Raw genomic sequence first — 57,671 nt, forward strand, 5'->3', positions numbered from 1 at the left:
CCGTTAGTAACTATAGATGTACCCAATACCGTATCGGGACCGCCCACCATACTACCCGATGGCAAGGTAATACCTGCTGTGTCGTTCGTCAGGTGATTAGAACACCCATCTGTTTCATCAACAATAATTACCTGTAAATCAAAAACAGCGGTACAACCATTTGCCGTAGTCATAACAAATTGACCTTGATTAGAGATATCAATTAAGCCATCATTCCTTTTAGGATTATTTCCTTTAAAAACTCCGGTATCTATTTTATAAACATAATTTTCGTTTCCTCCTGAATCAAATGTAGGTCCATTTTCTTGGGGTGTAGTAATATAATATTGACTACTTGATGTTACAGCTCTTAGGTATATATCTCCACCTTCCTCAATACTTAATGAATTTCCAGTTTGCCAATGACCACTAATCCCAATACGGTACTGAGCTATAATGTCTTCTGTGGCACAGATTACTACGTCTGGGTTACCAGTATTAATTCCTTGTTGGTAGTATTCTTTAATTTCAGATTCACCTAAAACTTTATTAAAAACCTTAAGCTCATCAATTTTTCCATTGAGTTCATCTGTAATACCACTACCGTTGGCATAGCTAGGTAAATTGGCAGCAGTTCTATTATCATAAAATCCAGAGGCAGTAAAATGTGATTGTAGGCCATTATCATCTTTAAAAGGAATCGTACCGCTCAATGCTTTCCACGATATCAACTTACCATTGGCATATAATTTAGCAGTTTTACCATCATAGGTAGCTGCCATATGCACCCATGTATCCATTGGTGTACGACCAGCATAAAGGTCTACTGGACCATTGCTGGTTACAAACGCCCATTTGTACATGGTATTGTGAAAACCAAAAAATAGTGTACTCACATAATCATGGCTGAAAATACCAACATTTGGTAATTTCCCCGTAATTGGTGATGAAGTACTTCCTGTTGAATTTCGATAGGCCCAAGCCATAACTGTAATTTGGTCATCTAATGTTTGCAAAGATGGAGAGCTCTGAATATCAAGGAGTGCATTGCTACTATGTTCAAATCCATTAAACTCTATAGCACCTCCTATTATTCCCGAGTTCCAGCTATAATTGCTTCCACTTGAAATACTATTTCCATTATCATCATGCTCTACAATTGTAGCATTATTATTATATATACTACTATCCACTGCATTGCTTCCACTACCGTCTTCAAACTTCATGTCTACAATTAAATTTTCATTAGTTATTTGTAAAGGAAGCGCTGAACCAATTTTAATTGTAGCTGCCTTACTAGGCACCCCATCATTGTCAATTCCAAAAAGCATATAATTTCCAGGGGGTAATAGTTCACGATTTGGAATAGAAACATCATAAGTACCGTTACCAGTGAAATTCACCGGAATTCTTCTTTGCTCGTTATTTGTACTATGTGTAGCAGCTGAAAAACGTATAAGATTAAACTCTGTAATTACTGTGCTAGCAGTAACTGTGATATTTGAATTGTAATCTGCTACCTCCGGAGCATCCGATATTACGGGTCTTGTTGCTAAATTACCAGAAGAATTAAATAAATATGGTGGACTATAAATTTCAGCACTAAAGTGGTTATTACATCCATTTAAAAGATTGTCGCAAAGCCCACCCCCACCAACAAAAACACGCCCATCGGTCATTAAAATAGCAACACTATGGTATGTTCTGGCCTCTTGCATTTGCGCAACAGTTTCCCATGTTCCAGCGCCTCCATCAGTAGCAGGAGTATATAGTTCTGCTACATGACGTGCGCCAACATCTGTAAATACCGCACCGCGGTCGAGTCCGCCAGTAACAAGCACTTGTCCATTAGGTAATACCGTACTATTATGCATTGTTCTACTCTCTGATAAATGGCCTGCACTAACAACTGTTGGCGAATTAGGGTAATCAACGTTAATGTCAATAACAAAAGTATTATTCTTAGCTGGGGTTGTACTATTAAAACTTTCTCCATAAGAAGTAGCGCCACCCACTTTTAAAATTTTACCAATATCGAACATTACAGTGGTACCTTTCATAGAATACGTATCATTAGCTCTAAAACCTGCCGAAGTTATAGAGCCGCCAGGTTCATCTAAATCAATCCAATGCATTTCTTCACTAGGTCCTGCATGAAAAAGTTTACCATTAGGTGCCGGCCATAACCAAACATGATTATCAACTCTATATAAAGGATTTAATTGACTTTCAAGATTAAGATCATTCGCTGTATAAATGTCCTCACCTGTTATACCTGGTAAATTCACCCATCCAGATTCAGGTGACCATAATTCTGCTGCTTTTCCGCCATTATTACCTGCACCACCACTCCAAGACCCACCAACTGTAAAAACGGCACCACTAGAAAGGGTGACATTACCTTGATAGCCACGAGGAATGTTCATATCCGAAGCGCGAGTCCAAACATTAGTTACTGGGTCATAAATACTGGTACGTTCGCTCGTAGTACCACCAGCTGAAAGTATACGACCATCTGCAAGGTTGTTAATACCAGGGCAAAACATATCATGATCAGTATCTGTTAAGGTCATACCTAAAGCAGACCCCAATCCTCCATTACCTGATGGATCAAAAAGTTCTGTATATGTGTACCCATCACCTATTTCGTTAAATGTATTTGGAAACTGAGACGACCAGGTCAACAATCGACCATCGGGTAGGTTAGCAACGGCTACTGGCACGATACCAAAAGGTATTGGAAGCCCCCATTCACCATCTTGATGTAAAGCTTGTGAAAAACTTGAAGAAGAAATAAATAAAAAGATGGAGGTAATGAAAAATAGTCCCCAATTTGAATTGAATTTATACATATTGATCTTTTATAATCGGGGAATTACAAAAGAAAGCATAGTATTTAATTAATGTATTTTTTTAGTATAAAATATCGATGAACTACACTATTACCCGTTAAACAAAAAAATCCCCGTAGTACAACTACGAGGATTTTAAAAATTATAAAATAAAGCTTGGTTATAGATTAGCTTATCATGTTAAACCTAAAACTTCCACCACTTTTTAACTGATTTACCATAGCCATAGCCATATTTACCACCATAACCAAGATTAGATTCTTTAACATCATTAACAACAAATGCCAACCCTTTCAACTTTCCTTGATCCCAAAGGTTAATTGGATATTCTAAAACTTTAGTTTCGGTAACTCCGGCTCTTGTAACGTATATAATATGATCCGCAAGCTCTGTAATCAACATGGTATCTGTAACTACCATAATAGGGGCGGTATCTACAATAACATAATCATACATTTCAGATACTTCAGACAACAAAGTCTCCATTCTATCACTCATCAATAGCTCGGCAGGATTTGGCGGTATCTTACCAGAGTAAATAACATCAAATGTAGTAGAATGCACTAACATTGAGTTAATAATGTCTTTAGTTTGAATCTTAGAATCATGAAGATATTCAGAAAGTCCTATGTCTACATTACCTCTTGAACGTCCACCTATTTTATCAACATCTTTCTGTGCAAAGTACGTATACAATTTAGGGTTTCTGACATCACCACCAATTAATAAAACCTTTTTATTAGTATTAGCAAAAATCATTGATAAGTTAGAAGAGATAAAAGTTTTACCCTCCCCTGGCACACTCGAGGTAACAAATATGACATTATTCTTTTTGTCACTTTTAGATTTGATTAAATAATCTAGGTTTGTCCTTAGTATTCTTAGTGACTCACTAAGTACTGAACGATCGTCAGTTTTAATTAACATTTCTTCTTTGCGACCCATTTTAGGAAGTTCAGCTAAAATTGGAACTTCATTAATAAGTTTTTCCAATGATACTTTGTTATGGATTTTATTGTCCATAAGTTGACCTGCATAAATTACTGAAAAAGGTAATAATAAACCTATAAATAAAAATGCTAAATATACTTTTGGTCGTTGCGGTGACACTGGAGCATCTCCTACCTGATAAGCGTAATCAATAACCTTTGACTTCGGCGAACTTGATGCAAAGGTAACTTGAGACTCTTCTCTTTTTTGTAATAAATATAAATAAAGAGACTCGGTAGTTTGTTGTTGCCTGGTTATGTCACGAAACTCTCTTTCATTTTTAGGAGCTGAATAAATTTTAGAATTTATTCTTGACATTTGACTAGATAAACTATTAACCTGTAGCCCTAAATTCCGCTCCATCCCGTTCAAACTAGATTTCATGCTCTGTTTTAAACCATCAAGTTGCTGATCTAAATTAACAATCATTGGGTTTTGTTCATCAGCACTTTTTAGTAATCTATTTCTTTCTGAAACCAACTCATTATACTTCGCTGTTGTATTTGCAATAGTAGGATCAGACAGACCAACGTTTGAAGGTAATACCTCATATCCTGTTTCTGAATTCACATAATCCTTCATTCCACTAGCTATATTCAATTGCGTCTTTGCATTCTCCAACTCTTGTCTATTAGCTGCACCAACATTTAAAGCTATGTTTGCCTCTCCTTGTATATCAGTTACACCTTTAGAAGTCTTGAAATCTTGTGCTGTTTGATCTACAGAAGCTAAATTCGAAGAAATTTCTTTAATTCTATCATTAATAAAAGTAGAAGTCTTATCCGCTATAGCTTTTTTATCAATTATGGCATTGTTGTTATACGTAGAAATTAAGTTATTTATTATATCTTTTGCTTTTTCTTGATTAGCATCCTCAAGAGATATATTAAGAATATTTGAAAATTCAGTTGCCGGGTTCATCACAATCTTATCTTGGTATGCCTCTGCAACCATAAATAAAGGGCTCACAGAAACTCTTATCTGACTGTCTTTATAATTATTAAAATATGGCAAATTCGGTGTTATTACTATATCACCTAACTCAGTAGGAATGTTTTTACCGTAAGAATAAATTTTCGATGGCGTATCTCTATCTAAACTAAAACCAAATGTTGTTGAATTCGATATTTCGACAAAAAATTCTAATTTAGAGTTATTTACAATAGAGTCATTTTCAAGAAAATTCACCTTAAAAGGTTTGTTTGTATATATTTCTCTACTTTTTACATTACCTAATTCTGTCAAAACAACATTCAAATCTAAGTTGTCAACAACTTCGACCAAATTCGACCGAGATCCTAAAATTTCTAATTCATCTTCAACATTATTTTGACCTTTACCCAAGAAATCCAAATCAGAAAATACCGATAATTCAGAAGAAGAAGATTTATCTTCTAAAATTTGAATTTTCGCAGCTGCCTTATACTTTGGTGTTGCATATCGTAAATACAACACACCAAGCATTAGAAAGAAAATAGCAGATAAAACAAACCATTTCCAATGTTTAGAATATCCTTTAACCAATTCTGACAAATCAGAACTATCCCCTAGAGAAATCCTTTTATTTTTTTCCATAAAATTTAATAGTAATAATTATTACCTAGTCATTATTAGAACCGTAGAGGTTATTAACACAGAGGCAATTGACACCAAGATTGTTGCACGATTATCTAGAGAAGATGAAGTAATTGCAGATTTATTTGGCTCTACATACACTACATCATTTTGTGTTAAATAGTATACAGGAGAATTTAAAGACTCTTTTTGGGTTAAATCAATTCTTGTATATACCTTGGTACCGTTAAAATCTCTAATTACCATAACGTTTTGGCGTATACCCTTAATAGTTAAATCTCCTGCCAAACCAATGGCTTCCAAAACTGTAATTTGTTCTCCATTTACAGGGTATGTACCCGGTCTTGCAACTTCACCTAACACAGATACCGTAAAGTTTTTTAATCTAATATTAATAATTGGATCCTTTAAAAAATTACTAAGTTTTTCTTTTAATAATTCTTTCGTTTCTTCTGGAGAAAGACCTACAACTTTTATCGTACCTAGAACAGGAAAATCAATATCTCCATTCTTATCAATAATATAATCTAATTGTTCTGGACGAAAACCACCTTCTTCTGCTCCTTTAAAAAGATTAAAAGGCATACTAGCTTGAGGGTCTAAAGTAGAAACATTAATGCTAACAACATCATCAATCTTAAACTTGTTGGTATGAGAATTATCTGAAACTATAGTTTCATAATCGCCTGCATTTTGAAAATATACTACATCTGTTTTTGATGCGCAAGAAACTAAAAGTAACGAACTAATAATAAATAAACTACAAAGCTTAACTACTGATTTTCTGATCATATCTAAAATTTAAAATAATAAGGTTGATTAACTATTTAGGATTTAACGATTTTTAAGGCCGGAGCAACTTCTTCATTTGTTTTTTTTGCGTCATCATGTTTACATAATTCTGAATTATTGGACACAAATTCCGGTACTATTTTTTTCATAAGAATTACTGGATCACCTGCAAAGAACATATTGGTAATACATAATTCATCTATTCTTGTTCTAATTAGTGGATAATCCAAAGGTCTTACCTTACTAATTTTTATCTTTTTATGATACGTCGGCATAGTACTTTCTCCGTTCGCCAAAAGCTCTTCATATAATTTTTCACCTGGTCTTAATCCTGTAATCTTAATATCTATATCTTCAGGATAATTTAGTCCTGAAAGTTTAATCATATTCTTAGCTAAATCGTAAATTTTGACCGATTCACCCATATCAAAAATAAATATTTCACCTCCCTGTCCCATAGAACCGGCTTCTAATACTAATTGGGAAGCTTCAGGAATCGTCATAAAGTATCTAGTAACATCCTTGTGAGTCAATGTTATTGGACCACCTTTTTCAATTTGTTTTCTAAAAAGAGGAATAACAGATCCATTAGAACCTAAAACATTACCAAATCTAGTTGTTATAAATTTAGTTTTGCCTTCTTGCTGCATACAACTAATGTACATTTCGGCTATCCTTTTACTAGCTCCCATTACATTCGTTGGGTTTACAGCCTTATCAGTAGAAACAAAAACAAATTTCTCTACCCCATGCATTATAGATAAGTCAGAAATATTTTTAGTACCTGCAATGTTTATTTTAATTGCCTCATACGAATTATATTCCATTAATGGAACATGCTTATAAGCTGCTGCATGAAACACCATATCAGGCTTATGCTCTTCGAAAATTGAATTTAATCTATTTTTATCCCTTACATCACCAACAATAGGTACAAAATTATGAAAACCATTCTGCTTAAGTTCTTGTTGCAAATCATACAAGGCAGATTCTGCTTGATCAATTACTATTAATGATTTATAATTATAGGTACAAATCTGTCTTACCAACTCGCTACCAATAGATCCAGCACCACCTGTCACAAGAACAGTTTTACCATTAAGTTCGTTAGCAATTTTACTATTATCAATATTAATCTGCGCTCTGTCTAATAAATCTTCAATTTGAACTTGCTTAATTTGTGACACTTTAAGTTCACCATTTATCCAATCTTCAACAGGAGGCACTATTTTAACTTCAACAGGATAATCTACCAATCTTTCTACCAAAATTCTTAATTTCTTTGGAGAGATTCCTTTATTGATTGAGAAAATGATTTCAGTAATGTTATTTTTTAGAATGAATTCCTCGGTAAGAATCCTTCTACTAAAAACATCTATACCATTAATTTGCTTACCAACTTTTTTATTATCATTATCTATATAACCTAAAACTCTAACCTTATTAACAGTGTTCTGGGTTAACGCGTTATGTGTTAAAATACCAGACTCACCTGCACCATATATAATAACATTCTTATGTAATTTTATATCCTTGGTCAACATGGCGCTATACATAGATTTAAAAGCAAAACGTGAAGCTGTTAAACCAATAAAAGAAAGCAAACTATAAATAATTATAATTGAAAGTGGTATCGTAAAATTTTCGAAAATGTTTAATTCTTTGTTAATTAAAACCAAGGTAATCATCAAAATACTTGACAAACAAATGGCATTAAATATATTATAAACATCACGAACACCTGTATGTCTAATTACACCTTTATAAGAGCCGATTATCAAAAATGAAATTGCAGTAATCAAACAAACTACAGGTAATTGAACCAATAATTGATTTACATCAAAATTAAAAGTTAAATTAAATCTTATACAATAAGATAATATGAAGCAAACACCGACCATCAAAATGTCAATAGCCAAAACTATCCATTTAGATGCAAAACGGTTTATATTATTAGGTAAGTTAAAGTAGGTCATTCTATTGTTTTTTATTGGACTTGTGGAATACGAATATAAAATGGGATTATTTCTAAATAAAAAATTCCAATCTAAATTCGTTTAATTCGCGTTTATCATCGTCTAACTGGTCTTTACGTTAGAAAAAAATAAGGCATTTCCATTAATAACTTTGCTTTAATTACTGACAATCAGGCAAATTTACTAAATCCATTCTATAAACGAATATTCTACAACTATATTTCACTAAAAGCCAAAGTAAGTTTTTCTACACAACTAGACTAAAAAAAGCCTGACGTACTTAATCGACAATTTAATGGATTTCAGCGTTTTGTTAATTAATTTCGTCTATACAAAAGTATCTTTGTTATAAGAAAAATGTCCCCGGAATGTAACTATTTAGATTCTACCAAAAATGAAGCGCATACAATTTTACAATTTATATATATTAATATTTGTTTTGTGTTGTAGCTCAACAATACAATCACAAACACGATCAGAAGATGGTGAATGGGGCGACCCCATTCCATTTGGTATTGTTCCAGTTGCAGTAGCAAACTTACCCGACGGAAGATTAATTACATGGTCATCACAATTTCGAAATACTTTTGTTGAAATTGGCGATGGAATGACCTACACTGAAATTTTCGACCCTACTCTAAATGGAGGACTTGGTCAAGCGTTGGGAGAGACCGTTACCCAAACAGATCATGACATGTTTTGCCCAGGTATTAATAACTTGGCAGATGGTCGTATACTTTCTGCGGGTGGTTCTACTAGTGAGCGTACCAGTATTTATGATCCAATTACAGGTGTTTGGTCTCGTGCTTCAGACATGAACATACCAAGAGGTTACCAAGGAAACACTACTCTTTCAAATGGAGCCGTCTTCACCGTCGGTGGCTCTTGGAGTGGTGGTGCAGGAAATAATGGGGGAAAAGCTGCCGAATTGTGGACCCCAGAATCAGGATGGATCAACCTTCCTAACATCACAGGCGAGGCTATCTACACCTCAAATGACCTTTTTAAAGAAGACCAAGGCGATTACAGGGTAGATAACCATGTTTGGCTATGGCCTGCACCTAACGGAAAACTTTTTCATGCAGGTCCAAGTGAAATGATGCACTGGATCGACCCAGATGTTTCTGGAGGAGCGATAGAGGATGCTGGAATTAGAGGAGATGACACCTACTCTATGAAAGGTACCACTGTCATGTTTGATATTGGTAAAATATTAAAAGTAGGTGGAGCAGAATCATATGGGGCTAGTTCAATGACCACTACCCCAGCAAAAGACAATTCATATGTAATCGATATAAATGTGCCTTATGGTCAAACACCCAATGTAATCAGTGCTGGAAATTTAGCATTTAGCCGAACAATGCATAACAGTACAGTGCTACCAACAGGTCAAGTATTGGTTACTGGCGGTCTAGATCATGGAGCTGTATTTAGTGATGTAGGTGCTCGTTATGAAGCAGAATTGTACACTCCTTCTCCAGGTAGTGGTCCTGGAACCTGGGAAACCGTTGCAACAATGGAAAAGGCTAGAACTTATCATAGTGTAGCAATATTATTAACTGACGGTCGTGTTTTTGTCGGTGGCGGTGGACTTTGTGATGGCACTTTAGATTGCGTAAACCATTTCAGTGCTGAAATTTATAGCCCTCCATACCTTTTTAATCCATTAGGAGATTTGGCAACAAGACCTTCCATAACTTCTGTAACTGGTAATACATTAGGTGACGGACCTTATAATAACAATCCATTAGTTAACTACGGAGATGTACTAACCGTTGACACAGATGTTGCTGTAGCATCATTTAGTCTAGTGAGATTTTCAGCAGCAACCCACTCCACCAATAACGAACAGAGACGTATACCTTTAGCTACAACTTTAGGAACTACACATAATTTAACAATACCGGACAGAAATCTTTTACCTCCAGGTTATTACATGTTATTCGCCTTAGATGCCAATGGCACTCCTAGTGTTTCAAAAACGCTAAGAATAGGTACTGCTGAACCACTACAAATTCCAAATACCAATTTAGTGGTAGATATGAAATTCAATGAGAACAGTGGAGCAACTGCAGCTGACAACAGTGTTTATAACAATAATGCCAATATTGTGGAACATGATGATAACGGAAACATAATAACTAATGGCGGAAACTATAATTGGACTACAGGAATAATAGACGGCGCTATCGAATTTAATGGTCTTGAACACCATAGTAATGCATTGATAGACATTCCAAGCTCACCATCATTACAGACTCTGGATGACCAAATTACGGTTATGAGCTGGGCATATAGAAACTCGGCAGGTAGCACCATTCCTGATACAGGAAAAGTAGCCAACGTTGGCTTATTCAGTCATGATTACGTAAGTACACTTTTTTTTGGGTTTCATAACACCATGTACAAATGGGCTTTTATAACTGATAACGGACCAGTAGACCTTTATGCAGGTCGTGCTCCTATGGACACTTGGGTGCATATGGCTGCTACCTATGATGGTAATACCGCTAAACTTTATGCGAATGGAAAATTGATTGCATGGAAAGAACTAGCAGGCACCATACCATTTAAGGATGATGGAAGCTTACAATCACACTTTACATCTTCTGGATTCTATGACGAAAGAACAGCAGCAAACCTCCCTGAATACGCTGTAGTTACTGGCATAACAGATGAAATAAATGGTAAAATAGATGAGCTTAAGGTTTTCAATAAAGTTTTGGGTGAATCTGAAATAAAGGAATATTATCAACAAGGTATCAATACAGGCAACCCAAATGTGGTCAACTGTGACGAAGGAGATATTATAGCTCAATACCGAATTGGCGCCAGTGGTACATGGCTTACCGGAAACTCCCTGACTATTCAGGAAGGTGGTGACATATATTTAAGAGCGGTAACACCCAGTAATCAATATTATGTAACAACACCACAAGAAAACGGTCCTACCTTTAACTCTAGCGGGAGCTCCACTTACGAATATCAAATTGACACAGAGGTTTTTCCTTATGGCAATCCAGAAAGGAATAACGGATTGGTAGACATTACCAATCAAGGGCAATTTGTAATGACTACTGCTGATGGTTGTACAGCTGTATTTGATTTAAAAGTTACTGTTATTGATGAAACCGATGGCTGCCCAAATCAATTGGTCAATGAGGATAATGGTATAACATTACCAAAAGGGACATCTAGTCAAGTTGAAATAGCGGTTGGCTCACCAGATAATACAAATGGTTCAGACTGCGCGCTTAGATTGGTCAACACTGATGATAATGAACTTTATGCCAGACATGAAATTGAGCTAGATTTGACCACTTTAGGAATAAATGTAGGAGATGAAATTTTAGTTTCTTTAGATGCAGATGGCACAGACGGTGTACCTAGAATTGAGGTAAATCAAGACAACCTAGCGAATAGCGCACTTATCGATCATACCTATGGTACTGGCTGGACAAATTTCGAGGACACATTTATTGTCCCTAGCGGTATTTCTTCACTGAATATTTGGCTTTATACCAATTATGCATCCAATATTGCTGGTACTGTATTTTATGACAACCTGACTATTGTAAATTTATCTCAAAATGGAGGCAACACTCCTCCGGTTGCAGCTATTATTGCTGTACCAACCAACGGAAGCGCTCCATTAGAAGTTAATTTTGATGGTTCTGATTCAACTGATGATTCAGACATTGCCTCATACAGTTGGGACTTTGGAGATGGAACAACTGCCACAGGTATAAATGTTGACAAAACATTCATCTATTCTGGAACTTATAATGTTGTTTTAACCGTTACAGCTAATGACGGTGGAACTGATACCGAAGCAATTGAAATCACTTCTAGTGGCGCTCCTATTGCTAATATTGTTGCTACACCCCAAATAGGAGATACACCATTAGATGTATCATTCGACGCATCTGGTTCCTCTGGAGACAATGCTATCGTCTCTTATGCCTGGGATTATGGAGATGGAATTATGGGCAGTGGAATAACCTCTTCTCACATTTACACAGCTATAGGTAATTTCACAGCAAAACTGACTATAACAGATTCGGCTGGTTTAACGGATACAGGAAATATTTTAATTACAGTGAGTGCTCCAGACAATACTGCACCAACTGCAGTTGCCGCTGCAACCCCATTAAGTGGTGAAACTCCGTTGTTAGTAGATTTTGATGCTTCTGCATCAACAGATGATAACGGAATCTTTTCTTATTCATGGGATTTTGGTGATGGTACTGCAAATGAAACAGGTTCACTTATATCACATACCTATACCGATGAAGGTACTTATAATGCAATATTAACGGTTACAGACGCTGAGGGATTAATGGATACTGAAACAATAGAAATTGTAGTTTCACCAACTACTGTTACTAATTTAGCTCCAACCGCCTTGGCAATCGCAAGCCCGTTAACCGGTAGCGCTCCATTATTAGTAGATTTTGATGCATCTGGATCTTCTGATGATAACGGTATTTCATCTTATTCATGGGATTTTGGTGACGGTTCTGCAATTGCAACCGGAATATTAATATCACATACCTATACCTCTGAAGGAACTTTTGATGCAGTTCTAACGGTTACTGATGACGAAGGATTAACCGACACCTCTATTATTGAAATTATAGTAACTCCATCTGAATCAGGTAATATAGCTCCTGTAGCTTTGGCTACTGCTACTCCTTTAAGCGGTGAAGCTCCTCTAGTGGTAGATTTTGATGCTATAGGTTCATCGGATGATAATGAAATTATATCGTATTCGTGGAATTTTGGTGATGGTTCAGCAAACACTACAGGTATCAATACAACGCACACATATGGAGCTGTTGGCGATTACAATGCACAACTGACAGTAATCGATGCAGAAGGGTTGACTGATACTTTTACTGTAGAAATTACAGTATCCCCATCTACGACTGGTAATCTAGCACCAATTGCAGTTGCAAGTGCAACACCTTTAATCGGAGAAGCTCCATTGTTAGTGAATTTCGATGCATCGGATTCTTCGGATGATAATGAAATTGTGACCTATTCATGGAATTTCGATAATGGTTCAACAACTGGCTCGGGCATAGTAGCTTCCCATACGTATACTGAAGAAGGAATATATGAGGTTATACTTACAGTAACCGATGAAGAAGGTTTATCAGACATTATAACATTAGAAATCAATGTTATTGCCGCAACAACTGAAAATCAAGCTCCAGTAGCCATAGCTACAGCGGATCCACTTAATAGCCAATCTCCCCTAACCGTTAATTTTGATGCCACTGCTTCCTCAGATGATAATGAAATCATCTCTTATTCATGGAATTTTGGCGATGGTTCTTCAGTAGGTACTGGAATCGAAACATCACATACATTTGAAACAGAGGGTATTTATAATGTAATTTTAACCGTAACTGATACAGAAGGTCTTACCGATACTGTTGGCATAGAAATTACAGTAACTACAAATGAAACTACCAATTTAGCTCCGGTTGCATTGGCAACTGCTGACACATTAAATGGCGAAACACCTTTACTTGTAACTTTTGATGCATCAGGCTCTTCAGATGATAAAGGTATTAGCTCGTATGCATGGGATTATGGTGATGGCATAACAGGAAATGGTATAACAACCACTCATACATTCAATGCAATAGGCACGTATGAAGTAACATTAACATTAACAGATGAAGAAGGGGTAACAGCTACTGCCAATCTAACAATTACTGTTACAGCCACCAAGACAACCCTTAATAATGTTGATTTAAAGGATATTTTAGTATACCCTAATCCTGTAGGCAATGAAAATCTAAATATCAACTTATCTGATTTTATGGATGAATCAATAGCATTAGGTTTTTATGATTCTTATGGGAAATTGGTATTTCAAAATATTGTTAATGAAGATCATCCTGAAGAAATTGCAATTGATGTTTCATTTTTGTCCAATGGTTTATATTTAATAGAAATTACCAGAGTAGAGACAAACGAATTCACGTATAAAAAAATCATAAAAGCTAATTAGCACAATTAACTTCTATTAATCTTGCCGTAACAAAGTATTTTGTTACGGCAATAGTTACATTTGTATCTCACAAAATTTAAAGGTTTTGAAAATACTTGTAACTGGTGCTGCTGGCTTTATAGGCTATCAATCACTTACCACATTTTTATTTATTTAAATCTTTGCAACATGTAATTTGTCTCGATAATTTAAACATCTATTATGATGTTAATTTAAAACTCGCGAGTTTAGCAGAACGTGGTATTCAAAGAAATCAAATTAAAGACGACACCAATTTCATTGAAAGTATCACTTACAACAATTCTAAATTTTTCAAATGTAATTTAGAAGATACATTGACTTCAATAATGCATCCAAAAAAAAATTGATATCGTTTGCAATCTTGCAGCACAAGCAGGAATACAATTAAGTCTAGAACATCTTGATAAATATATAAATAGCAACATTGAAGGTTTCTTCAATATGTAATTGGGCTGCAAGACAACTAAAGCTCCTAATTTAATTTACACAAGTAATTCTAGTGTATATTGCAATAGCACCGCTACCCCAGTTAAAACATCCGATTTTACTGATAGGGCTATTAGTATGCATGGTACAACAAAAAAGTATAATGCACTAATGTCACACCCTACTAATCATTAATAAAATTTCAGACAACCAAATTGAGGTTTTTCAACGTATATGCACTGTAAGGTAGACCAGACATGGGCTATTTTCAAAAATTAAAGCATGCTCTTTTTAACAATGGGAAGCTTGAAAGAGATTTCACCTACCTAAATGATGTAGTTGTTGTAATAAATAAAATAGTAAAATAGGTTTTATAATCAATTCAGAAAAAGAAGTTGGTAAATAAGCGACCTTTAATATTTTACCAATGCAAGATGTAATGTTTACAGAACGTGGACAGGTATTGAGGAGTTAAGAAAAAACTATGATTACTAATCGACAACGTATATTGAATTAGAGATTCATCAATTAGCATATTGATATACCAATTTTTGTAATTAAATAAAATTGATAAAGCTAATTACAGTTAAGATTTCGCAGTTGAAATTTTTATTTTAATTAAAATAAATAATAGAACATTTATATAAAACAAGGAATGAAAATAGGAATAATTGGTTTAGGATATGTAGGACTTCCATTAGCGGCACTTTTCGCTAAAAAGTATAAAGTTGTAGGATACGATATAAGTCAAAAAAGGGCAGATGAAATAAAGTCGGGAAAAGATACCACTCTTGAACTTTCAGATTTAGACCTTGAAGAAGTTTTGACAACAAGCTTTGATCAAAAAGAAAAAGGATTAATCTGTACCACATCAATTAATGACTTAGCTGACTGCACCTATTATATTATTACGGTTCCTACACCTGTAGATGACACAAAAAGACCTGTTTTTACACCATTGATCAAGGCTAGTGAAGCTGTAGGCAAAATTCTTAAAAAAGGAGATATAGTCATCTATGAATCAACAGTATACCCTGGTGCAACTGAAGAAGTTTGTATTCCTGTAATAGAAAAGACCAGCAATATGGTTTTTAATAAAGATTTTTACGCAGGCTATTCTCCAGAACGTATTAATCCAGGAGACAAAAAACATACGGTAGAAAAAATATTAAAAGTCACTTCTGGATCTACACCAGAAATTGGTATAAAGGTCGATGAATTATATAAATCTGTAATTACAGCAGGCACACACCTCGCCCCTACTATTAAAGTTGCAGAAGCATCAAAGGTGATTGAAAACACACAGCGAGATATCAATATCGCTTTCATGAACGAATTGGCTAAAATTTTTGGGTTATTAGATATTGATACTAATGATGTTTTAGCAGCAGCAGGTACGAAATGGAATTTTTTACCGTTTAAACCAGGGCTTGTTGGTGGTCATTGTATTGGAGTTGACCCATATTATTTAGCGCAGAAAGCTCAAGAAAATGGTTATAATCCAGATTTAATTTTGGCTGGTAGAAGAATCAATGACGGTATGGGCGAATATGTTAGCCTTCAAATCATTAAGTTGATGTTGAAACATGACCTACAAGTTAAAGATGCTAAAGTATTAATTCTTGGAGTTACGTTTAAAGAAGATTGTCCTGATGTTAGAAATACAAAAGTTGTTGATTTGGTTAAAAACTTAAATGATTATAGAGTTAACACCACAATATATGATCCTTGGGCAGACCCAGAAGAAGTAAAGTATGAATATGGATTAGAAACAACACAGCAAAAGCCTACTGACACATATGATGTCATTGTATTGGCTGTTGCACATGACAAATTTTTGAAAGAAGACTTATCTTGCTATAAAAACGAAAACACATTGGTTTACGATATAAAAGGAAAACTAACAAGTGGTTATACAGCACGTTTATAAGCCAATAAAACGATATATTTTTCAATTATAAATAGAGTTATTAACTTTAGTGCCAGAAAATAAAATTACCGAATGAATTTAACAGTTATAGGAACAGGATATGTTGGTCTAGTAAGCGGAACTTGTTTTGCTGAAATGGGAAACACAGTAACCTGTGTTGACATTGACCAGAATAAAATAACTAATCTAGAGAAAGGAATAATTCCAATATATGAGCCAGGTTTAACACAGATGGTTTTAAGGAATTATGAAAATAAAACATTGCGTTTTAGTACTGATTTGGCTAAAACACTTAAAAAGTCAGATATTGCATTCATAGCAGTTGGTACCCCAATGGGTGAAGATGGAGCTGCCGACTTACAATATGTTTTACAGGTTGCCTCAGATATTGGTGATCACATGCAGCAAAAACTTATTATTGTAGATAAATCTACTGTACCTGTAGGTACTGCAGATAAGGTAAAGGCCAAAATTCAAGAACGTTTAGATTTACGTGGTATTGACATCCCTTTTGAAGTAGTATCTAATCCTGAATTTTTAAAAGAAGGAGATGCCATCAGCGATTTCATGAAACCTGACAGAGTTGTTATTGGTGTAGAAACACCTGAGGCTGAAGAGCAAATGAGAACATTGTATGCTCCATTCTTCAGAACACAGAACAGAATGATTTCTATGGATGTGCGTTCTGCAGAAATGACAAAATATGTAGCGAATGCTATGTTAGCAACTAAGATTTCATTTATGAACGAAGTTGCCAATATATGCGAATTAGTAGGTGCAGACGTAAATAAAGTAAGAGTTGGTATAGGTTCTGACAGTAGGATTGGATATAGTTTCATTTATCCTGGTAGCGGTTATGGCGGGTCATGTTTTCCAAAAGATGTGAAAGCATTAAAACGCTCTGCTCAACAACACGGCTATACTCCTAGATTAATTGACGCTGTAGAAAAAGTAAACAACGATCAAAAATTCGTAATTGCAAATAAGGTTGTAAAACACTTTGGAGAAGATTTATCTGGCAAAACATTCGCTATATGGGGTCTTGCTTTTAAACCAGAGACAGATGATATGAGAGAAGCTCCAGCAATCTATATCATTAAGGATCTTGTTAAAAGAGGTGCTAAAATAAACACCTATGACCCTAAAGCAATGCACGAAGCAAAAAGTCACTATTTAAAGGATGTAGAAAATGTATCTTATTTTGATTCTAAATATGACACTTTAAAAGATGCGGATGCCATGATACTTTTAACAGAGTGGAAAGAATTTAGATCTCCAGATTTTGAAGAATTAAAAGTGAGACTAAAAGAACCTATAATCTTTGATGGCAGAAACCAATATACATCATTGAATATGCCAGAAAAAGGCTTTACGTATTACCAAATAGGTAAGAAATAACAACCTCTTTGTTAAGAAGTATTTGAAGGTCAAGAACGCTGTTCTTGACCTTTTTAGTTGATAATCATTTAAAAATTAATAGTATATATAGGCTCTTATCTAGTAATTTTGCGATTCAGCGATTAATGAAATCATTGGGTAAATTGCTGCCTATTTTTACTACGTATCTTTTTTGACCCCTTAGATTGATACGGTTTTTATAAATAACTACTATGCTGCACAGAACAATATTTTTAGCACTTCTATTTTTATCTTTTTCGTTTATTACGAATGCGCAAGACGCTGACTTTGATGGGGTTTTAGATGCTGTTGATTTATGTCCAAATACGGCAGACCCAACAAACGCCGATTCTGATGGTGATGGCGTTGGTGATGTATGTGATTTGGATGATGATAATGATGGCATATTAGACAGTAATGAATGTGAAATATCAATACCTTTTAGCGGATTTGAAGCAAACTTTACTTCTGCATGGGATATTATTAACTTCAATAGTTACGCTTTTGAAACACCAAGTGCTCAGCAACCTACGGTAACTGAAGGTAGTCAGTATTTAGCTATCAACTCATATTTAGAGACAACACAACTAACTTTAGATGTACCTGTAGGAGTATACTCAGAAGGCTCATATATCTTATCTGTAGACATTGGAGACAAAATTGGAACAGGGCCATTTGAAAATGACGGAATAACTACCATACAATTGGGTTATGGAAATGATGCTGCTAGTTTTACAGCAATACCTGGTGCTGAACAGATTATTAACGGACCTACTGATACAACAATTCCAGGTTGGACTACATTCTCTTTTTCTTATTTAGTAAGTGCTGCCCCAGTACTGGGTGAAGGTATACTCATTCGAATATTACACGAAGGTATTGCTGCCACGGATGTTCAATTGAACATTGACAACATAAGATTGGTTAGAGATACTGACAATGACGGTTTAAGCGATTGCGTTGACTTAGATTCTGACGACCCAACTAACAGTAGTGGCTGCTATGATACTGCAGAGGCTGGGCATATAGCAAATGGGTCAGGTAATTTAACAGGAACTGGAGTTGACCCTACAAACGGTTTGGTAACAGGATTTACTGCGGGTTATACTGGTAATACACAAGAAGTTTTATTTGCGGGAATTTATGAAGCATGTACTTTGGACTATAAAGATAACGATGGCGATAATGTCTTAGACAAGGACGACTTAGATGATGATAATGATGGTATTTATGATTCAAATGAGTGTTCCATTCCAATTTCAAATTATAGTTTTGAGAATAACGGCGTAGGCGATCCAATTACTGACTGGAGTCTTACAGATGCTACAGATAATATTGCTTGGGGTATAGAAGTACCTGCAATTTCCAATTACAACAATATACCTGATGGGAATTCCATAGCATTTATAAATGGAAGCGGAACAATCACATTAAACATTCCAGGAGCTGCTTTTGAAATTGGTGATTATATCACTAGTCTAGAAATAGGAGACGGCATAGAGACCACCAATGTCTTTAGCAATGATGGGCAATCTATTATTGAAATAGGATTTAATAACGGAACTGGATTTCAAACTATAGGAACAAGAACCGTTCAAGCACATGAAACCCTTAATGGAATTTGGACAGAAATAGTATTTTCTACTAATATACCAGTCGGGAGTCCCGCTATTGGCGAAGCTATACTTATACAAATCACACATACAGAAAACCAAGACTTTAACCAACGCGGTGGCGATTATGATCTTTTACAGGTCCGTCAAGATAGAAACTCAAATGGCATTCCAGACTGTTTTGAAGATGATATTGATAATGATGGCTGTGCTGATGTTATTGAGGCAGGTCATACCGACGGAGGTGGTGGAATTTTAGCAAATTCCGGTCCAAATGGAGATGGTACAGTCACTCCAATAGGAACAGGTTATACTGGAATAAACCAAGCCGTATTAAGTAATAGCATAAATATTTGTACCGAAGATTTAGATTTTGACAATGATGGCGAAGATGACATTGTAGATTTGGACGATGATAATGACGGTATTTTAGATAGGTATGAATGCGAAATCCCTGTACCAAATTTTAGCTTTGAAACTGATAATTTACCTGCAGACCCTATTCAAAGTTGGCAAGTGGTTACAGGAACAAACTATGGAATAGAAACAATAGACGGAACTAATTTTACAGCTGCCCAGGAAGGTAATTCATTTGGCTTTATAAATGGTGATGGTTCCATACAGTTAAACGAGGTTTGGGCTACTTATGATAGAGAAGCAACTTATATTTTAGAATTTTCAATTGGAGACCCGATTCCTTTCGCGCCTCAATTTTCCAATGATAGTCGTACTATTGTTGAACTTGGATATTCTAACGGTACAACCTTCACAGCTTTTGTCGCTGGCGATTATACTGTTGAAAGTTACGAAACACCCAATGGTACTTGGTCTAAGTTTAGTATTTCTGTACCAGTTACGACGGCATCAGCCGGTTTTGGACAAGGAGTTTCTATCCGAATAACACATGATGACACTTCATTGAATAACACCTCACAGACTACTTTTGATAATTTCATTTTAAAAATTGACACCGACGGCGATGGTGAGCCAGATTGCACAGATTTAGATAGTGATGATGATGGTTGTTTTGATGTTGTAGAAGCTGGGCATACTGATGCTGGTGGAGGCGTCTTAGGTACAGCAGTTGATGGTAACGGATTAGTCACTGGGGCAGCTACGGGGTATACAGGTCCCAGAAACCAAATGTGGGATAACACAAATAACATTACATGTAATCCCTTAGATACTGATGGAGATTTAATCGAAGACGGAAATTACTTTCGTTATGATGCCGGCAATACTTTACAGACTAATATCGATGAAGATGATGATAATGACGGTATATTAGATGTTGATGAAGATTGCGAACTTATAAACACAGCTTTTCTACGTCAACCATGGGATTTTGAAATACCGACAAACAATTTTCTATTAGGTGGAACCGACACTCCTTTTACTTCCGTTGTAGATTACTGGTATACGGAAACAGGAGCAGGTGATGCTTTTGTTCATTTAGCAAATGCTGATAATTTCTTCGGACCTAATCCTGACCCCTATAGTGTTAATTATGCAACCGATGGTACATTATTGGAAGATTTCCCTGAACCAGATGGCGCTTACGATGCATTTTTAGCTCTTCATGGTGATGTAACTATTACTCAAACGGAATCTAGAATTACCTTAGAGGAAGGAACTTATATACTTACTTTAGCTGTTGGTGATGGATTAGATTATGAAGATCAATTTAGAAATGACGGAACAAGTTTTATTGAAATTGGTTACGCTGATGGAGCAAACAACTTTAACCCTTTAGGTTATGACCTTACTATATCCCCTGATGAAACCCCAAATGGTACATGGATAGATTTTTCTATTGGTTACGAAATACCAGCAGGGTCCCCAGCTGTAGGAAATGATATTAGAATTAGGATAACACATACCATAGATGTAGGTTTAAATCAACAAGCAGGAAATTATGATCATTTTAGAATCAGTCGCGATACCGATGGTGATCTAATACCTGACTGCCTAGATTCAGATTCTGATGATGATGGTTGCCCAGACAGTATAGAGGCAGGTTACTCTGATGATGACCGGGACGGCGTATTAGGTGTTGGCGTTCCTACAGTAGATATCAATAATGGTCGCGTAACAAGCGAAGCAGGCTATACAAATCTTCCATTGAACCCAGGGGTAAGAATAGTTTCTTTACCAGCAGTAATTGACACACAACTAACAGACCCAACTGCAGTTTGTGAAGGAGAAGACGCGGTATTTACAGTGCTGGCATCAAGACCAGCCCCCAACCCAACCATAGTATATGAATGGTACGAAAGTACCGATGGCGGCACCACCTTTGTATTACTTACAGAAGTGGCTCCATACTCGGGCACAGCTACAACAGAACTTACCATTGCTGGGGTAGCAATAGCGCAAGATACTTATCAATATAGAGTTCGGGTAATGGGCGATGATAATCTTTGTTTCGAAGAATCTATCGCAACGCTTAACGTAACCACAGGACCAACAGCAATTACACCTGTTGCCGTAGCAGCCAATATTTGCGAAGGAGAAGATGCTGAGTTTATAATAACAAGTACTCCGGGAGATATTATTACGTACTCCCTTGATGGCGGCACAACCAATATACCTGTAACTTTAGATGCAACGGGAATTGAAACTATAACATCTGCTGCAGCTACTGTAGATGTGACTATGGAAATCAGTAGTATTGAAAGTGCCACCTGTACACTTAACTTAGTGCCTACAACTTCTGCTACAGTTACTGTAAATACAATACCTGTATTAGATATAACAACACAAGGCGTATGTTCTGCGGACCTTTTAACTTATGATGTTGATATACTTTTAAATGTTGGGAATATTACAGCAGTAAGTGAAGGCACACTTACTGGTAATACAGTAACAGGAATTATTGCAGGAAATGATTTAGTAATCACTGTAGACAATAATGGATGTATCAGAGATCTTACGTTAACGGCTCCAGATTGCTCTTGTCCTATTATTGACAACCCTATAAATCCAAATAATCCTTCTATCTGCTTTGGAGCCGTCACGCCAGATGTGTCCGTAGATTTAGGAACCAATGGTGATGCCATAAATTGGTATGATGCAAGTACGGTAGGTACACTTTTAGGTAATGGAACGACTTACACAACCGGAGAAACTGCAGTTGGCACATATACCTATTATGCAGAAACTGTTGAAACCGCTTCTGGATGTACAAGTAATAGAATACCAGTTACGTTGGTTATCAACCCAATGCCTATAGCTGATACCAGTTTAGACATTAATGAATGCGCCTTGTATACGCTGCCTGCATTATCTGCAGAAAATTTCTATTACACAGGAGCTAATGCCACTGGAACTAATCTAGCCGAAGGCTCAGATATTACAACTACCCAAACGGTTTATATTTATTCAGAATCGGGCACAACACCTAACTGTTTTGATGAAAACAGTTTCTTAGTGACTATTAGCGAGACCCCCGTAATAAATTTACTTTCAGCCAATTGTAGTGCAGATTTAAACACCTATTCTGTTCAATTTTCAAATAGTAATACGACAGCAGTAATAACAACATCTGCCGGCACAGTCAGTGGTAACAGTGTTATTGACATTCCATCAACCACAGGCTCTATTACTATAACAGCAGACAACAATGGTTGTATTGCAACGTTGACTGTTATAGCTCCAGATTGTTCTTGTCCCATTATAGATGACGCCACAAGTCCAATAAATGCATATACATGTGAAGGTTCTCCTAATGCGAGCTTACAAGTTTCGCTAGGTACGAATGGAGATACCGTAAATTGGTATACCACAGTTACAGGGGGCACTAGTATCGCAAACGGCCTTACCTTCTCCCCTACCGATTCAGCTATTGGAACGTATACTTATTATGCCGAAGCAAGTGATAATATTACTGGGTGCATCAGTTCAAATAGAATACCGGCAACTTTAACAATTGAACCAATACCTGTTGCCGATATTTTAAACGATGTTGAGGGTTGTGAATTTTTTGTATTACCAAATTTAAGCAACAATAATAATTACTATACAGGGGCAAATGGTACTGGTCAACTTCTTGCAGAAGGTAGTCAAGTAAACCAGAATCAAGCGATTTATATTTTTGCACAATCACCTAACAATCAAAATTGCTCTTCTGAATCTGAATTTGAGGTAACGATATTGGAAGAGCCCATTATTGATTTACCATACGAAGTATCAATTTGTAGTAATGCAAACGGGGTAACCACTTCAGTTCCTATCGGTGTTGATTTAGGTACAAATTATATTTATGATTGGACCCCTAATAATGATACGAATGGTGATGGTATTGAAGAAGCTATTTTTAATGTTACTCAAGCAGGAGAATATAGTTTAAGGATTTACACTGTAGGAAATACAATTAATTGCGGAGGTAGTTTAGAGTATGTCGTTAATGTAACCGAGGCTCCATTGCCACAAGATATTGAAATAGAAATTACTAGTGAAGGCTATGAATTAAATTCTGGCAATAGAGTAAGAGCCATTATCAATAATGATATTTTTGCTTATACGAACTTTGAGTATAGTTTAGATAATCCTGATGGTCCTTACCAAACGGATAACTTCTTTCAAAATGTAGTTGGTGGCTTGCACACCATATTTGTGAGATCAATAGGAAGTTGTGGAACTACATTGGAAAGCGACCCTTTCCTAATTGTCAACTACCCTACCTATTTTTCACCTAATGGAGATGGATCAAATGATACTTGGTTTCCTTTAGGTTTGGCAGACCCTAACTTGACTACCAATGTTGTTGCTGAAATTTATGACAGACATGGTAAGTTGGTTCATTATTTAGACATCTTTGGCTCTGGATGGGATGGAACCTATAATGGAGAATCTTTACCTGAATCTGATTACTGGTTCGTTATTGAATATACCGATGCCATAGATGATAATAGAAATATTCAATTTAAAGGTCACTTCAGTTTGATTCGCTAAATACCAAACAGTACATATTAAAAAAAGCGTCAGATTTTATAAAAATTCTGACGCTTTTTATTTTGAGCTTATCGAAGCTTATCTATTATAGAAAACAGCTAGCATATTCTTGACCGTATCTTTAATCGACTTTGGAAAAAACCATGCAAGTGAATTAATAAATGTATTTCTCTCTTTATAAAAGGACTTATCGAATTCAATTTGTGGCAAAACATATTTAGGATGGCGTAACGGAAAAGAAAGCTCTTCTCGCTTATCATAATTCATGAACGGACTTTTAGAACTATGGGTTGCATCTTCACCATATCCTATATTACTAATCAAATTAACTTTAGGAAAAACACCTAATTGATTTTGCGCAGCCAAACTATAACACCACTGATAATCCCAAGCGCTAACCAAGCCAGTTTCAATAGCTTTTACCCTTCGCTTCCAATACGTATAATCTTTACCTAAATAGCCACAGTTAGACAAGATAGAATCTTCATATTTGCCAGATTTCCAAACCATATCATAATCCATATTTTTCCATGCTCTGCGCCATGTAGCCCAGCCCCAACATACAGAATATTGAGAAAAACAATAAGAATCATCAACTGGTATATTTCCTACTTGATTATAGCCAGAAATTAAACCTATACGTTCATCATCCTTATATTGTTCTAATAATGTTTCGCAGAATGGAAAAAAACTATCACTACCAACACAATCATCTTCTAAAATAATACCTTGTTCTTCGTGTTCAAAAAACCAATTAATAGCAGTATAGACTCCTGGTCCACAACCAAGATTCTCATCTTGAAACAAGGTCTTGACCTCGCAATCCCAATCAATCGCTTCAATAACCGCTTCACGGGTATTTTTCACCTTACTAGCATCTGCCTCAACAGTCGGCCTTGGACCGTCACCAGAAATATACATTCTTTTTGGTTTACTTTTTTTAATAGCGGCCAAAGATTTTAAAGCAACTTCAGTTCTATTAAAAATTATAAAAAGTATTGGTGTATCTAACATTATTGAAATATTAAGCCAACGAATTGGGTAAGAAATTAGTGTTATAATCCAGTTCTTGAACACCTTTAATTAAAAAGTGTTTTATATGTGAAAGTTTCCAATCTGCAATAATTTGATCTCTTCTCAAGAATACTTTATTCTTGTCAAGAATACCTCGACCATTTATATGGCAACCTCTAGAAGCTGAGATACAAGAGTCGTATCCATTGTCCATAACAAACTCAAACGCAGGTTTGGTAAAATTTTCAAATCTACCATAGGTATAAGCGAAGTGTTTGATTGGACCACACTTTTGAGTTAAAATAGTATCTGCCTTCAAAAAGTCCTCTTCAAACTGTTCTTGAGTCAATTGAGATACCATGTCATGCTTTAAGGTATGGTTACCAATTTCATGTCCTTGACTTTGCAATAACTCAACTTCCTCCCAACTCAAAAAAGCTACCGGTGGCATTTCTAATTTTTCTTTGCAGAAATATTTTATTTTCTCTACCTCGACCAAACCTATACTTGCAGGATTTACATAAAAGCAACAACTAGCTCCAAACTTATTTAATGCTTTTGCTGCCAACATGTTATTTTGAATGCCATCATCTGAACTCCAAGCTATATAAGGCTTATCTACCCTATCCGTAAGCAATCTTTCCACGGCTTCTGAATGACTAATAAACACATGATCTTTAGAAAGATATTCTAATAAGATTTCAAAGTTTTGTAACTCATCTTTAAAAATATGATGAAAGTATAAAAATTGAATTCTTGGTTTTTTCAATTTATCTTCATCACCAAAAATGATATGCTTTAAACTTAACAAATCTAAAGTCGAAGACCTTACACCTGCCCTAAATTTTCCATTTTGACCTTGTTTAATTTGAGCATAAGTATCAATAAGTACAGTATCTTTCATTTAAGATAATTTCATTCTCCAAAGATAGTTTTAATATTATTTTCTCTAGATCATAATTATAAACTAGTTATCGTTTTTAAAATTGTATAAATCCGATGAAATAACACCTAAATGTTAAAAAGTAAGCAGTTTAACGAAAAAGCGTAATTGTAAACATCCAAACGGTCTTTTAGAACGTTTAATCCTAAAAGATATATTTTTTGTGCATTTCATCGAATAAAAGAGTTTTTAATCGACAAATTCAATAAAAAGTTGAATTTTTGAAATGAGAATGAAAAAACATTAACCCAATTTACCTACTTTACCTATGAATGTAAACCTTAGATTCCCCAAATTGTCTACGGCCCTTTTAATTTCTATTATTTTAACATCATGTTCAAAAGATGCTGATTTATTATCAGAGTACGTAATTAACGACGCTGATCAATCTATAGAAGTTGGTCTACTAATACAAAATGATTTTGTTACCACGCAACCCAATACCAGTATTGTCATTGATGTACTGTCAAATGACAATTATACTAATTGGGAAGATGTAAAAATCATTAGTGTTTCATCACCAACAAACGGTGAAGTGATATTAAATGACAACAAAACGTTAACGTATATCCCTGATGGATTTTTAGACACCACAGATCCTACAGAAGAAACACCTGCATCTGAGCCAGAAACAACTCCAGTGCCAGAAGCAACTCCAGAGCCAGAAGCAACTCCAGAGCCAGAAACAACTCCAGAACCAGAACCGGAAACCACGCCTGAACCAGAAACAAGTACAGATACTGTTGAAGATACATTCACCTATACTACAGAGGTTACAAACCCTGAAGACAATACAGTAACAACAGAAGAAGCTACTGTAACTGTAGTTGTAACTAATTCTACTTTTGCCACTTCTGGTGAAAATATATATTACGTAACCCCTTATGGTAATGCAAATAATGATGGCAGAACAGAACAAAATGCATGGAACCTACAATATGCTTTAAGCCAAGCAAGTGCAGGTGACATTGTTCATATTAAAGCTGGTAATTATGGTAGTACCGAACTAATTCAAACTAAAAACGGAAGTGAAAATACACCTATCATCTTTAATGGGTACCAGAACACACCTGGTGACGTTCAGTCAACAACCAACTCCAGTTTTTCCGATGGTAGTATTATTAATGGTTCGTTTTTGCCTGTTTTACAAGGTAATGTCTCTAATGGCTTAACAATTGGTCAAGCCATACAAATAGATGGTAACTATGTAGAATTAAATAATATTCAAATTACAAATTTTGAATTTGGAATTTTATCAAGAGGTGAAGGAGTAAAATTGAATAATATATTCATTTATGAAATGGGTGATTTCAGATCAAACATATCTGGTTTTGGGGATTATAGCGGAATAGGAATTAGATTAGAAGGTAACAATTCAGTAGTAACCAAAAGTTACATTCTAGATTGTGGTGCTGAAGCTTTAGTACTAAGTAATTGTAATAGTTGTTATGTGAATGATTCTGAAATTTCTTCGAAAAACAATACAAATCCAACAGATTACTACTTACTTTTAACGGGGGGAACAACCAATAGTATAGTTGACAACGTGGTTATTAGAAGACAAAGCGGTATATCTCATTACGGGCATGGTTTGGTAGCTAAGTCAAATGCATTTAGAAATCAAATCATTAACTCTACAGTAATAAACACTACTATAGAAATGTCCTTCTCAAATGTTTATGAAAATACTGTAAGAAATTGCACTATTACTGGAACTTTCTATGAAAATGGCGATACTTCTGGCTCTCTTGAGGTTGCCAATGGAGCTCATCACAACAATTTTGAGAACATTTCAATACAAGGAGTATGGGGCGCTGTAAAGTTTAGAGACTGGGTTGATCAATCGGGACAAGCAAATGATGCTCAAGATGCAGGTAATAACAACACTTATAATAACGTTCAAGTGTCTAACTCCCAAATTGGCATTCATTTTGACGAATTTGACAAACTTGAAGGAGTAGCATGGAATAATGTTTTTAACAACTGCTCATTTAAGGATTTAGAAAGATTATTTCAACTAAATCGTCCTAATTCTAATAACAGTATTAAAAATTCCACTGTTCAAAATGTGGGACAATTTTCAGCAACTTCAAATGGATATAATTATACTTTAAATGCAAATACAGTTTTTGAAAATATATCTTGGATAAATATTGGGTTTACTCCTCCAAATTAATATTTAAAATTAATCATTAATTAGTCCGCAATTATTAAGATAATTGCGGATTTTATTTTTAATATAAATAGCTGTATTTCAAAAGTTGCAAAGGCTGAAATAGCAACACCAATAGCCGTATTTCAAAAAAATACAAGGCTTTTTCAAGTTTTTAATTATTTTGAATAAGTTTTTTCAACTTAATACGTTATTCTTATCAAGTTAAGATGATTAAATAAAATATCAAGTTCAAATAAATTAACATAATGAGTAAAGTTGCATTAATTACAGGGGTTACCGGACAAGATGGTGCCTATTTAAGTGAATTCCTTTTAAAAAAAGGGTATATTGTTCATGGTTTAAAAAGAAGGTCTTCTCTTTTTAATACGGATCGTATAGATCATTTATACCAAGATCCTCATGTAGAACATAGAAACTTCATTTTACATTATGGTGATATGACCGATAGTACCAACTTGATTCGTATTATTCAAGAAGTTCAACCAGATGAAATTTACAACCTGGCAGCCATGAGTCATGTTCATGTATCTTTTGAAGTACCTGAATACACCGCTAATGCTGATGGTATTGGCACACTTCGTATTTTAGATGCAGTTAGAATGTTAGGGCTTTCTGAGAAAACCAGAATTTATCAAGCCTCAACATCTGAACTCTATGGTAAGGTACAAGAAGTTCCTCAATCAGAAACCACACCATTTTACCCAAGAAGCCCATATGCAGTTGCAAAAATGTACGCTTACTGGATCACGGTTAACTATAGAGAGGCTTACGGAATGTATGCTTGTAATGGTATCTTATTTAATCATGAATCACCTATCAGGGGGGAAACTTTTGTTACAAGAAAAATTACTCGTGCCACAGCAAGAATTGCACTAGGTTTGCAAGATAAAATTTACCTTGGTAATCTAGATGCTCAAAGAGATTGGGGCCATGCAAAAGATTATGTACGTATGATGTGGATGATTCTTCAGGCAGATGAAGCAGAAGATTGGGTAATTGCCACAGGTAAAACCACTCCTGTTAGAGAATTTGTTCGAATGAGTTTTCAAGAAGTGGGTATTGAATTGGAGTTTAAAGGTGAAGGGGTTGAAGAAAAAGCATTTGTTAAGGCCTGTAACAATCCAGAATTTCAGTTAGAAATCGGAAAAGAAGTTTTAAGTGTTGACCCTAAATACTTTAGACCAACCGAAGTTGAGCTTCTTATTGGAGACCCAACAAAAGCTAAGACTAAATTAGGTTGGAAAATTGAATATGAACTAAAGGATTTAATTAAAGATATGATGCAAAGCGATGTTAAACTTATGCAGAAAGATCAATACCTTAAAGATGGGGGATACCGAATTTTAAATTATTTCGAATAATCTAATCAATTAAGTCATATTAAAATAACATCCCCTAAGTTGATAGTTAATTTTTAACAATTAACCCATCACTTAGGGGATTTTTAAATATTATAATAAATAAATATTTTATAACACTGTAATTTTAAAAGTGCTATTATTAAAAAAAATAACCCAAAGAGGCTATTCAAATTTAGGTTGAAAAAACGTTATAAATACATAAATAATATTGAAAATATTTTTACTGCTACAAACTAGGATTATATCCATTACCAAAAAAAATAAAATATGAGTATTGGAAATAAGATGTTCAAAGGGGCTATTTGGAGCACAGTTGAACGCCTTTCAGTTCAATTAGTTTCTTTTGCATTGACCATAGTTCTAGCAAGGTTATTAACCCCTAATGAATATGGTACAGTTGGACTATTAATTGTTTTTATCTCATTTTCTCAAGTTTTTATTGATTCAGGCTTTAGCAAGGCATTAATTCAAAAGCAGAATAGAACAAATGAAGATATTTCAACTGTCTTTTATTTTAACTTATTAGTCGCGTTGATATGTTATTTACTATTGTGGGTATGCTCCCCCTATATTTCAAATTTTTATAATATTCCTAAATTAGACAACCTTTTAAAAGTCTTGTCTATTTCATTATTTTTCAATGCCTTGTTTGCAATTCCAAACACCTTATTAAGCATTGAAATGAACTTTAAATCAATTACCAAGGTTAATTTCACTTCTACTGTAATTAGTGGAGTAATAGCAATTTATTTAGCATATAAAGATTTTGGAGAATGGGCATTAGTCTACCAAACTTTAATAAAATCAATGCTAATGGCTTTGTTCTTTTGGTTTGTAACTAAATGGAAACCTATTTTAATTTTCTCTAAAGAATCATTTAAAAGCTTATTCGGGTTTGGATCAAAACTATTAGTGAATAGTATAATGAATAATCTTGTTAATAATTTTGCTTCCTTATTTATAGCAAAAATTATTAATGCTCAACAATTAGGTTTTTATACAAGGGGAACACAAAACGCCGACACTGCTTTTAGTACAATTAATTCTATTATAGACAACGTATTATTACCTGGTTTAGCTCCTTTACAACATCAATTAGAGCAACTTATTGATGGTACAAAAAAAATTATAAAAACTGCCGCATTATTAGTAATACCAATCTTTTTTGGACTTACAATTATATCAAAACCACTTGTATTATTACTATTGACTGAAAAATGGGCTCCTGCAATTCCAATAATGCAATTAATTTGTCTTTCAAGATTAATAACTATAATATCAGGTATTAATATTAACCTTCTTTATGTTCTTGGGCGAAGTGACCTTGCTTTAAAACAACAATATTTTAAAATAGCAATTAGAATTGTTCTTTTAGTTGTAGCATTAAAATATGGCATCGTATGGATTGCAGCAGCAGAATTATTTTCTACAATTATTCATTTTTTCATAAACACTTATTATCCTGGAAAAATGATGAAATATGGCGCAAAGGATCAGATAAAAGATATTTTTCCAATTTTAATAAGTGGTCTTGTAATGGCCATACCCGGGTTATTGATTGTATATTTTACCACTTTCTCTGAAATCATAAAAATTATTTGTACCATAACAGCTTGTTTAATAACCTACTATTTCATGATACGAATATTAAAAATTGAAGAATACAAAATGTTAATCAATAGATTTTCATCCTTAATTAAAAAATAGTAAATAACAGACTATCCAGTTATTTAAAATATTGATCATTATGTCTAATAAATTCAAACAGTTCATATTATCAAATGAAATACTTAAAAGCTTAAGTTTTTATGGCATACGACTATATTTGAAATATGTTAAAAAACAAATTATTGGTAAAAATGCTAAAGTGGGATACTCCTCTAAATTAATTGGCAATAATATTATTGGTGAAAACTGCAGTTTTATAGGAAGTAAATTAGGCTTCGCTTCTTACATCTCTAAAGACACTCATCTTCAAGATGTAAAAATCGGCAACTATTGTTCTATAGGTCCGAACGTTCTATCAATTCATGGCACACATCCCACTAAAAAATATGTTAGTACACATCCCGCTTTTTTTTCTACAGATTTTGCATACTCATATACCAAAGAACAATTGTTCAAAGAAAAGCCAGAGCCATTAGAAAGTAATGAACCCTATAAAACTTTAATAGGAAATGATGTTTGGGTAGGCGCTGCTGTCAATATAATAGAAGGAGTTAAGTTAGGAGATGGGTGTATCGTGGCAGCTGGATCTTTAGTGAATAAGGATGTAGAACCATATTCAATTGTTGGCGGAGTACCAGCAAAACATATTCGATATAGATTTGAATCAAATGAAATTGTCTTTTTATTAGACTTTAAGTGGTGGCAAAAATCCAAAGAATGGATTAGAACTAATTCTTTACTTTTTTCTGATATAAAAGAGTTTATAAATAATACCGATAAATAATGACATCAAAATATAAATCCCTACCAGTTATTGTAATTATAGCATTTAACAGACCAGACTCTTTAAGTAGAATATTGCATTCAATAAGCGAAGCCAAATATCCTAAGGAGAATGTAAATCTTATTATTAGTATTGATAAATCAGATAATAATCAAGATGTACTTGATGTCGCAAATAAGTTTGACTGGAAAAATGGCGATAAAAAAGTCAAGTATCAATCAAAGAATTTAGGTCTAAGAAAACATATCCTAAAGTGTATGTCATTTGCAAGTGAATATGGAAGTATGATTATGCTAGAAGATGATTTGTATGTATCACCAGATTATTATAACTATTCAAAACAAGCACTAGAGTTCTCTGAAAATAATGAAAATATAGCGGGTATTTCACTTTATAATCATCAGTATAATGTTCATAAACAGGAGAACTTTATAACTATAGAAGATGGTTACGACAATTATTATTTTCAATTTGCCTCGTCTTGGGGTCAAGCATGGAATGCCCAACAAATTAAGTTTTTCTTAGATTGGTATAATCAAAAAATTGACATAAATAAATTAGATGGAATACCAACATATGTTAGCAATTGGTCTGAAAAATCGTGGTTGAAACACTTCATAGCATACACGGTAAGTCAAGATAAATTTTTTATATATCCTAAGATTTCGTTGACTACTAATTTTGGTGATGAAGGTGCAAACATGGATGTTTCTAATACCTATTACCAAGTCCCCATACTTTTAAGTTCTGGTAAAAAATATAATTTTAGCACATTAAATGAATCACGTGCTATTTACGACGTATATTTTGAAAATTTATGTGTTAGTAACGAACTAAACTTAGATAAAAAAGATATTACAATTGATCTCTATGGCATTAAACCTTTAGAAAGTGGTAAAAGATATCTTCTTACTTCTCTAAAGTATAACTATAAAATAATAAAATCATTTGCCCGAAGTTTTAAACCCCATGACTTAAATATTATTTATAACATACACGGTACTGACTTTTTTCTATATGATACTAATGTTAAATCAACTAATAACATAAAAATTAAGTCATTCGATATAATCGATTACAATAAAAAAACTATATCTCTTACTGAGTCATTTGTTATATTTAAACATAAATTTATACAGAGGCTTCTAATTTTCTTTGGTAAATAATTTAAGTTTTATAAAAAACTTGCTGGGTAAAAGTAAAAATTACATTTGCAATCTTTTTTTAAATACATAAAACTATGAAGTACTTCTACTAAGTTAATTTCATTTTATAATCAAACCTTAATCCAAACTAGGTAACACTATTTCAATGTCAAATTCAATTATAAATTCTATAGGATATTTAAGAGTTATACTATTTTTAACTTATTTGATTGATCCATTCAATTATGGATATCTTTTTGGTGCCTTATTAATTATAAGCATTATTACAGATAAATTATTGGTTCAAAAATTAGATATCAATTTCACTTTATTATTATTATTTTCTATCTGTTATGCTATATTTTACATATTTAACCTAGAACTAGGATCTCAATTCATTTTAATTTACGCGCTTTTTCCGGCAGGATTTTACCTTATAGGTAAAACCTTTAATAATAAGAGTTTAAATAATACTCAACTGTTTTATTTATTATTTGCAAGTGGTTTCATTTTCTCTCTGCCAGCAATGGTTTCAGTATTGACTTCAATAATTGACAAAGGTTTTGTTGTTATAGAAAGAGATGTACCGATGATTTGGGGAGGTAATGTCATACCAGCTACGAATATGGCTGCTTATTTTGTATTGAATATGAGTATACCTGCATTCTTGGTGGCCGGTTTCAAAAAATTTAATCTCCCATTAAAATTATTAATGATTTCTACATTCATTATATCTGTACTATGTGTGTTACGATTAGGTAGTAGAACTCAGTTATCTATATTTTTCATCACTTTTATTATATCATTAATATTTTTAATACGCCGTCAGACCGTGAAACAAAACGTTACTTTATTTGGTATCTTGTTTCTGATTTTCAATGTGTTTTTAAGCTATGTTTCTTTTGACAAAGACTCTGATATTATGAGTGCCTTTGCTGGTAGAATGGAGAGTAAGAAATACGGTGCGGCTACAGCTGGCGGTAGAACAGAGCGTTGGACAAAATCTATAGTTAATTTATGGGAAAAACCTTTAGGGTGGGATGTAACAGATTTTGGATTTTCTCATAATCTTTGGTTTGATATTGCTAGAGTTGGTGGCACCTTATCATTTATTTTACTTTTAATATTTACTATTAAAAATGCCCTTAATATTAAAAGAGCTATTCTGCTTATTCCACAAAATGCCTTATTGAATACAGCATTTATATGTTATGGGCTTTCATTTTATTTATTGTTTTTTGTTGAACCGATATTTGATGGTTATTTTCCATTATTTGTATTTTATTGCTTTTTCTTGGGAATTATTGCTCAATATAATATAAACAATAGAGCAATAAAGAATGAACAAAATAGTTAAATCTAAATAACTATTAGTTTATTCAATAAATGAAAATTGCCGTATTACTTACTTGTTTTAATAGAAAAGAGAAAACTTTAAATGCTCTTGACAAATTGATGCAAGCCTTAAACACTGTTTCTAAAAGTGTAAGCTTGAAAATTTACCTTACCGATGATGGCTCGACCGATGGTACAGGTGAAGCTGTAAAATTAAATTTCCCAGAAGCAACAATACTGCAAGGTAATGGTAACTTATATTGGGCCGGTGGTATGCGTAATTCTTGGCAAGAAGCCGTTAAAGAAGATTACGATGCCTATTTATTGTTAAATGACGATACATTTGTCTCTACTAGCATGTTTACACAATTATTAGATGCACATAGCTATTCGCTAGATAAATATGGTATGGGAGGTATCTACCTTGGGTCAACTAAAGATTTAGAAACTGGTCTTTTAAGTTATGGCGGGGCTAAATTGACTAATAAGTTTTTGTTTAAATATCAATTTGTTGAGCCTAATGGAAAAATTCAAAACTGTGAATTAGGTAATGCCAACATTATGATGGTAAGCAAAGATGTTGTCTCAAAAATTGGTATATTATCAGAAGGATATATTCATGGGGTAGCAGATTATGACTATACACTTAAGGCTGTTGGCAAGAAAATTCCTGTTTTAATTAGTAGAGAATACTGTGGAACCTGTACAGATGACCATTCTGATATTTATCAAGTTTTTCCTGATAAAACATTTAAAGAACGATTAGCTTTATTAAAAAGCCCTTTAGCATTAGATTTTGGTTCAAACTTTAACTTAATGAAGAGACACTTTCCTTTAAGAGTACCTTTTGTTCTTTTAAGCGCTGGTTTTAAATTAGTTCTTCCAAACCTATATGTAAAATTATCTAACTTAAGATAATTACACAAATTCAATTTTCAAGATGTCTAAAAAAAAACCTATAGTTCTTTTCCTAAACAATATAGCACCTCTATATAGACAGAATGTTTGGACTAAATATTTAGAATCTGAAAAGATGGATTTAAACTTTTTTTTTGGAAAAGAATCTTCTAGTGGTATTAAGACTATAAACTTTGATGAACACAAATTAAAACCTCATGCGCACAAGATTAATATCCTAAAAAACATCTACATTAAACAGTATTTAGTATGGCAGAATTTTAACATTTTTAATTGGATTCATAAAAAACCACAAACTATTATTTTATTAGGAGAGTTTAACATTCTAAGTAATTGGATTATTACGCTTATAGCAAAAACTAACAATATAGAAATTGTGTCTAAAGGTCATGGAATGTATGGCAACGAGACAGGACTAAAATTATTTGCTAGAAAAGCTTTTCTCAAAATATGCGACAAACATCTTGTCTACGAAAAGCATGGAAAAAGTATTTTAAGTAATAATGGAATTGACCTTGACAGTATTCATATTTTATTTAATTCACTAGATTATGAAAAGCAAAAAAAATATAGAGAATTAGTACCAACTTTAAATAAATCAAAAATTCTTCACTTTTTTGACAAACCTGAACTTCCAACACTAATTTTTATAGGCAGATTAACAAAGGTAAAAAAGTTGGAATTAGTTATTGATGCTATTAAATTAATTCAAGAAAATACACCCATAAACTTTTTAGTCGTTGGCGATGGAAATGAAAAAAATAATCTTGAAGAACTAGCATACAAAAACCTTAATAGCGATTGTTATCATTTCTATGGTGAAAGCTATGACGAAGCGGTAAATAATAATTTAATTGCAGTAAGTGACTTATGTGTTTCACCCGGCAATGTAGGTCTAACCGCAATACATTCCTTGAGTTACGGTACACCCGTTTGTACCCATTCCAATTTAATGGAACAAATGCCGGAGGCAGAAGCTATTTTAGATGGTGTCAACGGTATTTTATTTAAACAAAACAATGTAGAAAGCCTTAAAGATGCTATATCACTATGGATAAATAAAACGCATGACCGACAAGAAGTAAGAGAAAATTGCTATAAAGTCATAGACGAATATTACAATCCAAATTACCAGAAAAAAGTTATTGAGAATCTTATTGAAGGCAATAAACCGTTAATATAGAGGTAAAACTATCTAAGAGATTAAAATAGATATTAATAAAATCTAAAAAACCTTTCTTCAATACAAAGCATTTAATCTCGTTAAAAAATCAGAATTTAAGATAGACCTAAATAATAAAAAGAATATTATTCTGTTTAGTTTACCAAACTAAAAAAGCACAACAAAAGCAATGTATTCATTGTAAGAAAATTAATCTACAGATACTATAAAAGCTTTACATCTATTATATACTCTATATACCGATTAATACATATTATTAGCCTTTTTTATCTAAAATTTGTCTCAAAATATAAACATGACAGAATATATAGCCACCTGGGTTTATTTAGATTCATCTTCTGAAAAGTCAAAATATCCAAACAACAAAGGAGACTCTACTACACCAGAATTTCAAGCAGTATATTGGCGTTGTATTATTCTATTTTTTAAAACATCTTTACGTTTCAATAAAAATGCTACACACTTAATATTTACAAATACGGAAGATATACCAACGATCGATGGTATGGATTTAAAAATTTTCTTTAAAGAAAATAATATTGAAGTAGTTACACTAAGTAATAAATATCCTTTACCTAATAACTACTTTGGAAAATTTAGAAATCAATATTTCGAATTTTCAATAATTGACCACATGGCTACCCGCATGCAAGATGAAGATGCTTTTCTTCTACTTGACTCTGATTGTATTTTTACCCAACCAATGGATAATGCTTTTAAAGAGCTTAAAGCTGAAGAAATGGCAATAACCTATGTGGTTGACCATGAAACTGATTATATGATCCATGGGGTTAGTGGAGATAACATGAAAGAGATATTCAATGACTTTGGTGTTGTTGTAGACCAAAACCCATATTACAGTGGAGGTGAGCTTCTATTTGCCAAAGGAACCTTTATCAAAAGTGTTTCAAACGATTTTCCTCAATTGTTTGAAGATATGCTTAAACGACATAAAGAAGGAAAAATTAAATTTAATGAAGAAGCCCACGTACTTAGTTACTACTTTTATAAGCATAAAGCGTTAATGGCCGGTATGGATAAGTATATAAAACGTTTATGGACTAACAGAAACTATTTTAGAAATGTTCAACCAGATGATGTTAACCTTGCCATTTGGCATTTACCAAATGAAAAGAATACTGGTTTAGATAAATTGTTTAGCATGCTTACAAATGGAAATGATTTTACATTGTTACCAGATGATGAATATTTGAAAACTGTAAATGATGCTTTATTAAGAAAGTCGAATTATAAGAAAGACTATATTGCTATGTTTAAAGATTTTGGTTCCAAATTTTTAATGATGGTAGGTTTAAAAACTAAATAATTAATTTGACCATAAACAAAAAAAACATAGTTCAAATAAATGTAGAATCAAATTTTGGATCTACAGGTAAAATTTGTGTGAACATAAGTGATTATTTAGAATCGCATGGAAACGACCCGCACATTGCTCATGGTCCTATTCATAGGGACACCAATAATAGTACCTACCAAATAGGAACAAAGTTTGATTATTACCTACATATACTAAACACCAGAATCTTTGACAAACATGGTCTTGGCTCTAAAAAAGCTACTAAAGAATTTTTAAAAAAACTTAAAAATTCCAAACCAGATTTAATTCACCTTCATAATATTCATGGATATTATATAAATTATGAATTGTTATTTCAATTTATAAAAGAGACTGAAATACCTGTGGTATGGACCTTACATGATTGTTGGTCATTTACCGGGCATTGCACCCATTTTGAATATATTAATTGTGAAAAATATAAAACAGCCTGTACAAAGTGCCCATTAACAAATACCTACCCCAAAAGCTGGTTAGTTGATCGATCTTTAAAAAATTTTAATCAGAAGAAAGAATCATTTATAGGAGTAAAAAACTTAACAATAGTACCTGTATCTAAATGGCTCGCTACTAAAGTAGAGCAATCGTTCTTAAGCCCCTACCCTATTCGTACAATCACCAACGGCATAGACATCAATACATTTAAACCAATACAAGGTTCAAATTATAAAAAACAAAAAGGATGGGAAGGTTTAAAAATAATTCTTGGCGTTGCCAGTGTATGGGACAAAACCAAAGGATGGGAAGATTTTATAAAAATTACTCCGCAATTAAAAGACGATGAAAGAATTATATTAGTTGGCTTAAGTAAACAACAAATTGAAACACTACCAAAAAACATTATAGGTATTGAAAGAACAGATTCAAAAGAAGAATTGATAAAATTGTACTCTCTTGCAGATGTTTTTATGAATTTAACCTATGCTGACACCTACCCTACTACAAATTTAGAAGCACTTGCTTGTGGCACACCAGTAATTACATATAAAACAGGTGGTAGCGTAGAAGAGATTACCGATTATAATGGTGCAATTGTTGAACAAGGAAACTATTTAGATGCTTATAAAACTTTTGAAAACATGGGTAATATTTTTAAAAAAAAACACGCACAAACCATTAGAAATAATGCAATTGAGAAGTTCGACAAAAATTTTCAGTTAAAAAAGTATGACGAACTATACCAATCTCTTTTAAATTAACGTTAGACAATACGTATTAGCCTTATATTAAAAAACTAATATTTTCAAATCAACAATTGAAAATTGAAAAAGTCCTTTAATGAACTTAATTTTAGATAACATTATATTTTCTTTACAAGATGCTGGAGGTATATCAAATTATTGGTACCAAATCTTAAAAAGAATTAAAGAACAAGAGGGCTTACACATATACTTATTTGATGATTCAGAAAAATCTTCCAATATATTTAGGAAAGAATTGAATCTAGAAAAATTCAAACAATTAGGCAAAAGCCCAGGATTAGTAGGTAGATATACCAATCCAAAACTTACTCAACTAAAAGAGCAAGCAATATTTCACTCTAGTTACTATAGATATTCCAAGAATTCTAAACATATTAATGTAACGACTGTTCATGATTTTACTTATGAACATTTTTTTACTGGTATTCAGTTATACGCCCATACCAATCAAAAGAGAAAAGCTTTGGCGCATTCTGATGGAATTATTTGCGTATCTGAAAATACGAAGAGAGATATGCTGCATTTTTTTCCAGAATTGGTGGAGAAAAAAATTGTAGTTATACCGCACGGTGTTGGAAAGTATTTTTATCAAATAGAAAAAAAAGACTTTAGCGGAAAAGACTATTTTGAAGGTAGACCGTTTATTTTATATGTTGGAGATCGTAAAGCTATATATAAGAATTTCAACCTTACAGTTAGAGCTAGTAAACTAAGTGGATTACCTTTAGCAATTATTGGTGGTAGCCCTTTAACAGAAAAAGAACAGGTTTATATCAATTCTAAACTAAAAACCGAAGATTACATTCATTTTAACGGTGTTTCTAACACAGAACTAAATGAGTTTTACAATAAAGCACTTTGTTTAGTATATCCATCATCATATGAAGGTTTTGGTCTACCTCTTTTAGAAGCTCAAAGTGCTGGCTGTCCAATAATTGCAATGAATACATCTTCTATACCTGAAGTAGTTGAAGATAGCGGTATTTTACTTGAAGAGGAATCCCCAGAGTTAATTGCTAATCAAATAAAACTATTACTAGATGTTGACTTTAGAAATGATTTAGTACAAAAAGGCCTGAAAAATGTAAAGAGGTTTACTTGGAAAAATACGTTTCAGAAAACATTTGACTTTTATAAAGAATTAATAAACCAATAAGTTTATATAAATTTTGTAATGAGCACAGAAAAGCAAGATATAAAACCATTGGTAAGCATTGTAACCGGTACTTATAACAGTTCTAAATTTATTAGTGACTGCGTTCAAAGTATCGACAATCAAACTTATGATAGCATTGAGCATATTATAATTGATGGAAACTCTAAAGACAATACCGTTTCTATTATTGAAAATATGCCGAATAGAGTTTCTAAAATTGTTTCAGAAAAAGATGATGGTATTTACGATGCTATGAATAAAGGTTTAAAATTAGCAGAAGGTGAGATATTAGGTATTCTTAACTCTGATGATTTTTATAACTCCAATGAAGTAATACAAAGTGTCGTAAAAGCTTTTGAAGATCCAAACATCGATTGTGTGTATGGAGATTTAGTTTATGTTGAACAATTAAATACTGATAAAGTAGTTAGAAATTGGGTGACAGGACCGTATAAAGAAAATGCGTTTAAGAAAGGTTGGCATCCTGCACATCCATCATTTTTTGTTAGAAATTCTATTTATAAAAAATTAGGATATTTTGATTTGAATTTTGGTCTTGCCGCTGACTTTGAATTAATGCTACGCTTTTTAGAAAAAAATAAGATAAAAGGTACCTACCTACCAACGCCTATGGTTAGAATGAGGCTTGGTGGTGCCACTAATAAAAGTTTAAAAAATATTTTACAAGGAAATAAAGAATGCGTTGAAGCGTTTAAAGCTAATAACTTAAAAGTTTCAGCGGCATACCCCTTATATAGATTACTACCCAAATTAAAACAATTTCTTAAATGAAAGTTCTAATAACAGGTGGCAATGGATTTTTAGGTAGCTATTTCGTAAATCATTGGAAAGCGAAAGGAAACGAGGTTTTTACCTTAGGAAGAGGCGATAACAGTGATCTAAAATGTAATATTAAAGATGAAATACCTAAAATTAATCAAGACATTGATTATGTTATTCATATAGCAGGAAAAGCACATAGTATTCCTAAAAGTAAAGCAGATGAAGAGAATTTTTACAATGTAAACGTAAAAGGAACAGCTAATCTACTAAAGGGTTTAAACCAGAAAAACATAAAAGGTTTTATGTTTATTAGTAGCGTTGCTGTTTATGGTGCTAAACATGGATCGAATATTACTGAAAAAAACAACTTAGAAGCCACAGATAGTTATGGGAAAACAAAAATTGAAGCTGAAAAATTAATTACAGAATGGGGTTTAAAAGAGAATGTTACTATTTCAATTATTAGACCTCCATTGATAATAGGAAAGAATGCTCCCGGAAATTTAGGTAAGATGATTACCGGAATCGAAAATGGCAGGTATTTTAATATTGCTGATGGAAAAGCAAAACGATCTGTAGTTTTAGCGGAAGATTTGGCAAATTTTTCAACAGAGCTAATAACTATAGGTGGTGTATATAATTTAACAGATGGTTTTGATGCTAGTTTCAATCAATTATCAGATGTTATTTCAAAAGCAAAGAACAAACAAAAAGTAAAAAATATGCCACTTTGGTTAGCCAAAGGAATTGCGAAAACCGGAGATCTCATTGAAATGATATTAAAGAAAGAAGCTCCTTTTTCAACAAAGAAATTAATACAAATGACAACAGACTTAACGTTCAGTTCAAAAAAAGCTAGTACCATAGGTTGGAAACCGAAGGGAGTAGTTACGAACGTTAATTTATGGATGAATTAAGATAAGACCATTTTAAAACTATAAATAATGATAATTTTAGGATTAAACACACATCACGCGGACTCTTCAGCAGCAATATTTGTTGATGGTAAATTAATTGCCGCTACAGAAGAAGAGCGTTTTACAAGAATAAAACATTGGGCAGGCTTCCCTGCCGAGGCTATTAAGTTTTGTTTGAAAGAGGCTAATACTACTTTAGAAGAAGTAGACTATATAACCTTAGGTAGAGATCCTAAAGCTAAAATTGATAAGAAGGCTCTTTATGCACTTACCAATTTAAAGACAGGCACATCATTATTAAAAAATCGTTGGGAAAATAGAAAGGACATATCTTCTATGGCCGAACAATTTGAAAATGCTTTTAATATTCCTCAAGATATTATTAATGCCAAACTAGTTAACGTAGAACATCATAGAGCTCACTTAGCATCAGCTTTCTTTGCTAGCCCTTTTGAAGAATCTGCAATTATATCAATTGACGGATCAGGTGATTTTACTACCACAATGTTCGCTTATGGAAAAGGTAACAAAATTGAAGTTCTAGATTCTATAGATTACCCAGTATCATTAGGTTTTTTATATACCGCATTTACTCACTTTCTAGGCTTTCCACATTATGGTGATGAATATAAAGTAATGGGTTTAGCCCCTTATGGAGAACCTAAGTATGTTGATAAAGTAAAGAAGTTATTAAAATTTAAGGACAAAGGTCTTTGGACTTGGAAGAAGCAATATTTCGGTGAAATCAAGGCTTTGTATGAAAACAACCAGCCTATTGTTGAACCTTTCTTTACTAAAAAGTTCGAAGAGCTTTTTGGAACACCTAGAGATCCAAAAGGAGAGTTAACACAATACCATAAAGATTTAGCAAAATCTGTACAGGTCGCTACAGAAGACGTTATTTTCCATATGGCGAATCATATGCAAAAAGCAACAGGCAGTAAAAATATTTGTATTGCCGGCGGAGTTGCTCAAAACTCTGTTGCTAATGGTAAAATAATAGCAAATACAGATTTTGAAAATCTTTATATACCATCTGCTGGTCATGATGCAGGTATATCGATGGGTTCTGCATTGTATCATTATAATCAAACTTTAGATTTCGCTAGAGCAGGCGAGCAAAAATCTGCTTCAACAGGGGCTCATTTTAACAATGATGAAATTGAAGCATATTTAAAGAGTAAAGGTGTTTCTTATAAAAAAATGGAAGATGCCGAACTTTACGATTACATTTCAGATAAGTTAATTGTACCTTCTGTTGTAGGTTGGTATCAAGGTAGAGCTGAATTTGGCCCTAGAGCACTGGGTAACAGATCCATTATCGCTGATCCGCGTAACGAACAGGCTAAAGAACTATTAAACTTAAAAATAAAACGTAGAGAGAGTTTTAGACCTTTTGCACCTTCTATATTGAAAGAATATGTAGGTGAGTATTTTGAATACGACCAAAATGTTCCGTTTATGGAAAAAGTATTTCCAATTAAAAAAGAAAAGCATGCAGAGATACCAGCTGTTACGCACGTTGATGGTACTGGACGACTACAAAGTGTTGATAAAGATGTTTCACCAAGGTATTATAATTTAATAGAAGCTTTTAGAAAGAAAACTGGAGTGCCTATTCTTTTAAATACTTCTTTTAATGAAAACGAACCTATAGTAAATACTCCGGCAGAAGCCTATTCTTGCTTTGAAAGAACAGCTATGGATGTTTTAGTAATGGAGAATATCGTTGTTGAAAGATAACATTCTATCATAAGTACATTCAAATTCAATTAGGTAAAGAACTTTATAAAAGTTAAATTAAATGAGTTCAACTACTCTATTTATAATCACATTTTTAATTCTATTTTTTTGCGCTTATTTATATATAAAAATAGCACAGAAATTTGGAATTGAAGATGTGCCTAATCATAGAAGCTCGCATTCTTTAAAAACTATTAGAGGAGGTGGTATTCTATTCGTTATATCTTTATTTATATATTTTTTCACGCAGTCTTTACCACTACCCTACCTATTTGCTGCTATATTTTTAGTAGCTTTTGTTAGTTTTGTCGATGACTTAAAGACATTAGGTACTTTAAGTAGATTGGGGGCACAGATTATTGCTGTTATTTTAGTTTTTTATCAATTAAATCTTTTTGAAAATTCCATTTTTTTAATTTTACCTCTGATCATATTCTGCCTTGGAATTATCAATATTTATAATTTTATGGACGGAATAAATGGTATAACAGGCTTTTATTCTTTAGCTGTTTTACTATCCATATTAGTATTGAACCATTCTTTTAACGTTATTGATTATCAAATTTTAGTTTTTGGTATTCTTGGAATTGCTGTTTTTGGCTTCTTCAATTTCAGAAAAAAAGCCATTTTTTTTGCTGGTGATATTGGTAGTATTTCGATTGGAGTTTTTATTACCTTTTTACTCTTATTATTTTCGTTCAAACTAACTACACCACTACCATTTATGTTCATTGCAGTTTATTTGGTTGATGGAGGAGTAACGATAATCTCAAGATTATTAAAAAAGGAAAATATTCTTAAACCACATAAGAGTCATCTATATCAAAATCTTGTACATCTAAAATCGGTAAAGCACTTAACTGTTGCAGGCGGCTACGCTATAGTTCAGCTTTTAGTAAATATTATCGTATTAATGGTAATACATGAAAATCTATCACTTCAATTGCTAACTACCATACCTCTTGTTTTAGTACTAATTGTCTTGCATATATTTATTAATAGAAAAATGAAACCTAATCTTATTAAGCAGAGCTCATAAGTTGCTATTCTAAAAGAGTATAATTTTAGTTTTATATAAATTATTAAGATAGGATATTACTAGTAACCTCTTTAAATTTTATTTTAACCGCTTCGAGTAAATTTATTATTTAAATCGCTTTATTTATTACTTTCGCGTAGTTTACTGTTAACCATAGACTAAACCGCAGTAATATTTAATGATTTTAATATCAATTCCCCCGAATATTTCATGGTTAATCACAAGCATTTTTTATTAATATTATTCTTTTGGATATTTTCATACGCCCATAGTCAAGAACTATCATATGAAAATGCCTTTCCTAATCTCTCATTTAATTTTTCGACTGAAATACAAGGTAGCGTTGATGGCACTAACCGAATGTTCGTCGTAGAACAGCAAGGGTTTATAAAAGTATTTCCAAATAAAGCCAATGTTACCCTAGAAGAACAAACGACATTTTTAGATATTTCTTCTATAGTATCCTATAGCGCAGGTCAAGAAATTGGACTTTTAGGTCTTGCCTTTCACCCTAACTATGCTACCAACGGTTATATTTTTGTCTACTATATAGATCAGCCAAGCAATTACAGAATTAATATTGCCCGCTATAAAGTGGATAGTTCCAACCCAAACTTGATTGATCCTAATTCAAGAATTATAATAGCGCAATTCACTAAAAACCAATCAGATTCAAACCACAATGGCGGTAAAATTGCATTTGGTCCAGATGGGTATCTGTACATTTCTATAGGTGATGGCGGCGGAGGCGGCGATCCACAAGGTAATGGTCAAAATTTAAATACCGTTTTTGGCAGTTTACTTCGAATCGACATTGATCTAGATGGCAATAATCCGGTTGAAACGAACTCCGAATTACCGAATGGAAATTATGAAATACCTTCAGATAATCCAAGAGTCGGTCAATCGGGATTAGATGAGTTGTATGCCTGGGGTATTAGAAACACCTGGAAATTTTCATTTGACCTTACAGGTAATCTTTGGGGATCAGATGTGGGTCAAAATTCATACGAAGAAATAAATATTATTACCAGAGGTGGTAACTATGGATGGAACAGATTTGAGGCAAATACAGAACCTAGCTATGGCAGCGAAACAATACTTGCTACCTCACCCGATATTAAGCCCATATTCTTATATGATCACAGTGCATCAGATGTTTCAATTACTGGTGGCTACACCTATAAAGGCTCATTGACCAATAATAATTTAAAAAACAAATATATTTATGGCGATTATGTTTCTGGTCGTGTGTGGGCTTTAGATTATAACACCAGTACAGGAAACACCACTAATGAATTTCTCTTTAAAACAAACGGAGAATTCATTTCCTCATTTGGTGAAGATGAAGCTGGTGAATTATATTTTTCTGATTATGGGGCGAATGCTAAACTATTTAAATTAACAGAAACCATAACAGGTCCCGTAACCACTCCCGTAAACGGAATAGGAGAATGGAAATCCTTATCTTCAGGTACAGATGGTATTGTACAATCTATTACGTCATCTACAAATGGCATAAGTTATATAGCTGGTACGATCAATTCTGCCGGTGGCATAAGTGCCTCAGACCTGGCAACGTTAAGTACTAATGAAGAATGGGCATCATTTGGAACCGGTATAGAAGGTACCATACTTGCCACTACTTTATCCCCCGACGGAACACTTTACATTGCTGGTGATTTCACCATCGTAAACGGCATAGAAGCTAATAATATAGCGAAGTGGAACGGTACTTCTTGGTCAGCCTTGAGTTCTGGCACAAACGGACCAATTTCAACAATGGCTTTTAATGAAAACGGAACTTTATTTATAGGTGGTGTTTTTACAACAGCCGGCGGCTTGAGCGCTAATAACATTGCTAAATGGGAAAATGAATCTTGGAGCTTACTTACTGACGCTTCAACAAACATTACAGGAACAAATAATGAGGTACGATCGATACATGTAGATGATAATAACAGGGTCTATATTGGCGGGAATTTTGATACTGCCGGTGGCATTGCGGCAACTAGAATTGCCCTTTGGAACGGCACTAATTGGTCTGCTCTGGGTTCTGGCACAAGTGGTTTTGTACAAGCAATGGAATCTGCAGGTGACTATTTATTTGTTGGAGGTAATTTTTCCATTGCTGGAGATAAAACTGTAAATAGAATTGCCCGGTACCACAAAAATAATAACACTTGGGAAGCATTGGGAAATGGGGTAAGCGGAAATGTAAATACAATTACTAGTAGTGGCTCATATATGTACGTAGGGGGTACATTTGATACAGCCAGTGATGATGGTTCCATAGATAAGATAGTTAACAATTTAGCAAGATGGAGTACACAAACAGGTTGGGAAGCTTTAGGCTCGGGTACCAATGTTGGTGTTGACACCAGGGTTAATGCTTTGCAATTTATCAAAAACGAAACTGAACTTCTAGTTGGCGGTAATTTTATAACTGCAGGAAATATCAATGCTAATAATATTGCTATTTGGGGAGCGACTTTTTGTGCTGATGAAAGTGTAATACCTGAGTATTTCATCAATGGTAACTGGGATAGTGGCAGTAACAACCTAACTATTACAGAAGGTGATGATATAACTTTAAGTATTCTACCTAATGACATTTCTTTTACCATCACTCTACCAGGAGGTTCTATAGTAAACAATGATTATTTATTAGAAAACACAAATATCTCACAATCTGGGACATATACTTTTACAACATCAAAAGGCTGCACTACAGATTTTTTATTGACAATAGCTTCCGCAAATAATGATGCAGATGATGATGGAGACGGAATAAATAACACCAATGATTTATGCCCGAATACCGCAGCTGGAGCAACTACTGATGCCAATGGCTGTTCTAGCACACAATTAAATAATATTGGAGATGCTGATGGGGACGGAATATTAAATGTAGACGATATTTGCCCTAATACTCCTAATGGTGAAACTGTAGATGAGAATGGTTGTACGATACTATCATATCCTGCAAATCAATTTAAAATTACTTCAACGGGTGCTTCTTGTATTAATTCTGATAACGGATCTATATTCATTGAATCTTTAAACGATGAAGAATTTAATGCTACTATTACGGGTGAGGATGAAAATAGAACTATTGCCTTCACTGACACGTTAACTATCGCAGATTTAGCGAAAGGTGAATATAATTTATGTATCTCTTCTAGCACCTCTACCAATTATCAAAATTGTTCTAAAATAATTATTACCGAACCTTTACCCTTAAGTGTACTTTTAGACTTCGATGCTTTGACCAACAGCGTCAACTTAAAAATGAGTGGTGCTGATGAATATACCGTGCAAGTAAACGGTAAAAGTTTTCAAACTAGAAAAGAACAAATCAGCATTCCGTTGTTAGTTGAAATTAATACGATAAGTGTGAATACTAATCAACATTGTCAAGGGGAATTTGAAGAAACGATATACTTGGGAACGACTCCAATAATTTATCCGAATCCGGTTGGTAATAGTCTATCAATAGATTTAAAAACTCTTACAATAGATAAGATTGAAATAGCTATTTTTACAGAAGCAGGAGTTTTAGTACATTCAGACAACTATAAAGTTGAACAATCAATCATTGAAATTAATACTAGCTTATTAAGCTCTGGTATTTACTTTTTAAGATTGAAGAATGATAACTTCAATAAATCCTTCAAACTTTTAAAACAGTGAAAAAAAGCGGATTTTTAGTTTTCCTATTATTAATACTTCAATCGTGCGGTGTAGATTCAGATGTTTTGGAATACGCCAAAGATCAAATAAACATCACTCTTATCTTCCCTGAAGATGACTCTGAATGCACCGAAGGTATAATCGTTTCCGATACACAAAGCGAGCTAGTCTTTGAGTGGTCTGATGAAAATGATAATAGTCCGTACATCGTACATTTAACGAGTCTTGTAAGTTCACAGACAGAATTAATAGAAAGTGATAACACAGACGTTTCCATTACCCTAGATCGCGGCGTAGCCTATTCATGGTTCGTAACTGGAAAAATTAATAGTACTAGCGAAATTTGGAATTTCTATAATGAAGGACCAGGTTTGAAATCTACAATACCCTACCCTGCTACAGCTATTTCACCTGTTTCGGGAGCCTCTATATCGCAAACTAGCACATCGGTTAATCTAATCTGGAATTCAGAAGATCCTGATGACGACATTGTTTCTTATGATTTATTTTTTGGTGAAGCAAAAGACCCTCAGCTTTATGGAACAGATGTTACAGAAACTAGATTTAATGATATACCAGTTGAGGCTGGAAAAATCTATTATTGGAAAATTATTACCAAAGATAGCATCGGTAATGAATCTACCTCTGAAGTCTTTACATTTTCTGTAGGTTAAAGCATATTAAAGTATTGCATTAAATTTTAAAGTTGACAATAAAAAAGCCCCTTTAGCAAATACTAAAGGGGCTTTATATAAACTATATTCCTTATTAAAATTCTAGTATCACAAACTCAGAACGTCTGTTAACTGCATGCTTTTCTTCAGGACAATAAGTATTGTCATCACACTCGTTTAATAGTTGGGTTTCACCGTAAGCTTCTGTTGTCAACTTATCGGCTGATACTCCTTTAGACAATAAATAATCTTTAGTCTTATCAACTCTTCGCTGCGATAGCCAGTCATTATATTTCGAAGTTCCTCGAGAATCGGTATGGGAAGTGATTTTCAAAGTTAATGTTGGTATTTCTTCTAAAACCTGCGCTAAAGAGTCTAGCACCTTTTTAGATGAAGAATTAACAACCGAAGAATTTAAATCAAAATATACATTTCCTAAATTCTCAATTCTCGACTTAATTTCTGTCTTACGCTTATTAATCGCATCTACTTTAGCTTTCTCAGCAGCCGCCAATGCATCTTCCTCTTGTTGTTTTTTAAGTCTTTCTGCCAATAATAATTCGTCCTTTAAACGATTAACTTCATTTATTGAATCTGTTTGACGCTGTTTCTCTTTTGCGATAGCCGCTAAAAGCTCTAGTTTTTCCTCTCCTCGTTTAGAAAGCCCTTTTTCTATACCAAATTGATAAACGGCTCCAGCTCCATACTGAATGTGATTAGAAACACCTTCTTCTTCGCTCATAGCCCATTTACCAGTAGCATTTAAGTCCAATCCCCATCTGTCTGAAAACCATGTTCTAAAACCTACAATAGCATTATAGGTTCCTCTTCCTCTATTATTAGCATCTGTATAACCAGCACCTATACCAACATAAGGATCAAACCAAGCAGTTTCACCAATTATTTTATTTAAATCATACGTAATTCTACCATCTAAGCCGAAATAATTGATGTTTTCAGTTATAATCTCTCCATCAATATTTTTACCATCTTTATATTGGTTATAGGTTCCAATAGCTTCTAAACCAAGTCCACTTTTAAAATATCTACCGATACTTACTCTTGATGGATAAGGAACTAAATTCCATTCATCTCCAAAATTAAAGAGTCCATCAAAAACATTACCTGAATCATCTACAGCGTTTAAACCGACACCGAAAATCCAAGAGCTCTGTACAATACTATCTTTTGCCGTGATTTGAAGTTCATCTTGAGCAAAGGTTATAGAAGATACCATGAGAATTAATAATAAACTAAAAATTTTAGCCGTTTTCATAATATAAAATTTGGGGTTATAAAATGTAAAATTAGTTGTAGGTGAGGAGGTTGACAAATAATTACCGTGTATAGCAATTAAAATCGTTCGTTAGTCGAATGTAGAATTATTATCGACTAATTACTTTATAATTTTGAGCGTTTTTGTACTTAAAGGCAACTTGTACATACTAAAAGGACTTACAATTAAGGTATTTTCTTCTTTAGACACTGTAGTTTTCATCTTATGAATTTGCAAATAATCAGCCTTCTCACTCAACTCTAAATCAGCATAATTAGAAGCTGAACTATCGCCACACCAAATGAGAATCATTTCGATGTTAAAATCTATTGAAGGCGGAGTCAATCCTGGTTTTCTGGTCTGGTTTATTTTACCGTAAAAATCGTTCAATTCTTTTTGATTCTTTATTAAAAGATACTCCTCTTGCTCAAAGCCGCTGTAATTCTCATTTAAAATAAGTTCCATACCCGTATCATTAGATTCTTGCAAACTACTTTGAGCAGTGCTCTTACAAGAATTCAGCTGAATTATAGCTAACAGAAAAAAACAAGTAAAATATTTAAACATTTTTGAATCTTCCTTTATAAGCCCTTTCATATACTTCTTCGTAAAGCGGAACCACTTTTTGAATATCAAAACGCTGTGCTTCTTTTAGGGCATTAAGTTTGAATCTTTCTAAAACACTATCATTCTTTAAAATGGTAATCGCCTTAGCCGCCATATCGTTGATATCACCAACATCACTTAAAAATCCACTTACGCCTTCGGTATTCACCTCTGGTATACCACCAGCATTACTAGAAATCACCGGGACTTTATTTATCATCGCCTCAAGAGCTGCTAGTCCGAAACTTTCTGATTCTGATGGTAATAGAAATAAATCTGAGAAACATAGAATTTTATCGATCTCATTACTATTCCCTAAAAATATAACCTTATCTGCTATACCTAATTCTTCGCATAAACGCTCAGCACCTTCTTTCTCAGGCCCTTCACCGACCATAATAAGTTTTGAAGGAATTTGAAGTTGAATTTTACTGAATATTTTAATTACATCAGGTATACGCTTTACTTTTCTGAAATTACTTATATGCGTCACTATACGCTCGCCTTCAGTTGCCATATTTGACCTCTGGCAATCGGTAAAAGAAGTACTGTATTTTTTGGCATCGATAAAGTTAGGGATAACTTCAATCTCGCCTTTAATATCAAAAGTATCTAAAGTACCCTTTTTTAAACTTTCAGAAACTGAAGTAACCACATCAGACTGATTAATACTAAAAGTAACTGCAGGTTTGTAGAAAGGATGTTTACCGACCAAAGTGATATCGGTACCATGTAGTGTTGTAATCATTGGCACATAGATACCCTCTTCTTCTAACATTTTCTTTGCCATATAGCCCGCATAGGCATGTGGTATCGCATAATGTACATGTAAAAGATCGATTTTATGAAGCTTTATGGTATCAACTAACTTACTAGATAATGCAAGTTCATAAGGCTGATAATGAAATAGTGGATATTCTGGCACATGAACTTCATGAAAGAATATTTTATTACTCAACAACTCTAAACGAACCGGTTGCTTGTAGGTAATAAAATGAATCTCATGACCTCTATTAGCCAATGCAATTCCTAATTCTGTTGCGACTACACCGCTACCACCAAAGGTAGGGTAACATACTATTGCTATTTTCATTACAACAAAACTACCTTTTTTAATTCAGAATTGAATCGTAAATAGCTTGTTGAATTCTAGTTCTTAACCCAGATTTAACTAAAAGTGTGTTCGATGCAGATGGATATGTTCTGTTGGATAAAAATACGTAGACAATTTCTTCTTCTGGATCAGCCCAAGTATACGTTCCTGTAAAGCCACTGTGTCCAAAACTTTTTCTTGAAACACAACCACAGGTCGGACCACTGTGCTGTAACTGTGGTTTATCAAAACCTACTCCTCTACGCACATTGTTATCACAAAAATAACAGGTATTGAATTTTTTAACCGTTCTAGAATCGAAAAACTTAGTACCACCATAATACCCATTTTGAAGGTACATTTGCATAATCTTGGCAATGTCATTAGAGTTACTAAAGAGTCCGGCATGGCCACCGACGCCTGCTTGCATTGCAGCACCCATATCATGAACGTAACCTTGTACGGTACCATATCTATAATAGTTATCTTCCTCAGAAGGAACAATCATATTCTTGTCAAATTTCTCTAAAGGATTATATGAGGTGTGGTTTGCCCCTATTCTATTATAAAGAAAATCATTTGTTAATCCGTCTAGCCTTTGACCATAACTTTCTTCAACAACCTTTTTCATTACATAATACGGTACGTCACTGTAACGGTATCTATTAGACTTTAAATCTTGTCTGCCGATTCTATTATAAATTGAATCTTTATAGGCATCTGCTAAATAAAGATTATCATACACTTTCGTTGAAAAACCGGGCAATGGTGAGTTTCTATAAAATTCACCTGAGGGCTTTTTATTTTCATCTAATGTATTGATGTAAAAAGGAATCCACGCTGGTAAGCGACCATAATGAGAAAGCGCTTTTAAAACGGTTACATTTTTAATTTCGGTATTAGAATAATTCGGCACCAATTCTTCAAAAGTATTGTTCAAACCAATTCTTCCTTCTTCCTCCATTTTCATGACCATTGGCAAGGTTGCCAATATTTTGGTTAAAGAGGCTAAATCATAAATGTAGTCATTGGTAATCTTTTCTTTGCTATCGTATGTTGGCTTACCAAAACTTTTCTGGTAGATAACCTTTCCTTTTCTGGCTACTAAAACCTGAGCTCCAGGAAACATTAAACTATCCAGCCCATGGCTCATTAATTCATCTATTTCCTTAAGTCCTTTTGAGCTCATACCAACACGCTCTGGAATACTATAGCCTAATCTACTTAGAGATTTAACTTGCACACCTGTATTTACAGGGAATTCTTGATGGGCACTCACAGGCAATTTACCGGTAGCACTTACCGCTCCAAATAATACTTCCGCCGTTTTCTCTTGCGCAATATCACTATTCTGATAAGACATTACCACAGCATCGATAGTATCATATGATTTGATATCCGATAACGCATATGGCTTGGCAAAAACACAAAGTATAAGATTAGAAGTACGTTCGCTGCCAATTGCTTGCAACCAATTTAATTCTTTAGTTGAAAACTTATATGATTTCCATGGACTTTCATTACTCTTATGATGCCCTACAATAACTAAATTAAAATCCTTTAATTTTACTTTTAAGGTATTAATGTCATTTGCCTCAACTACAGTAACATCTACATAATTCTTTAGCCCTTTAACAAATGTTTCATTATCAGAATCGCCCATTTTCACATAAGCAATTTTCTTATTGTCAAGGTTTTTAATAGATAATAAATCTAGTTTATTCTTTACAACCGTAATCGCATTCTCAATAGCTTGTTCATAAATAATATCATCTTCAAGACTATTTAAATCTTCATACAAATTGTTTAAAGAAATAGGTGAGTACTTGTTTAAACCAGCCTTATATTTTGCCTGTAATATTTTTTTAACAGAATAAGCCAAACGCTCTTCAGTCAACTTACCCTTTTCGTAAGCTTTGGTTAATTTTTCTTTTGCGCTTACAATATTCTCTGGCATTAATAACATATCGTTACCTGCCATAAATGCATCCAACTCAACACTACCATCTTTGCCTTTTGTAGAAACCCCTTTCATATTCAGGGCATCGGTAAATATTAATCCTTCGTAACCTAATTCTTCTTTTAAAATTCCGGAAATTATTTGTTCTGACAAAGAAGAAGGCATTCCTTTTTTCATTTCAAGTGCAGGCACCTCTAAGTGGGCTACCATTATACTACTTAAACCTGAACTGATTAATTTCTTAAACGGATAAAGTTCTAAACTATCCAATCGCTTTCTTGAGAACGGAATTACAGGTAAATTGTGATGAGAATCCACTTCTGTATCACCATGACCAGGAAAATGCTTCCCATTTGCCAATACCCCAGCGCTCTCCATACCTCTAGCAAAAGCGGTTCCTTTCGCAACTACATTATCTCTATTCTCACCAAAAGAACGATTGCCTATAATCGGGTTTTTCGGATTCGTATTGATATCTAAATCTGGAGCAAAATTTATTTGTACTCCTAAACGTTTGGCATGCTTACCAATTTGATACCCTACTTTTTCTACAATAGAATTATCTTGAATAGCACCCAATGTCATATTCCAAGGGAATGCATAGGTAGAATCTAATCTCATAGAAAGTCCCCACTCAGCATCCATTCCGATTAATAATGGAACTTTTGAAACTGCTTGATAATCATTTGTAAGTTTTGCTTGTCGAACAGGTCCGCCTTTAGAAAAAATAACGCCACCCAGATGTTCTTGAAGTATTAAATTCTTAATTTGATCGGTAGCTTGCTTACTTTGATTAGAAGCAACACTTACCATAAATAGCTGACCAAGTCTTTGATCTAAGCTCATTTGAGCATACTGCGCATCTACCCAACGTTGTTGAGCAGTACTGTCTTTGGTTACTAAGGGGTTTTGAGCAAGCAAACTTGAACAGCAAAACAATCCACAAATAAGAATAAAAATATAGCGCATAAAAATATATGTACTGAGATAACTATTATGGATTGAAATTATTGCATTTCATCGATATAACCCAATAAAATCTGATACTTAAGAAGAAATTATGTTAAAGAAAACGAGCATGCCAACTCTCAGAAGCTGGTACTTCCCAATGCTCAAGATACTCTCCTTTATTGGCAACCAGATTGTTGAATACAATCGTATTTTTAGAAATCGCCTTTTGCTTCGCCATAGCCTTAAAATCAATTAAGCTTTTATAAGCTACAAACTCACCTTGTTTGTACGAAACGTTCATTTTATCTAATAGAAGAACATCATATTTCTTTTCCAAACTCTGTATAAAATGTACAGAAGCATCTATAGAGCAACCAGTAGCCCCTTGTGTCGTTTGATCAAGAGCTATCACAATAAAACGTCTATACTTTATCTCATAACCTGCATTTAAATCATTACCGTGTGCGGTCCATGAAGTTAAAAAAGTATCTAAATCTGAACCAATTTCGGCTATTTCCTTTTCAGAAAATGAACGGTTACATTGATATATCCAAACTCTTGCAGTTTCTGGTAATGTGTTAAATTCTACTAGCAAATTTTAATTTTTTAACTATTATAAGTCTTCGGCCGTTGCAATCATCTCAGCAATATCCATTACCTGAACATCACCTTCTTTTTCTTTATTCTTAACACCATCTGTCATCATCGTGTTACAGAAAGGACAACCTGCAGCAATAATTTCAGGTTTTGTTTCTAATGCTTGCTCTGTACGCTCAATGTTCACATCCTTATCACCCTTTTCAGGTTCTTTGAACATTTGAGCACCACCAGCACCACAACAAAGACCTCTTTGCTTGCAGCTTTTCATCTCGATAAGCTCGGCATCTAGTTTTCTAATCAAATCTCTTGGTGCCTCGTATACTCCGTTTGCTCTACCTAAATAGCAGGGATCGTGAAATGTAATACGCTTCCCCTTAAAGTTACCGCCTTCCATAGAAATTCTACCATCGTTCAGTAAATCTTTAAGAAACTGTGTATGGTGTACAACTTCATAATTACCTCCTAAGCCAGGGTATTCGTTTTTTATCGTATTAAAACAATGCGGACACGCTGTTACTATCTTCTTAATTTCATAAGCGTTCAGCACCTCTATATTAGTTACTGCTTGCATCTGAAACAAAAACTCATTACCAGCACGTTTTGCAGGATCACCCGTACAACTTTCTTCTGTACCAAGTACCGCAAAAGATACATTAGCCTTATTCAAAATCTTTACGAAGGCTTTCGTTATTTTCTTTGCTCTATCATCAAAACTACCAGCACAACCTACCCAAAATAAAACTTCAGGTACAGTTCCCGACGCAAAAAATTCTGCCATTGTAGGCACTTTTAATTCACTTGCCATATCTATCTTTAAGATTCTTTACTCCAATTTAAACGGTCCATTTGGTTAAATGGCCAAGGTGCTCCATTATTCTCAATATTACCCATCATGTTATTCAAATCTGTAGGAGCTGCAGATTGTTCCATAACTAAATACTGTCTCATATCCATAATAATAGAAAGAGGATCAATACTTATTGGGCAGGCCTCAACACATGCATTACATGATGTGCATGCCCATAATTCTTCGGGAGTAATAAAATCGTTTAGTAATTGCTTTCCATCATCTTTAAACTCGCCATTATTAGCATCTATATTCTTACCCACTTCCTCTAAACGATCACGGGTATCCATCATAATCTTACGAGGAGATAATTTTTTCCCTGTTTGATTTGCTGGGCATTCACTAGTGCAACGACCACATTCTGTACATGTGTATGCATTTAGTAATTGAACCCAACTTAAATCTTGCACATCTGATGCCCCGAACTTATCTGGAACAGCAGCATCTTCTGCAGGTTCTGCATAAGGATCAGCATCTGGATCCATCATCATTTTAACTTCATCTGTAACAGACTGTAAATTTCTGAACTGTCCTTTAGGTGTCAACTTACCGTAATATGTATTCGGAAAAGCCAAAAGAATATGAAGGTGCTTTGAGTAGTATAAGTAGTTTAAGAAAAATAAAATTCCTGCAATATGTACCCACCAGGCTGTACGTTCTATCAAAACCAAAGTAGAAATAGACATACCTTCAAACATAGGAGCTATAAAACTACTG

34 protein-coding genes (1 of these 34 running past the window's edge) are annotated in these 57,671 nt (G+C 33.8%); 21 read left to right on the forward strand and 13 right to left on the reverse strand.

Going from position 1 to position 57,671, the window contains the following annotated elements:
• From Q4500_RS10440 to Q4500_RS10455, 4 genes are all read right to left on the reverse strand, one after another.
• Positions 1-2,831 (reverse strand): galactose oxidase-like domain-containing protein (locus tag Q4500_RS10440; protein ID WP_303599612.1); only part of this gene is annotated, 2,831 nt, incomplete at its 3' end.
• Between the two features lie 186 nt (positions 2,832-3,017).
• Positions 3,018-5,396: a tyrosine-protein kinase gene (locus tag Q4500_RS10445; RefSeq protein WP_303599613.1), complete on the reverse strand. Its 2,379-nt coding sequence runs from the start codon at positions 5,394-5,396 to the stop codon at positions 3,018-3,020.
• A gap of 21 nt (positions 5,397-5,417) precedes the next feature.
• Positions 5,418-6,188, reverse strand: a complete 771-nt coding sequence (locus Q4500_RS10450; RefSeq protein WP_303599614.1) for a polysaccharide biosynthesis/export family protein — start codon at positions 6,186-6,188, stop codon at positions 5,418-5,420.
• Between the two features lie 35 nt (positions 6,189-6,223).
• Positions 6,224-8,164 (reverse strand): nucleoside-diphosphate sugar epimerase/dehydratase, encoded by a 1,941-nt coding sequence (locus Q4500_RS10455; RefSeq protein WP_303599615.1) that lies wholly within the window; start codon positions 8,162-8,164, stop codon positions 6,224-6,226.
• Positions 8,165-8,558: 394 nt separating this feature from the next.
• Between Q4500_RS10455 and Q4500_RS10460 the strand changes: the two genes are divergently transcribed.
• From Q4500_RS10460 to Q4500_RS10475, 4 genes are all read left to right on the forward strand, one after another.
• The gene (locus tag Q4500_RS10460; RefSeq protein ID WP_303599616.1) at positions 8,559-14,189 is read left to right on the forward strand and encodes a PKD domain-containing protein; all 5,631 of its coding nucleotides are present in this window, start codon (positions 8,559-8,561) and stop codon (positions 14,187-14,189) included.
• Between the two features lie 1,102 nt (positions 14,190-15,291).
• Positions 15,292-16,566, forward strand: coding sequence for a nucleotide sugar dehydrogenase (locus Q4500_RS10465; protein WP_303599617.1), 1,275 nt, complete (start codon positions 15,292-15,294; stop codon positions 16,564-16,566).
• Between the two features lie 72 nt (positions 16,567-16,638).
• The gene (locus Q4500_RS10470) at positions 16,639-17,964 is read left to right on the forward strand and encodes a UDP-glucose/GDP-mannose dehydrogenase family protein (RefSeq protein ID WP_299325036.1); all 1,326 of its coding nucleotides are present in this window, start codon (positions 16,639-16,641) and stop codon (positions 17,962-17,964) included.
• A gap of 212 nt (positions 17,965-18,176) precedes the next feature.
• On the forward strand, positions 18,177-24,530 hold the full coding sequence (locus tag Q4500_RS10475; protein ID WP_303599618.1) for a T9SS type B sorting domain-containing protein: 6,354 nt from the start codon (positions 18,177-18,179) through the stop codon (positions 24,528-24,530).
• A 78-nt stretch (positions 24,531-24,608) separates the two neighbouring features.
• On the opposite strand, the gene Q4500_RS10480 is transcribed toward Q4500_RS10475, so the two are convergent.
• Positions 24,609-25,544 carry a nucleotide-diphospho-sugar transferase gene (locus tag Q4500_RS10480; protein WP_303599619.1) on the reverse strand — a complete coding sequence of 312 codons (936 nt, stop codon included), beginning with the start codon at positions 25,542-25,544 and terminating at the stop codon, positions 24,609-24,611.
• 10 nt (positions 25,545-25,554) lie between these two features.
• Positions 25,555-26,448: a polysaccharide deacetylase family protein gene (locus Q4500_RS10485; protein WP_303599620.1), complete on the reverse strand. Its 894-nt coding sequence runs from the start codon at positions 26,446-26,448 to the stop codon at positions 25,555-25,557.
• A gap of 307 nt (positions 26,449-26,755) precedes the next feature.
• On the opposite strand from Q4500_RS10485, the gene Q4500_RS10490 reads away from it, so the two are divergent.
• The 17 genes from Q4500_RS10490 (at position 26,756) to Q4500_RS10570 (ending at position 49,621) form a co-directional block, all read left to right on the forward strand.
• The gene (locus Q4500_RS10490; protein ID WP_303599621.1) at positions 26,756-28,663 is read left to right on the forward strand and encodes an Ig-like domain-containing protein; all 1,908 of its coding nucleotides are present in this window, start codon (positions 26,756-26,758) and stop codon (positions 28,661-28,663) included.
• A gap of 245 nt (positions 28,664-28,908) precedes the next feature.
• The gene (gene gmd, locus Q4500_RS10495) at positions 28,909-30,024 is read left to right on the forward strand and encodes a GDP-mannose 4,6-dehydratase (RefSeq protein ID WP_282050991.1); all 1,116 of its coding nucleotides are present in this window, start codon (positions 28,909-28,911) and stop codon (positions 30,022-30,024) included.
• A gap of 267 nt (positions 30,025-30,291) precedes the next feature.
• Complete coding sequence (locus tag Q4500_RS10500) at positions 30,292-31,731, forward strand: lipopolysaccharide biosynthesis protein (RefSeq protein WP_303599622.1); 1,440 nt, start codon at positions 30,292-30,294, stop codon at positions 31,729-31,731.
• A 40-nt stretch (positions 31,732-31,771) separates the two neighbouring features.
• Entirely contained in the window at positions 31,772-32,476 is a 705-nt protein-coding gene (locus tag Q4500_RS10505; protein ID WP_303599623.1) for a CatB-related O-acetyltransferase, read from the forward strand.
• Positions 32,476-33,642: a glycosyltransferase gene (locus Q4500_RS10510; protein WP_303599624.1), complete on the forward strand. Its 1,167-nt coding sequence runs from the start codon at positions 32,476-32,478 to the stop codon at positions 33,640-33,642. The genes Q4500_RS10505 and Q4500_RS10510 overlap by 1 nt, the downstream gene beginning before the upstream one ends.
• Positions 33,643-33,787: 145 nt before the next feature.
• Positions 33,788-34,978, forward strand: coding sequence for a hypothetical protein (locus Q4500_RS10515; protein WP_303599625.1), 1,191 nt, complete (start codon positions 33,788-33,790; stop codon positions 34,976-34,978).
• Between the two features lie 29 nt (positions 34,979-35,007).
• Entirely contained in the window at positions 35,008-35,874 is an 867-nt protein-coding gene (locus Q4500_RS10520) for a glycosyltransferase (protein WP_303599626.1), read from the forward strand.
• A gap of 22 nt (positions 35,875-35,896) precedes the next feature.
• Positions 35,897-37,057 (forward strand): glycosyltransferase, encoded by a 1,161-nt coding sequence (locus tag Q4500_RS10525; RefSeq protein ID WP_303599627.1) that lies wholly within the window; start codon positions 35,897-35,899, stop codon positions 37,055-37,057.
• Between the two features lie 295 nt (positions 37,058-37,352).
• On the forward strand, positions 37,353-38,384 hold the full coding sequence (locus Q4500_RS10530; RefSeq protein ID WP_303599628.1) for a hypothetical protein: 1,032 nt from the start codon (positions 37,353-37,355) through the stop codon (positions 38,382-38,384).
• 5 nt (positions 38,385-38,389) lie between these two features.
• Entirely contained in the window at positions 38,390-39,613 is a 1,224-nt protein-coding gene (locus Q4500_RS10535; RefSeq protein WP_303599629.1) for a glycosyltransferase, read from the forward strand.
• Positions 39,614-39,692: 79 nt separating this feature from the next.
• Positions 39,693-40,772, forward strand: coding sequence for a glycosyltransferase family 1 protein (locus Q4500_RS10540; RefSeq protein WP_303599630.1), 1,080 nt, complete (start codon positions 39,693-39,695; stop codon positions 40,770-40,772).
• A gap of 18 nt (positions 40,773-40,790) precedes the next feature.
• On the forward strand, positions 40,791-41,564 hold the full coding sequence (locus Q4500_RS10545) for a glycosyltransferase family 2 protein (RefSeq protein ID WP_303599631.1): 774 nt from the start codon (positions 40,791-40,793) through the stop codon (positions 41,562-41,564).
• On the forward strand, positions 41,561-42,472 hold the full coding sequence (locus Q4500_RS10550; RefSeq protein WP_303599632.1) for an NAD(P)-dependent oxidoreductase: 912 nt from the start codon (positions 41,561-41,563) through the stop codon (positions 42,470-42,472). Before Q4500_RS10545 ends, Q4500_RS10550 begins: the two co-directional genes overlap by 4 nt.
• Positions 42,473-42,499: 27 nt before the next feature.
• Positions 42,500-44,215 carry a carbamoyltransferase C-terminal domain-containing protein gene (locus tag Q4500_RS10555; protein ID WP_303599633.1) on the forward strand — a complete coding sequence of 572 codons (1,716 nt, stop codon included), beginning with the start codon at positions 42,500-42,502 and terminating at the stop codon, positions 44,213-44,215.
• Positions 44,216-44,276: 61 nt separating this feature from the next.
• Positions 44,277-45,254 carry a UDP-GlcNAc--UDP-phosphate GlcNAc-1-phosphate transferase gene (locus Q4500_RS10560; protein WP_303599634.1) on the forward strand — a complete coding sequence of 326 codons (978 nt, stop codon included), beginning with the start codon at positions 44,277-44,279 and terminating at the stop codon, positions 45,252-45,254.
• A 210-nt stretch (positions 45,255-45,464) separates the two neighbouring features.
• Positions 45,465-48,947 (forward strand): PQQ-dependent sugar dehydrogenase, encoded by a 3,483-nt coding sequence (locus Q4500_RS10565; RefSeq protein WP_303599635.1) that lies wholly within the window; start codon positions 45,465-45,467, stop codon positions 48,945-48,947.
• Entirely contained in the window at positions 48,944-49,621 is a 678-nt protein-coding gene (locus tag Q4500_RS10570; RefSeq protein WP_303599636.1) for a hypothetical protein, read from the forward strand. The genes Q4500_RS10565 and Q4500_RS10570 overlap by 4 nt, the downstream gene beginning before the upstream one ends.
• A gap of 94 nt (positions 49,622-49,715) precedes the next feature.
• Here Q4500_RS10570 and Q4500_RS10575 read toward each other — a convergent pair whose 3' ends face one another.
• The 7 genes from Q4500_RS10575 to Q4500_RS10605 form a co-directional block, all read right to left on the reverse strand.
• Entirely contained in the window at positions 49,716-50,897 is a 1,182-nt protein-coding gene (locus Q4500_RS10575; protein ID WP_303599637.1) for an OmpA family protein, read from the reverse strand.
• Positions 50,898-51,017: 120 nt separating this feature from the next.
• The gene (locus Q4500_RS10580; protein WP_303599638.1) at positions 51,018-51,494 is read right to left on the reverse strand and encodes a hypothetical protein; all 477 of its coding nucleotides are present in this window, start codon (positions 51,492-51,494) and stop codon (positions 51,018-51,020) included.
• Positions 51,457-52,596 carry an N-acetyl-alpha-D-glucosaminyl L-malate synthase BshA gene (gene bshA, locus Q4500_RS10585; protein WP_303599639.1) on the reverse strand — a complete coding sequence of 380 codons (1,140 nt, stop codon included), beginning with the start codon at positions 52,594-52,596 and terminating at the stop codon, positions 51,457-51,459. The genes Q4500_RS10580 and bshA overlap by 38 nt, the downstream gene beginning before the upstream one ends.
• Positions 52,597-52,615: 19 nt before the next feature.
• On the reverse strand, positions 52,616-55,525 hold the full coding sequence (locus Q4500_RS10590; RefSeq protein WP_303599640.1) for a glycoside hydrolase family 3 N-terminal domain-containing protein: 2,910 nt from the start codon (positions 55,523-55,525) through the stop codon (positions 52,616-52,618).
• Positions 55,526-55,619: 94 nt separating this feature from the next.
• Positions 55,620-56,102, reverse strand: coding sequence for an ABC transporter ATPase (locus tag Q4500_RS10595; protein WP_303599641.1), 483 nt, complete (start codon positions 56,100-56,102; stop codon positions 55,620-55,622).
• Positions 56,103-56,120: 18 nt separating this feature from the next.
• Complete coding sequence (locus tag Q4500_RS10600; RefSeq protein WP_303599642.1) at positions 56,121-56,912, reverse strand: (Fe-S)-binding protein; 792 nt, start codon at positions 56,910-56,912, stop codon at positions 56,121-56,123.
• Positions 56,913-56,920: 8 nt separating this feature from the next.
• On the reverse strand, positions 56,921-57,671 hold the 3' portion of the coding sequence (locus tag Q4500_RS10605) for a (Fe-S)-binding protein (protein ID WP_303599643.1). It continues 575 nt past the right edge of the window; the window shows 751 of its 1,326 coding nt (coding positions 576-1,326); the start codon falls outside the window, past its right edge; it ends in the stop codon at positions 56,921-56,923.

Source organism: Maribacter sp. 1_MG-2023, assembly GCF_030547005.1.
In the GTDB taxonomy this organism is placed as follows: domain Bacteria; phylum Bacteroidota; class Bacteroidia; order Flavobacteriales; family Flavobacteriaceae; genus Maribacter.

Bases quoted from the DNA above. Each gene is read 5' to 3' on its own strand.
- Q4500_RS10445 (WP_303599613.1), bottom strand. From the start codon at position 5,396: ATGGAAAAAAATAAAAGGATTTCTCTAGGGGATAGTTCTGATTTGTCA.
- Q4500_RS10450 (WP_303599614.1), bottom strand. From the start codon at position 6,188: ATGATCAGAAAATCAGTAGTTAAGCTTTGTAGTTTATTTATTATTAGT.
- Q4500_RS10455 (WP_303599615.1), bottom strand. From the start codon at position 8,164: ATGACCTACTTTAACTTACCTAATAATATAAACCGTTTTGCATCTAAA.
- Q4500_RS10460 (WP_303599616.1), top strand. From the start codon at position 8,559: ATGAAGCGCATACAATTTTACAATTTATATATATTAATATTTGTTTTG.
- Q4500_RS10465 (WP_303599617.1), top strand. From the start codon at position 15,292: ATGAAAATAGGAATAATTGGTTTAGGATATGTAGGACTTCCATTAGCG.
- Q4500_RS10470 (WP_299325036.1), top strand. From the start codon at position 16,639: ATGAATTTAACAGTTATAGGAACAGGATATGTTGGTCTAGTAAGCGGA.
- Q4500_RS10475 (WP_303599618.1), top strand. From the start codon at position 18,177: ATGCTGCACAGAACAATATTTTTAGCACTTCTATTTTTATCTTTTTCG.
- Q4500_RS10480 (WP_303599619.1), bottom strand. From the start codon at position 25,544: ATGTTAGATACACCAATACTTTTTATAATTTTTAATAGAACTGAAGTT.
- Q4500_RS10485 (WP_303599620.1), bottom strand. From the start codon at position 26,448: ATGAAAGATACTGTACTTATTGATACTTATGCTCAAATTAAACAAGGT.
- Q4500_RS10490 (WP_303599621.1), top strand. From the start codon at position 26,756: ATGAATGTAAACCTTAGATTCCCCAAATTGTCTACGGCCCTTTTAATT.
- gmd (WP_282050991.1), top strand. From the start codon at position 28,909: ATGAGTAAAGTTGCATTAATTACAGGGGTTACCGGACAAGATGGTGCC.
- Q4500_RS10500 (WP_303599622.1), top strand. From the start codon at position 30,292: ATGAGTATTGGAAATAAGATGTTCAAAGGGGCTATTTGGAGCACAGTT.
- Q4500_RS10505 (WP_303599623.1), top strand. From the start codon at position 31,772: ATGTCTAATAAATTCAAACAGTTCATATTATCAAATGAAATACTTAAA.
- Q4500_RS10510 (WP_303599624.1), top strand. From the start codon at position 32,476: ATGACATCAAAATATAAATCCCTACCAGTTATTGTAATTATAGCATTT.
- Q4500_RS10515 (WP_303599625.1), top strand. From the start codon at position 33,788: ATGTCAAATTCAATTATAAATTCTATAGGATATTTAAGAGTTATACTA.
- Q4500_RS10520 (WP_303599626.1), top strand. From the start codon at position 35,008: ATGAAAATTGCCGTATTACTTACTTGTTTTAATAGAAAAGAGAAAACT.
- Q4500_RS10525 (WP_303599627.1), top strand. From the start codon at position 35,897: ATGTCTAAAAAAAAACCTATAGTTCTTTTCCTAAACAATATAGCACCT.
- Q4500_RS10530 (WP_303599628.1), top strand. From the start codon at position 37,353: ATGACAGAATATATAGCCACCTGGGTTTATTTAGATTCATCTTCTGAA.
- Q4500_RS10540 (WP_303599630.1), top strand. From the start codon at position 39,693: ATGAACTTAATTTTAGATAACATTATATTTTCTTTACAAGATGCTGGA.
- Q4500_RS10545 (WP_303599631.1), top strand. From the start codon at position 40,791: ATGAGCACAGAAAAGCAAGATATAAAACCATTGGTAAGCATTGTAACC.
- Q4500_RS10550 (WP_303599632.1), top strand. From the start codon at position 41,561: ATGAAAGTTCTAATAACAGGTGGCAATGGATTTTTAGGTAGCTATTTC.
- Q4500_RS10555 (WP_303599633.1), top strand. From the start codon at position 42,500: ATGATAATTTTAGGATTAAACACACATCACGCGGACTCTTCAGCAGCA.
- Q4500_RS10560 (WP_303599634.1), top strand. From the start codon at position 44,277: ATGAGTTCAACTACTCTATTTATAATCACATTTTTAATTCTATTTTTT.
- Q4500_RS10565 (WP_303599635.1), top strand. From the start codon at position 45,465: ATGGTTAATCACAAGCATTTTTTATTAATATTATTCTTTTGGATATTT.
- Q4500_RS10575 (WP_303599637.1), bottom strand. From the start codon at position 50,897: ATGAAAACGGCTAAAATTTTTAGTTTATTATTAATTCTCATGGTATCT.
- Q4500_RS10580 (WP_303599638.1), bottom strand. From the start codon at position 51,494: ATGAAAGGGCTTATAAAGGAAGATTCAAAAATGTTTAAATATTTTACT.
- bshA (WP_303599639.1), bottom strand. From the start codon at position 52,596: ATGAAAATAGCAATAGTATGTTACCCTACCTTTGGTGGTAGCGGTGTA.
- Q4500_RS10590 (WP_303599640.1), bottom strand. From the start codon at position 55,525: ATGCGCTATATTTTTATTCTTATTTGTGGATTGTTTTGCTGTTCAAGT.
- Q4500_RS10600 (WP_303599642.1), bottom strand. From the start codon at position 56,912: ATGGCAAGTGAATTAAAAGTGCCTACAATGGCAGAATTTTTTGCGTCG.